This is a genomic window from Candidatus Binatia bacterium (assembly GCA_036563615.1).
Lineage (GTDB): Bacteria > Desulfobacterota > Binatia > UBA12015 > UBA12015 > DATCMB01.
In genome coordinates this window covers 401,411-459,081 of record DATCMB010000014.1, presented here as the reverse complement: position 1 = coordinate 459,081, position 57,671 = coordinate 401,411, and the positions used below count along the sequence as shown (strand labels likewise).

General features: G+C 71.5%; 40 protein-coding genes (2 of these 40 running past the window's edge). 35 read left to right on the top strand and 5 right to left on the bottom strand.

Going from position 1 to position 57,671, the window contains the following annotated elements:
- The 3 genes from VIS07_12430 to VIS07_12420 form a co-directional block, all read left to right on the top strand.
- Positions 1-876, top strand: the 3' portion of a protein-coding gene (locus tag VIS07_12430; protein HEY8516314.1) for an amidohydrolase family protein. 378 nt of this gene lie to the left of the window's left edge; only the last 876 of its 1,254 coding nucleotides appear in the window; its start codon lies off the left edge, out of view; the stop codon is at positions 874-876.
- 114 nt (positions 877-990) lie between these two features.
- Positions 991-2,391, top strand: a complete 1,401-nt coding sequence (locus tag VIS07_12425) for an amino acid permease (protein HEY8516313.1) — start codon at positions 991-993, stop codon at positions 2,389-2,391.
- A gap of 11 nt (positions 2,392-2,402) precedes the next feature.
- On the top strand, positions 2,403-3,794 hold the full coding sequence (locus VIS07_12420) for an Nramp family divalent metal transporter (GenBank protein HEY8516312.1): 1,392 nt from the start codon (positions 2,403-2,405) through the stop codon (positions 3,792-3,794).
- A 61-nt stretch (positions 3,795-3,855) separates the two neighbouring features.
- Here the strand turns inward: VIS07_12420 and VIS07_12415 are convergent, their stop codons facing one another.
- Positions 3,856-4,878, bottom strand: coding sequence for an LLM class F420-dependent oxidoreductase (locus VIS07_12415; protein HEY8516311.1), 1,023 nt, complete (start codon positions 4,876-4,878; stop codon positions 3,856-3,858).
- A 66-nt stretch (positions 4,879-4,944) separates the two neighbouring features.
- Here VIS07_12415 and VIS07_12410 point away from each other — a divergent pair, with 66 nt between their 5' ends.
- Positions 4,945-5,253, top strand: coding sequence for a YheU family protein (locus VIS07_12410; GenBank protein HEY8516310.1), 309 nt, complete (start codon positions 4,945-4,947; stop codon positions 5,251-5,253).
- Here VIS07_12410 and VIS07_12405 read toward each other — a convergent pair.
- Positions 5,229-6,956, bottom strand: coding sequence for a DUF4215 domain-containing protein (locus VIS07_12405; protein HEY8516309.1), 1,728 nt, complete (start codon positions 6,954-6,956; stop codon positions 5,229-5,231). The two genes, VIS07_12410 and VIS07_12405, sit on opposite strands and share 25 nt — an antisense overlap.
- A 90-nt stretch (positions 6,957-7,046) precedes the next feature.
- Positions 7,047-7,340 (bottom strand): hypothetical protein, encoded by a 294-nt coding sequence (locus VIS07_12400; protein ID HEY8516308.1) that lies wholly within the window; start codon positions 7,338-7,340, stop codon positions 7,047-7,049.
- 265 nt (positions 7,341-7,605) lie between these two features.
- Between VIS07_12400 and VIS07_12395 the strand changes: the two genes are divergently transcribed.
- The 3 genes from VIS07_12395 to VIS07_12385 are packed head-to-tail and all read left to right on the top strand — an operon-like array spanning position 7,606 to position 11,182.
- On the top strand, positions 7,606-8,781 hold the full coding sequence (locus tag VIS07_12395) for an acyl-CoA dehydrogenase family protein (protein ID HEY8516307.1): 1,176 nt from the start codon (positions 7,606-7,608) through the stop codon (positions 8,779-8,781).
- Between the two features lie 24 nt (positions 8,782-8,805).
- Positions 8,806-9,930: an acyl-CoA dehydrogenase family protein gene (locus VIS07_12390; protein ID HEY8516306.1), complete on the top strand. Its 1,125-nt coding sequence runs from the start codon at positions 8,806-8,808 to the stop codon at positions 9,928-9,930.
- A 4-nt stretch (positions 9,931-9,934) separates the two neighbouring features.
- The gene (locus tag VIS07_12385) at positions 9,935-11,182 is read left to right on the top strand and encodes a M20/M25/M40 family metallo-hydrolase (GenBank protein HEY8516305.1); all 1,248 of its coding nucleotides are present in this window, start codon (positions 9,935-9,937) and stop codon (positions 11,180-11,182) included.
- A gap of 26 nt (positions 11,183-11,208) precedes the next feature.
- On the opposite strand, the gene VIS07_12380 is transcribed toward VIS07_12385, so the two are convergent.
- Entirely contained in the window at positions 11,209-11,976 is a 768-nt protein-coding gene (locus VIS07_12380; protein HEY8516304.1) for a crotonase/enoyl-CoA hydratase family protein, read from the bottom strand.
- A 122-nt stretch (positions 11,977-12,098) separates the two neighbouring features.
- Between VIS07_12380 and VIS07_12375 the strand changes: the two genes are divergently transcribed.
- The 22 genes from VIS07_12375 (at position 12,099) to VIS07_12270 (ending at position 47,052) form a co-directional block, all read left to right on the top strand.
- Complete coding sequence (locus tag VIS07_12375; GenBank protein ID HEY8516303.1) at positions 12,099-14,372, top strand: hypothetical protein; 2,274 nt, start codon at positions 12,099-12,101, stop codon at positions 14,370-14,372.
- 168 nt (positions 14,373-14,540) lie between these two features.
- The gene (locus tag VIS07_12370; GenBank protein HEY8516302.1) at positions 14,541-15,278 is read left to right on the top strand and encodes a protein phosphatase 2C domain-containing protein; all 738 of its coding nucleotides are present in this window, start codon (positions 14,541-14,543) and stop codon (positions 15,276-15,278) included.
- 10 nt (positions 15,279-15,288) lie between these two features.
- Complete coding sequence (locus tag VIS07_12365; GenBank protein ID HEY8516301.1) at positions 15,289-21,162, top strand: protein kinase; 5,874 nt, start codon at positions 15,289-15,291, stop codon at positions 21,160-21,162.
- A gap of 17 nt (positions 21,163-21,179) precedes the next feature.
- Positions 21,180-22,661: an amidase gene (locus tag VIS07_12360; GenBank protein ID HEY8516300.1), complete on the top strand. Its 1,482-nt coding sequence runs from the start codon at positions 21,180-21,182 to the stop codon at positions 22,659-22,661.
- Positions 22,662-22,971: 310 nt separating this feature from the next.
- Complete coding sequence (gene mbhE / locus VIS07_12355; GenBank protein HEY8516299.1) at positions 22,972-25,377, top strand: hydrogen gas-evolving membrane-bound hydrogenase subunit E; 2,406 nt, start codon at positions 22,972-22,974, stop codon at positions 25,375-25,377.
- Positions 25,374-25,775 carry an MnhB domain-containing protein gene (locus VIS07_12350; protein ID HEY8516298.1) on the top strand — a complete coding sequence of 134 codons (402 nt, stop codon included), beginning with the start codon at positions 25,374-25,376 and terminating at the stop codon, positions 25,773-25,775. Before mbhE ends, VIS07_12350 begins: the two co-directional genes overlap by 4 nt.
- Before the next feature lies 1 nt (position 25,776).
- A complete protein-coding gene (locus VIS07_12345; GenBank protein ID HEY8516297.1) occupies positions 25,777-26,172 on the top strand; it encodes a sodium:proton antiporter in 396 nt (131 codons plus the stop codon).
- Positions 26,169-27,719 (top strand): proton-conducting transporter membrane subunit, encoded by a 1,551-nt coding sequence (locus VIS07_12340; GenBank protein ID HEY8516296.1) that lies wholly within the window; start codon positions 26,169-26,171, stop codon positions 27,717-27,719. The genes VIS07_12345 and VIS07_12340 overlap by 4 nt, the downstream gene beginning before the upstream one ends.
- Positions 27,719-28,078 (top strand): Na+/H+ antiporter subunit E, encoded by a 360-nt coding sequence (locus VIS07_12335; protein HEY8516295.1) that lies wholly within the window; start codon positions 27,719-27,721, stop codon positions 28,076-28,078. The genes VIS07_12340 and VIS07_12335 overlap by 1 nt, the downstream gene beginning before the upstream one ends.
- Positions 28,075-28,350, top strand: a complete 276-nt coding sequence (locus VIS07_12330; protein ID HEY8516294.1) for a monovalent cation/H+ antiporter complex subunit F — start codon at positions 28,075-28,077, stop codon at positions 28,348-28,350. The genes VIS07_12335 and VIS07_12330 overlap by 4 nt, the downstream gene beginning before the upstream one ends.
- Positions 28,350-28,715 carry a monovalent cation/H(+) antiporter subunit G gene (mnhG, locus tag VIS07_12325; GenBank protein HEY8516293.1) on the top strand — a complete coding sequence of 122 codons (366 nt, stop codon included), beginning with the start codon at positions 28,350-28,352 and terminating at the stop codon, positions 28,713-28,715. Before VIS07_12330 ends, mnhG begins: the two co-directional genes overlap by 1 nt.
- A gap of 132 nt (positions 28,716-28,847) precedes the next feature.
- A complete protein-coding gene (locus VIS07_12320) occupies positions 28,848-30,086 on the top strand; it encodes a hypothetical protein (GenBank protein ID HEY8516292.1) in 1,239 nt (412 codons plus the stop codon).
- A 449-nt stretch (positions 30,087-30,535) separates the two neighbouring features.
- Entirely contained in the window at positions 30,536-32,248 is a 1,713-nt protein-coding gene (locus VIS07_12315; protein ID HEY8516291.1) for a hypothetical protein, read from the top strand.
- A gap of 113 nt (positions 32,249-32,361) precedes the next feature.
- Positions 32,362-36,126, top strand: a complete 3,765-nt coding sequence (locus tag VIS07_12310; protein ID HEY8516290.1) for a hypothetical protein — start codon at positions 32,362-32,364, stop codon at positions 36,124-36,126.
- Positions 36,127-36,186: 60 nt separating this feature from the next.
- A complete protein-coding gene (locus VIS07_12305; GenBank protein HEY8516289.1) occupies positions 36,187-38,133 on the top strand; it encodes a heme-binding protein in 1,947 nt (648 codons plus the stop codon).
- Between the two features lie 23 nt (positions 38,134-38,156).
- On the top strand, positions 38,157-38,882 hold the full coding sequence (locus VIS07_12300) for a fatty acid desaturase CarF family protein (protein HEY8516288.1): 726 nt from the start codon (positions 38,157-38,159) through the stop codon (positions 38,880-38,882).
- A gap of 168 nt (positions 38,883-39,050) precedes the next feature.
- Positions 39,051-41,477: an FAD-dependent oxidoreductase gene (locus VIS07_12295; GenBank protein ID HEY8516287.1), complete on the top strand. Its 2,427-nt coding sequence runs from the start codon at positions 39,051-39,053 to the stop codon at positions 41,475-41,477.
- A 666-nt stretch (positions 41,478-42,143) separates the two neighbouring features.
- Complete coding sequence (locus tag VIS07_12290; protein HEY8516286.1) at positions 42,144-42,536, top strand: FHA domain-containing protein; 393 nt, start codon at positions 42,144-42,146, stop codon at positions 42,534-42,536.
- A 53-nt stretch (positions 42,537-42,589) separates the two neighbouring features.
- Entirely contained in the window at positions 42,590-43,639 is a 1,050-nt protein-coding gene (locus VIS07_12285) for a putative zinc-binding metallopeptidase (GenBank protein HEY8516285.1), read from the top strand.
- Positions 43,640-43,665: 26 nt separating this feature from the next.
- Positions 43,666-44,661, top strand: a complete 996-nt coding sequence (locus tag VIS07_12280; protein HEY8516284.1) for an ATP-grasp domain-containing protein — start codon at positions 43,666-43,668, stop codon at positions 44,659-44,661.
- 70 nt (positions 44,662-44,731) lie between these two features.
- The gene (locus VIS07_12275; protein ID HEY8516283.1) at positions 44,732-45,211 is read left to right on the top strand and encodes a hypothetical protein; all 480 of its coding nucleotides are present in this window, start codon (positions 44,732-44,734) and stop codon (positions 45,209-45,211) included.
- Between the two features lie 311 nt (positions 45,212-45,522).
- A complete protein-coding gene (locus VIS07_12270) occupies positions 45,523-47,052 on the top strand; it encodes a vanadium-dependent haloperoxidase (protein HEY8516282.1) in 1,530 nt (509 codons plus the stop codon).
- Between the two features lie 237 nt (positions 47,053-47,289).
- Here the strand turns inward: VIS07_12270 and VIS07_12265 are convergent, their stop codons facing one another.
- Positions 47,290-48,642 (bottom strand): multiheme c-type cytochrome, encoded by a 1,353-nt coding sequence (locus VIS07_12265; protein HEY8516281.1) that lies wholly within the window; start codon positions 48,640-48,642, stop codon positions 47,290-47,292.
- Between the two features lie 51 nt (positions 48,643-48,693).
- On the opposite strand from VIS07_12265, the gene VIS07_12260 reads away from it, so the two are divergent.
- The 6 genes from VIS07_12260 to VIS07_12235 all read left to right on the top strand — a co-directional run.
- Positions 48,694-51,900: a protein kinase gene (locus VIS07_12260; protein ID HEY8516280.1), complete on the top strand. Its 3,207-nt coding sequence runs from the start codon at positions 48,694-48,696 to the stop codon at positions 51,898-51,900.
- Between the two features lie 11 nt (positions 51,901-51,911).
- On the top strand, positions 51,912-53,831 hold the full coding sequence (locus VIS07_12255; protein ID HEY8516279.1) for a cyclic nucleotide-binding domain-containing protein: 1,920 nt from the start codon (positions 51,912-51,914) through the stop codon (positions 53,829-53,831).
- Positions 53,831-54,772 carry a hypothetical protein gene (locus VIS07_12250; GenBank protein HEY8516278.1) on the top strand — a complete coding sequence of 314 codons (942 nt, stop codon included), beginning with the start codon at positions 53,831-53,833 and terminating at the stop codon, positions 54,770-54,772. Before VIS07_12255 ends, VIS07_12250 begins: the two co-directional genes overlap by 1 nt.
- Positions 54,773-54,776: 4 nt before the next feature.
- Positions 54,777-56,246: a cytochrome c3 family protein gene (locus tag VIS07_12245; protein ID HEY8516277.1), complete on the top strand. Its 1,470-nt coding sequence runs from the start codon at positions 54,777-54,779 to the stop codon at positions 56,244-56,246.
- Between the two features lie 253 nt (positions 56,247-56,499).
- Entirely contained in the window at positions 56,500-57,312 is an 813-nt protein-coding gene (locus tag VIS07_12240) for an NnrU family protein (protein ID HEY8516276.1), read from the top strand.
- Positions 57,313-57,477: 165 nt separating this feature from the next.
- A protein-coding gene (locus VIS07_12235; GenBank protein ID HEY8516275.1) for a hypothetical protein crosses the window boundary here: on the top strand, positions 57,478-57,671 show its 5' portion. The gene runs 73 nt beyond the window's last position; 194 of the gene's 267 nt are visible here — the first part of the coding sequence; it begins with the start codon at positions 57,478-57,480; its stop codon lies beyond the right edge, outside the window.

Below are 57,671 nucleotides of genomic sequence, written 5' to 3'. Positions count from 1 at the left end.
GGCCCGCGGGTCTTCCGCTCGGGCCGCGTGCTGTCGCAGACCGGCGGCCACGGCGACACCAACCCGCCGAACCCCGCGTCCGAGCCGCACCTGTGCGCGTGCTCGATCCGCTCCACCGGCTTCGCCCACATCGCCGACGGCCCCGACGCCGTACGTCGCGCGGTGCGCGAGGAGCTGAAGGGCGGCGCCGACCAGATCAAGATCATGGCCGGCGGCGGCGTCGCCACGCCCAGCGATCCGATCGACATGGTGCAGTACAGCGAGGAGGAGATCCGGGTCGCGGTGGAGGAGGCCGCGCGCCGGCGCACCTACGCGTTCGCCCACGCCTACGTTCCCGACGCCATCATCCAGGCGGTGCGGGCGGGAGTGCGCTCGATCGAGCACGGCAACCTGCTCGACGCCGCGGCCGCGCGGTTCATGGCCGAGCGCGGCTGCTACCTCGTGCCGACGCTCGTCGTCTACGACCAGGTCGCCGCGCTCGGTCGGCAGCTCAACTTTCCGGCCGCGAGCATGGCCAAGCTCGACGCGGTGGTCGACGCCGGCAAGACCGCCATCGAGACCGCGCTCGCCGCCGGGGTGAGGATCGGGTTCGGCACCGACTTGCTCGGCGAGACCCACGACGCCCAGTCGAGGGAGTTTCTGCTGCGCTCGGACGTGCAGCCGCCGCTCGACGTGCTGCGCTCCGCAACGCTCGTCAACGCCGAGATCCTCGGCAAGAGCGGCGAGCTCGGGGTGGTCGCGCCCGGCGCCTACGCCGACCTGCTGCTGGTGGACGGCGATCCCCTCGCCGACGTCTCGGTCCTCACCGGCCAGGGCGAGCGCCTCGACCTCGTCGTCCGCGGTGGCGAGATCGTCGTGAACCGTCTGCCGAGGTGATCGTGCCGCTCGCGCCGATCCCCGCAGCGTCCGCCGCGGCTCGGAGCGGTGCGCGCTAGGCCGGCTCGCATCCCGGCAGCGCGCGTGGCAAGAGGGCCCGCCGTGGAGCCGGCGGTGGAGGAAAGGCGCGACGACCAGGGCGGGCACTACGTCCGCCTGCTCGGTCCGTTCGACGCCACGATGATCGTCGCCGGCGCGATGATCGGCTCCGGCATCTTCATCGTGTCGGCCGACATCGCGTGGCAGGTCGGGGCCGCGGGCTGGCTGCTCGCGGTGTGGGCGGTCGCCGGCGCGATGACCGTGATGGGAGCGCGCTGCTACGCCGAGCTGGCGGCGATGTACCCGTACGCGGGCGGGCAGTACGTCTTCCTGCGCGAGGCGTTCGGCCCGCTCGCGGGCTTCCTCTACGGCTGGACGCTGCTGCTCGTCATCCAGACCGGCACCATCGCCGCGGTCGCGGTCGCGTTCGCGAAGTTCCTCGCCGTGCTCGTGCCGGCGCTCGGCGCCGAGATCGTGCTGCTCGAGGTCGCGGGACGCGCGCTCACGCCGCAGGCGCTGGTCGCGGTCGCGGTGATCGTGCTGCTGACCATCGCGAACTGCCGCGGGCTCGCGACCGGCAAGGGCATCCAGAACGTCTTCACGGTCGCGAAGATCGCCGCACTCGCCGTCATCGTGCTGCTGGCGCTCGCCGTCGGGACGCGCTCCGACGTGCTCGCCGCGAACTTCGCGGCCCCGTTCGCGGTCGAGGTCTCGCCCGGCGCGCTCGCCGCGAGCTTCGGCGCGGCGATGGTCGGCGCGCTGTTCTCCTCGGACGCGTGGAACAACGTCACCTTCACCGGCGCCGAGGTGCGCGAGCCGCGCACGACGCTGCCGCGCGCGCTGGTGGTCGGCACGTCGCTCGTCGTGACGCTCTACCTGTTCGTCAACGTCGCCTACCTCGCGGTGCTGCCGCTCGACGGCTCGCCCGACGGCGCGAGCGCGCTCGAGCGCGGCATCGCGTACGCGACCGAGGACCGCGTCGGCACGGCGGTCGCGGGTCGCGTGCTCGGTGCGCGCGGTGAGGGCGTGATGGCGGTGCTGATCATGATCTCGACCTTCGGCTGCGTGAACGGCCTCGTGCTCGCCGGACCGCGTCTCTACCAGGCGATGGCCGCCGACGGGCTGCTGTTTCCGTCGCTCGCGCGGCTCAGCGCGCGCGGCGTCCCGGCGCGCGCGCTCGTGCTGCAGGGCGCGTGGGCGTCGGTGCTCGCGCTTTCGGGACGCTACGGGCAGCTGCTCGACTACGTGATCGCGACCGCGCTCCTGTTCTACGCGCTCACGGTCGTCGGGCTCTTGCGCCTGCGCGCGCGCCACGGGACCGGCGGCAGCCCGCTCCTGCCGATCGCCTACGTCGTGCTCGCGCTCGCCGTCTGCGTCGACCTGCTCGTCGTCAAGCCAGAGTACACCTGGCCGGGCTTCCTGATCGTGCTCGCCGGGCTGCCCGTCTACGCCGTGTGGCGGCGCGCGACGCGCTGAGGAGCTCGCGCGTGGCGCTCGATCTCTCGTCGCCGCCTCCGCTCGGCCGGACGCGGCTCCATCCGTTCCCCGGCTGGCTCGCGGCGCTCGGCCCCGGCATCGTCTGGATGGCGCTCGCGCAGGGCTCCGGCGAGCTGATCTGGTGGCCATACTTGACGGCGAAGTACGGCCTCGGCTTCCTCGTCCTGCTGACGCCGGCCTGCCTCGTGCAGTACCCCGTGACCTACGCGATCGGGCGCTACTCGATGCTGACGGGCGAGAGCGTCTGGCGCGGCTTCGCGCGCGTCCACCCGGCGTTCTGCTTCGTCCTCTGGCTCCTGATGGTGGTCGCGTTCCTCTGGTTCGGCGCGTTCGCCTCGGCCGGCGGGACGGCGCTCGCACGTCTCCTCGATTGGCCGCCGCTCGACGACCGCGGCCGCTCGCTGTTCTGGGCGTCGGTGACCATCGCCGTCTTCGCGTTCGCGCTGCTGCGCGGCGAGCGCACGTACGCGCTGATCGAGAAGGTGATGTGGGCGGTCGCCGTGGTGACGGTCGTGGGGCTGTTGGTCAGCGTGACGCGACCCGAGGTGCGCGGCGCGTGGCCGGAGTTCCTGCGCGCGCTGGTCGTGCCGGCGCCGCTGCACCGCCCGTTCGATCCGAGCGACACCGACCGCGTGCTGACCGCGCTCACCTTCGCCGGGCTCGGCGGCTTCTGGACGCTCTTCTACAGCTACTGGGTGCTCGGCAAAGGAATGGGGGCCGCGTGGCGCGAGCTCGACGGCGCGGGCGGCGTGCCCGCGCGCGAGGACGCGCCGCTCGTGCGGCGCTGGAGCCGCGCGCTGCTGCTCGACGCCGGCATCGGCATCGTCGGCAACTGGCTGACGACGCTCATGACGTGCTTTCTCGCCTACGTCATCCTGCTGCCGGGCGGCGTGGTGCCCGACGAGTGGCGGATCGCGTCGGAGCAGGCGCGCTTCTTCGAGCTCGCATGGGGCACGGTCGGACGCGCGGTGTTCCTGGTCGTCGCGGCGGCGTTCCTCTGCGACACGTGGCTCTCGACGGTCGATGCGGTCGCCAAGGTGCACGTCGAGATGATCCGCTTCTTCTTCCTGCGCGGACGCGAGATCGACGAGCGCCGCGCGTACCGCGGCATGGTCGTGTTGCTCACCGTGGTGACCGGGCTCACGATGTTCTCCGGCGAGCCGGGGCCGCTGATCGTGCTGTCGGCGCTGATCGGCTTCGTCGGCACGCTGTCGTTCGTCGTCGCGCTGCTCGTGCTCGTGCACGGCAGGCTCGCGAGCGCGCTGCCGGCGGAGCTGCGCCCGGGGCGCGTGGCGTTCGTGCTCTTGCTGGTCTCGGCCGCGACCTACGCGGTGCTCGCCGCGACGTATCTCTGGACGCGCTTCGTCGGCGTCGGTACTTGACGCCGCGGCGCCCGCCCGCCGTCGGAGGATCTTGCCTTCGCGGTCGCGCGCGTCGCGCCCGTCACAGCGCCCGGCACGCGGCGACCACCTCGGCCCAGCGCTCGGGGTGCGCGCGCTGCGGGTTCGCGTGGCAGATGATGCCGAGGCGGTCGACGAGCCCCGCGTAGCGCGCGCCGAGCCGCGCCGGCACGTCCTCGGGCGCGCAGCGCACGGCGAAGGTGTCGAGGATCTCGTCGGTGACGAGCCCGGCCATCTCCGCCCAGCGGCCCTGCTTCGAGAGCCTGTTCAGTTCGGGCTGCAGCTCGCCCCAGCCGTGCGTCTCGAGGACCACGCGGTAGGCGGGCGTCGAGCCGTAGAACGCGATCTGCATGCGCGTCGTGGCCTCCGCCTGCTTCATCTCCTCCTCGGTGTAGCCGGTGACGACCATCGCCTGGCAGGCGATCTCGAAGCGCTCGCGCGTGCGTCCGCCGCGCGCAAAGCCCGCCTCGAGCGCGGGCAGCGTCGTCGTGCGGATGAACTCGGGGCTGTTGAGCGGGTGGACGAAGAGCCCGTCCGCGACTTCGCCCGCGACCGCGGTCATCGGCCGTCCGACGCCGGCGAGGAAGACGCGCGGCGGCCCGTACCCGGTCGGGCCCGGGTTGAACATCGGCGTCATCAAGGTGTGGCGGTAGAACTCGCCGCGGAAGTCGAGCTTCTCGTTCTCGTTCCAGCAGCGCCAGATCGCGCGCAGCGCGAGCACCATCTCGCGCATGCGGGCGACCGGCCGCGACCAGGTGGCGCTGAAGCGCTTCTCGATGTGCGCCTTCACCTGCGAGCCGAGACCCAGGATGAAGCGGCCCTTCGAGTAGGTCTGCAGGTCGTGCGCGACGTTCGCGAGCTGCATCGGGCTGCGCGGGAACGCGATCGCGATCGCGGTCGCGAGCTCGAGGCGGCGCGCGTGCTCGGCGGCGAGCAGCAGCGGGAAGAACGGATCGTGCGGACCCTCGAAGGTGAAGGTGCCGTCGTAGCCGAGACGCTCGATGTCGCGGACCTCGTCCGGCACCGACGACAGATCCGTGGCGGTGAGCGCGCAGTCGACCTTCATGCCGCAGCAAGAGCACGTCGCGCGCGCGAATGCGACGGCGCGACGCTTCGACTATGACCGAGCGCGATGTCGCACGACCCGCACGACGCCGACGACGGCTCGGCGCGCGAGGACCTGCCGCCGGTCGAGGTGCCGGCCGATCGCCTCAGCCCCGAGGCGCTGCGCGGCCTCGTCGTCGAGTTCGTGACCCGCGACGGCACCGACTACGGCGCGCGCGAGGCGACGCTCGAGCGCAAGGTGCGGGACGTGCTGCGTCAGATCGAGCGCGGCGAGGTGCGGATCGTCTTCGACCCCGCAACGCGCAGCGCCAACCTGATGCGCGCCGCCGATCTGCGTCGTGCTCTCGCGCGCTACTCGAGCAAGTCCTCCGGCTGATCGAGGAACGCCGCGCACGGCGAGCCGCAGGCCAGGTTCTGGAGCGGGTTCTGGCTGCCCGGCGTCGCCGTGTGGCTCGGGCAGAACAGACCGATCTGCCCCGAGCAGACGAGCGGCCCGAGCTCCGACGGGTCGCGCCACTCGGACGCGCTCGTCGCCGGCGCGAGCGTGCTCGTCACCTTCTCGATCGACACGCCCGGCAGCCAGCCGTCGTCGGTCGGGGCCCGGTACGGGACGACGTGGAAGTAGGGTCCGTAGAGTCCCGTGTTGGCGACGGTGCCCTCGTAGCTGATCGCGTCGACCAGGTTGTCGTCCTGGTCGAGCACCAGCACGCCGTCGGGGCACGACCACTCGTCGACGTTCGTCAGGTGACCGTTCTTCAGGTTCGAGTCGGCGAACGGCGCCGGCAGCACGACGTCGCAGCGTCCCGAGGCGACCACGTTCAGCGAGGTGTTCGAGAAGCACGCGACGAAGAAGCCGATGCCGGTGCCGGTGTCGTCGGCGAGCACCGTGCCGTTCGGAATCGTCGCGATGAAGTGCGCGTCGCCCGCGTTGACGAAGAAGCCCGTCGAGCACTGCGGACCCGCGCCCTCGACGGCGAGGATCTTGTAGCCGCTCAGATCGGTGCCGGCCGGGCCCGCGATCTCGACGAACTCGTCGCGGTCGTCGTTCGGGAAGCCGTCGTTCGAGTCGTAGTCGAGCTCGTTGATCCACGGCGGCAGCAGCGTGCCGACGCACTCGCCGTTCGAGCAGACGTCGTTGGTCGTGCAGCCGTTGCGGTCGTCGCAGGGATCGTCGTTCGGCACGTGCGTGCAGATGCCGGCGCCGTCGCAGACGTCGTCGGTGCACGGGTTCTCGTCGTCGGCGCACGCCGTGCCCGCCGCTTCCGCGCTGCACGACGCCGAGCAGCAGTCGCCGCTCTCGACGTTGCCGTCGTCGCACTCCTCGCCCGCGTCGACGATGCCGTCGCCGCACACCTCGAGCGTGCAGTCCGCGCGGCAGCCGTCGCCGGACGTGGTGTTGCCGTCGTCGCACTGCTCGCCCGCGGTGACGATGCCGTTGCCGCAGCCGGTCGGCTTGCAGTTCGCGTCGCAGCCGTCGCCGGAGGTGGTGTTGCCGTCGTCACAGATCTCGCCGGGCTCGACGATGCCGTTGCCGCAGTCGAGCTGGCACGGCACGGTCGGGCCCTTCGCGATCACCACGTCCGCCTGGTTCTTCATGAAGCGTGCCGGCGGCTGCTCGAAGCGTCCGCAGTAGATCGTCGAGCCGACCCGGAAGCGCGTCTCGACGAACGTCGTCGGGCCGCCGAGCGCGACGTACGGCGGTCCCGCCGCGCGCAGCACGAGGGTGCCCGCCTTGAACTGGATCGAGCGCACGCCGCCCGGACCGCCCGCCTTCGCCGCGTAGCGGTAGCCGTTGCTCATCACCTTCCAGCCGCTGCACGGCAGCGTCACCTCCGGACCGATCTGCGACGAGGTGACGATCTGCACGCTGCTCGTGTTGCCCGACGCGCACGTCGGGTCGACGAGGTTGAACAGCGCCGTGTCCTGTCGAAAGGCGAAGTTGGCGACGTCCTGCTTCGGGTTGGCCTTGTCGCGCAGCGTGAGGCGCTTGCCGTTGGTCAGGTCGACGGCGGCTGCGGCTACCGGCACGAGAAGGCTCGCCGCGGCGAGTGAGCAGGCGAGGGCGAGGGTCCGGCGCATGACGGTTCTCCCGGTCTAAGGGTTGGGGAACGAGTCGGCGGCCCGTCATACTCCCCTGCATAGGCGTCGCGCAATCATTTCCATGAGCCGTCAATAAAGAAACCGCGCGATCTGCCAGCCGCCGCCGTTGCGGTTGCAGGCGACCACGACCTTGCCGTCGCCCTGCAGCGCCGCGCCGGCCAACAAGGTCGCGGTGCCGTCGAGCAGCGGCAGGGGGCTCGTCCCGCCATCGCCGAACCCGGCGTCGGGCGTGCCGTCGGCGAGGAAGCGGCGCCGCTCGCCGTTCACGTCGACGACGAAGCCGCGGATGTGCTCCTGGCGGACGCCCACCATGAGGAGCCTGCCGTCGCGTCGCCCGAGCCCGACCCGGAGCTCGAGCCGCACGCGCTCGCGAGGAGCGCGCTCACGGCGAGCGCGACGAGCGGTCAGCGTCGGGCGTGCGCGGCGTTCGACATGGCGACCACCTCCGGCGTCAACCGACGTGAACGAGCGCCGCGCCTTTCGTCCGCGCGCGATTCTCGACAAGTTGCGGGAGGACGTCTAAGACCAAGCGCTGCGCCGCGCGGAGCGGTGCCGCGTCGCGTCTTCGCCCGTCGGTCGGCCGCCGGGGTACGCGCCCGCGAGCGGCGCGGGACAGGAGACCCGAAGCATGTATCTCGACCTGACGCCCGAGCAGCGGGAGCTGCGCGACCGTCTGCGGGAGTACTTCGCGGAGCTCGTGACGCCGGAGTACGTCGCCGAGCTGTCGACCAGCGAAGGTGGCGGACCCGAGTACACGCGCGTGCTGCGCAAGCTCGGCGCCGACGGCTGGCTCGGCATCGGCTGGCCCAAGGAGTACGGCGGCCAGGACCGCACGCCGATCGAGCAGTTCCTGTTCTTCGACGAGGCGGCGCGCAGCGGCGTGGTGCTGCCGTTCCTCACCATCAACTCGGTCGGCCCGGCGCTCATGCAGTACGGCACCGAGCAGCAGAAGCGCGAGCTCCTGCCGCGCATCCTGCGCGGCGAGGTGCACTTCGCGATCGGCTACACCGAGCCCGGCGCCGGCACCGACCTCGCGTCGCTGCGCACGCGCGCGGTGCGCGACGGCGACGACTGGGTGATCAACGGCAGCAAGGTCTTCACCAGCGGCGCCGAGTACGCGGACTACATCTGGCTCGCGGCGCGCACCGATCCCGACGCGAAGAAGCACAAGGGCATCTCGATCTTCATCGTCGACACCAAGCTGCCCGGCTTCCGCGTGACGCCGATCCACACCGTCGCCGACTACCGCACCAACGCGACCTTCTACGACGACGTACGGGTGCCGGCGTCGATGCTGGTCGGACGCGAGAACGAGGGCTGGACGCTGATCACGACGCAGCTCAACCACGAGCGCATCGCGCTCATGCCGGTCGGCTGGCTCGACCGGATGCTGCTCGAGGTGCGGCGCTGGGCGGCTTCGACCACACGCCCCGACGGCCGCCGCGTGATCGACGAGCCCTGGGTGCAGGCGAACCTCGCGCGCGTGCGCGCGAAGCTCGAGGTCCTGAAGCTCCTCAACTGGAAGCAGGCCTGGAGCATGAGCAAGGGAACGCTGAACTTCGCCGAGGCCTCGACCGTCAAGGTCTACGGCAGCGAGTTCAACATCGAGGCCTACCAGCTGCTGATGGAGGTCGTCGGTGAGGCCGCGGCGCTCAAGCGCGAGTCGCCGGCGGCGGTGCTCGCGGGACGCCTCGAGCGCATGTACAAGTCCAGTTTGATCTTGACGTTCGGCGGCGGCACCAACGAGGTGCAGCGCGACATCATTGCGATGGCCGGCCTGATGATGCCGCGCGCGCTGCGCTGACGCGGGGCAGGGGAAGCAAGCAAGATGGACTTCGCGTTCACGCACGAGCAGGAGGCGCTGCGCGATCTCGCGCGCAAGATCCTCTCCGATCACGTCACGCAGGAGCGCCTGAAGGTCGTCGAGGGCGGCATCGAGTGGTTCGATCGCGAGGCCTGGGGCGCGCTCGCGCAGGCCAACCTGATCGGCCTCGGCTTCTCCGAGGAGTACGGCGGCAGCGGGCTCGGCCTGGTCGAGGTCGCGCTGGTGCTCGAGCAGGTCGGCCGCGCCGTGGCGCCGGTGCCGTACCTCGCGACGGTCGTCATGGGCGGCATGCCGATCGAGCGCTTCGGCAACGACGAGCAGCGCCGGCGTCTGCTGCTGCCGGTGTCGGCGGGCGAGAGCATCCTCACCGCGGCGCTCATCGAGGAGGCTTCCGACGACCCGCTCGTGCTCGGCACGACGGCGACGCGGGACGGCAAGAGCTGGCGGCTCGACGGCACGAAGATCTTCGTGCAGGCGGCGCACCTCGCCGAGCGCATCCTGGTGCCGGCGCGCACCGGCGAGGGCAAGATCGGTCTCTTCCTCGTCGACCCGTCGGCGAAGGGCGTCGATTCGCAGCGGCAGAAGGCGACCAGCGGCGAGCGCGTGTCGCGCCTCGTGCTGAGCGGCGCCGTGGTCGAGGAGCGCGACGTGCTCGGCGACCCCGAGAACGGCGCCGAGGCGCTGCAGTGGACGATCGAGCGCACGCTCGCGGGCCTGTGCGCGATCGAGCTCGGCGTCGCCGAGGAGGCTTTGCGCTTGACGGCGGAGTACACCTCGAAGCGCGAGCAGTTCGGCAAGCCGATCGGATCGTTCCAGGCGGTCGGACAGCGCGCCGCCGACGCCTACATCGACGTCGAGGCGATCCGCCTCACGACCTGGCAAGCGGTGTGGCGGCTCGCCCAGGACCTGCCCGCGACCGAGGAGGTCCGCATCGCCAAGTTCTGGGCGGCCGAGGGCGGCCACCGCGTCACCTACGCCGCGCAGCACCTGCACGGCGGCATCGGCGTCGACGTCGACTACCCGCTGCACCGCTACTACACTTGGTCGAAGCAGATCGAGCTGACGCTCGGCTCGGCGCACCCGCAGCTCGTCAAGCTCGGCGCGCTGATGGCAGCACAGAACGTCTGAGTGCATGATCGGTCGCCATCGTTCGGCGGCCATCCTCGCGGCGATCCTGCTCTCGACGGGGGCGGCGTGCACGCGCACGCCGCCCCTCCACCCCGACGACGTCGAGCGCGGGGTGCAGAACGCCACCGCGGGCGTCCGCGAGGTGGTCACCCGCCTCACCAAGCAGGACTTTGCCGGCCGCTACCCCGGGACCCGGGGCGCGGAGCGCGCACGCGAGTACCTGATCGAGCAGCTGCAGCGGATCGGACGCGGCCTCGGCAAGGGATCGGGCAAGGACGCCTACCGCCAGCCGTTCGTCGTCGACGGCGTGGAGGGCGTGAACCTGCTGGCCGTCATCCCGGGACGCGAGCGCCCCGACGAGGTCGTGATCGTCGGCGCGCACTACGACGGTCTCGGCAAGCACGGCGACGCGCAGGGACACTGCGCCGCGTCCAACGATCCGGGCGGCGAGATCTGTCCCGGGGCGACCGACAACGCAGCCGGCGTCGCCGCGGTGCTCGGCATCGGCGACGCGATCAGCCGGATGCCAGTGAAGCCCAGGCGCTCCGTCGTGCTCGCGCTGTGGGACGCGGAAGAGGAGGGGATGCTCGGCTCGCGCGCCTACGTCGAGCGGCCGCTCGTCCCGCTCGCCGACACCGTGGCCTACGTGAACTTCGACATCGTCGGCGCCGTGCTGCTGCCGAGCCTGCGCTCGATGAGCTTCGCGGTGGGCGCCGAGACCGGCGGCGACGAGCTGCGCGACGTCGTTCGCGCGGCGATCGCGTCGGAGCGTCTCCAGATGTGGCCGTTCAGCTCCGCGTTCGCGCAGACGCGCAGCGACAACGCGACCTTCATCGCCGCTCGCGTGCCGTCGGTCTTCTTCACCGACGCGACCGGCGGCTGCTACCACACGGTGCGCGACACGCTCGACATGGTGCGCTTCCCGAAGCTGCGCCTGCAGAGCCGCATCGGCTACCGCACGGTGGTCGCGCTCGCCGAGAGCGGGGAGAGGCCGCGCTTCGTCGCGCCGGGCACGCCGCCCGCGACGTACGACGACGCGGTCGCGCTCGGCGCGGTCCTCGAGGCGGCGAGCGCCGACTTGACGCTGCTCGAGCCCGCCGATCGCGAGACGCTGCAAGCCGCCGCGGCGCGCGTCGCCGAGGTGGTCCGCGCCGGCCGCGAGGCCTTCGCGGCGGCCGACGCCGCGGGCGTGCTGCGCGCCGCCGGCGAGACGCTCGCGGTGCTGCAGCGCGTCCCCTGCCGGCGCTACTGAGCGCGGCGCCGGCAGCTCGCTTCAGCTCACGAGAAGCTGCCGTGCCGCCCCGCGCCCTTCGCGAACCGCGTCGCGCCCTCGACCGTCTCGCCCGACGCGATCACCTGCAGCCCGAGCCGGGTCTCGTTGCGCAGCGCCTCGTCAAGCGAAAGATTCCACTGCTCGTAGGCCGAGCGCCGGTCGTTGCGCATGCAGAGCTGCGGGAAGGCCGCGATCTGGCGCGCGAGCTCGAGCGCGTGCGTGAGCGCCGTGCCAGGCTCGACGATCCGGTTCACGAGCCCCATGCGCAGCGCCTCGTCGCCGGACACGCCGCGGCCCGTCAAGATCAAGTCGAGCGCGTTGCCTTGCCCGATCAGGCGCGGCAGCCGGATGGTGCCGCCGTCGACCAGCGGCACGCCCCAGCGCCGGCAGAAGACGCCGAACACCGCGTCGCGCGCGGCGACGCGCAGGTCGCACCAGATGGCGAGCTCGAGGCCGCCCGCGACCGCCCAGCCCTCGACCGCGGCGATGGTCGGCTTCGAGAGCAGCATGCGGGTCGGCCCCATCGGGCCGTCGCCGTCCTCGCGCACGACGTTGCCGCGTCCGTCGGACACGCCCTTCAGATCGGCGCCGGCGCAGAACACGCCGCCCGCGCCGGTGAGGATCGCGACCTTGAGCGCGTCGTCGGCGTCGAAGCGGCGGAACGCCTCGGCGAGCGCTGCAGCGGTCGGCCGGTCGACCGCGTTGCGCACCTCCGGGCGGTCGATGGTGACGATCGCGATCTCGTCCCGAGTCTCGAAACGTACGGTTGGCATCGTGCATCCCTTCTGCCGGCTCGTGCTGCGGCGCGGATGAAAGGGCTTTTACGCGCTCGCGCGAGCGGTGATAAGATCCGCCGCCCGTCGACGAAACTCCCGACCGCGAAAGGACGCGATCCATGGTGACCAGAAGGCTCCCCGGCGCAACGCTCGCGGCTCTCATCGTCTCGCTCGCCACGGCGGCGCACGCCCAGACCGGCGCGACGCTCACCCCGAACGAGCGCAACTTCATGGTCAACAAGGACGTCGGCCCGGAGCGCTGGACGATCAACGTCAATCTCTCCTCGACGTCGGCGGACAGCATCGTCAACGTCACCGGCAACATCTTCCGCGCCGACGGTGGGCCGCCGAGCTTCGTCCTCTGTCAGGTTCGCCCCGACTCGACGGGCTCGCTGAACGATCCTGGCTCGGAGTTTCGCCTGACCTGCCAGGGCGCCGACGCGTGCCAGACCTCGGCGTCGGAGTGCGCGCGCGACTCCTGGTCGTTGATCAACGGCGACGTGCGGATCCCGGCGAGCTTCTTCCTGCCGCCGGGCGGGCTCGGCGCGCCGGCGAGCGCGTCCGCGAGCGACGCGAGCGATGCCGCGTCGCAAGCCGCCGCGAGCACGACGAGCAGCGACAGCCTCGCCGAGCGCCTGCAGTCCGCGCTCGCGCGCGCGTGGTCGACGGTGCGCGTCTGGCTCGCGGGCGGCTCGGAGCTCGCGACGCCGCGCAGCGCGCACGCGCAGTCCGGCAACCGCGGTGCGACGCTGTCGCTCGACCGGCTCAACTTCCTGGTCAACAAGGACGTCGGCAACGAGCGCTGGTCGATCTCGCTCAACTTCGTGCCGCAGACGACGGAGCAGGGCGGCGTCACGCCGGTGCTCGAGAGCGTGACCGGCAACGTCTACCAGCCCGACGGCAGCCCGCCGAGCTTCATCTTCTGCACGCCGCGCGGCGACTCGACGGGCACGCTCGACGTCCCGAGCAGCGAGTTCCGCTTCTCCTGCCGCGGCACGAGCCCGTGCACCTCGACGGCGCGCGAGTGCGCGCGCACGCAGTGGGTGCCGCTCGGCGACGACATCCGCTTGTCCGCGAGCTTCTTCCTGCCGCCCGGCGGGCTGCCGGCGAGCGTACAGTCGGATCCGGAGATCGTGATCATCGGCCGCACGTCGGACCCGCCGTCGATCGTGACCGGGGACTTCACGACCGGCGAGGGCGCGGCGGGCGAGCGTCCCGCCGGCGGCTGTCCGACGGGCGCGACCTGCTTCGTCCCCAGGCTCGGGAGCTGCCAGAACGTGCGCGGGCGCGTGGTCGAGCTCGAGGGCTTCGGCTGCGGCTGCTTCGTCGAGCAGGTGTCCGCCGGCTGCATCGGCTGCGGCAGCGGCTCGTCGGGGCAGTGCGGCGGCAGCTGCGAGTTCCCGGTCGGCGGCGCGACCGCGCGCGGCACCTGCCTGCCGTTCGCGCCCGACAGCTCGGACTGCGCCTGCTACGCGATCGACGCGCGCGAGAGCTCGCCGCTGCAGAGCTGCGGCGGACCGCAGGGTGTGGGCTGTCCGGGCGACCGCTGCTGCACCGACGACCCGCGCGACGGCTGCGACCCGCTGCGCGGCGGCGCCGGCTGCTTCGGCATCTGCGTGCCGGCCGACGGCTGCGACCCGAGCCGGCAGAAGTGCGGCATGTGCCTCGCGCCACAGGGGCAGTTCTGCGGCAACGGCCGGCGCGAGGGCAGCGAGGACTGCGACGGCGCGGACTTCGGCGGCCAGAGCTGCGACTCGTTCGGCTTCTCCGGCGGCCGCCTGCGCTGCACGTCGACGTGCGGCATCGACACCAGCGAGTGCGCGCACGGCGGCAACGAGCCGCCGCGCATCCTCGACATCGACTTCCCGCCGGTGATCGACCCGCACGGCGGACCGGTGCTCGGCACCGTGCACTTCGAGGATCCCGACGGCGACGTGATCCGCGCGCGCTTCCAGCCGATCGTCGGCAACGTCGAGCCGTTCACCTTCGATCCCGGCGTGTTCGGGCGGGCGTCGGGAAGCTTCGACTTCTTCGTCAACTGCAACGGCAGCGTCGACGAGTACGTGGTCGAGGTGACGCTCGAGGACCAGCAGGGCAACCTCAGCGAGCCCGAGATCCTGCAGTGGAGCTGCGCGAGCGTCGCCGAGTGCGGCAACGGGATCGTCGAGGAGGGCGAGGCCTGCGACCCGCCCGGGCAGTCGTCGTCGTGCGGCTCGTTCTCGCTGTGCACCAACGACTGCTCGCAGTGCGTGTCGGCGACGTCGTGCAAGGGACGCTGCTGCCCGGGCCGCGACGACTTCTGCACCCCGCCCGACGCGGCCTGCTACTGCGACGAATTCTGTCGCAACGCGCAAGACTGCTGCGACGACGTGCTCGAGGCCTGCGGATTCTGAGCCTGAGCCGGCGAATGAAGCCGGCGATGTCGCACTTGCCCGGTCGTCCGCGCCGTCGCCTCCTTGGCGGCGGCGCGGCACCGCGCTACTGTTCGACCCCGGGCGTCGCTCCGGGTGTGCCGGCGTGAGCCGTCGCCCGCAGCGCGCGTGCCGGGCGAGAGCAAAGCGATGCGAATCACGGCGACCGCGGTCTCGGACATCGGCCGCGTCCGCAAGACCAACCAGGACTGCGTCGGCTGCTTCCCCGACATGAGCCTGTTCCTGCTCGCCGACGGCATGGGCGGGCTCGAGGACGGCGAGATCGCGAGCCGGCTCGCGATCGACGTGATCGCCCAGCACGTGCAGTCGGCGAACGGCGACGTCGCGCGTGACGACGCCGGCGTGCTGCGCAGCGCGATCGCCTCCGCCAACGAGCGCATCCGTCAGGAGGGCGAGATGCGCGGTGAGACCTCGGGTCGCGTGCGCATCGGCGCGACCATCGTCGTGCTGCGCGTCTTCCCCGAGCAGGGGCGCGCGCTCTGGGCGCACGTCGGCGACAGCCGCCTCTACCGCGTGCGCGACGGCAAGCTCGCGCTCTTGACGGCGGACCACACGCTGGCCGGCGCCGCGTACCGCGATCGCACCACCGTGCCGCTCGATCTGCCGCACACCAACATGCTGGTGCAGGCGCTCGGCGTCGCGCCGGACGTCGAGCCCTCGCTCGGCGCCGACGACGTCCGGCCGGGCGACCTCTTCCTGCTCTGCAGCGACGGCGTCTCCGGGATGCTCGAGCCCGCCGTGCTCGAGCGCACCCTCGCCGAGGATCTGGCGCTCGAGGCGAAGGCGCAGAACCTCATCCGGCTCGCGCTCGAGGCTTCCGGCCGCGACAACGCGAGCGTCGTGCTCGTCCAGGTGTCTTCGGACTGACGGTCGCTCGATGACCGAAGGCCGCCTCATCAAGAACAAACTCCGCATCGTGCGCCAGGTCGGGCGCGGCGGGATGGGGTACGTCTACGAGGTCTTTCACGAGGGCCTTCGCGTCACACGCGCGCTGAAGCAGATCGTTGGCGATCTGCAGGACAACCCGGAGATCGAGCGTCGCTTCCTGCACGAGGCGCAGATGATGGCGCGCCTCGAGCACCCGCACATCGTGCGCGTGTTCGACATCGACCAGGAGCCGGGCTTCGGCACCTACCTGCTGATGGAGTTCATCCGCGGCCGCGACCTGGGCGAGCTGCTCCGTCAGCAAGGGCGCTTCTCGTATCCCGAGACGCTGCGCATCGGCATCGCGGTCGCGTCCGCGCTCGACTGCGCGCATCGCGCGGGCCTCGTCCACCGCGACATCAAGCCCGCCAACATCCTGATCGAGGACGGCACCGGACGCCCCGTCGTCACCGACTTCGGCATCGCCAAGGAGATCGAGAGCGCGAGCGACGAGAGCTTCACGCGCACCGGCAGCTTCGTCGGCACCTACCGGTACTCGTCGCGCGAGCAGATCCGCAGCGAGAAGGGCGTGCCGATCGACGGCCGCGCGGACATCTACTCGCTCGGCGTCGTGCTCTACGAGATCTTCGCCGGCCGCAAGTACCTGGCCGGCATGCCGGAGCTGAAGATCGCGAGCTGCGTCGGCTACCAGGACGACTGGGAGCCCGAGCTCGACTACCCCGAGCCGCCGCCGCCGCTGTTCGAGAAGCTGATCCGCGAGTGCCTGGCGCCCGATCGCGAGAAGCGCGTGCGCAGCGCGAGCGAGCTCGTGCGGCGCCTCGAGGAGTGCCGCCGCCTCGAGTGCATCGAGGTGACGTCGGGGAGCGAGGCGCCGGGCGACGTGTCCTACGCCGCCGCGAGCACGGCGACGACGGTCACCGCGCCCACGCCGTCGCAGGCCGGCGCGACGCAGGTCGCGACCGTGGTCGGCGAGATGACGGCCACGACGCGCGACGAGCCCGAGCGTCCGCAGACCGGGACCGAGACGCGCAGCCAGTGGGTCGCGCTGCTGCAGGGCCTGCGCGGCGCGGTCGACGACCAGGCGGGCGAGTTCGAGCGCCTGCTGAAGGAGCTCATCGCGCTCGACCTGCCCCGCGACGACTTCCGCCAGCTCGACGACATGAGCCAGATCCTGCACCGTGTCGAGCGCGCCGAGAACGAAGGTCAATACCAAGAAGCGGCGTCGAACCTGCAGGGTCTCTCGGACCGCATCCAGCGCCTGAACGCGGAGATCGAGCGCACGGTCGCGGCCGCGATCGAGAACCGCGGCCGCGATCTGTCGAACGCCTGGCGCGAGCTCGCGGCGAACGCCGGCGACCTGCTGCCCCGCGAGCGCACGCCGGCGTTCGAGGCCGTCCTGGCGCCGCTCGGCGAGCACGTCGCGGCGAGCAACTGGGAGGCGGCGCGCGGCGTCCTGCGCGACGCTCAGGCGCAGCTCGAGCGCGCGCGTGCGGACGTGCAGACGGCGGCGCGCGAGCGCAGCGGTGGTGCGCTGCGCGAGCTCGGCGCCGCGTACCAGGCGCTGCGCGCGCGCTCGGAGGAGGCGGCCGCGGCGTCGGGTGTCGAGCCGGCGGCCGTCGAGCGCGACGTCGCGGCGGCGATCGGGCAGGGCGCGTACGTGGTCGCGCTGCGCCATGCGGCGGATGCGCTCGCGGCGGTGCGCGACGCGGCGGCACGGCTCGAGCAGGAAGAGCGCGCGCGCGCCGAGGTCGCGCGTCGCGAGGCGGAGCAGGCGCGCGCCGCGATCGACCTCGGCGAGGCGCGCGAGCTCGCCGCCGACTCGCTGCGCGCGGCGGAGGCGGCGCAGGCGGAAGGCGAGGCGCGCGCGCTCCGCGGCGAGCTGCGCGGCGCGGCGGAAGGCTTCGCGAACGCGGCGCGCCTCTACGCCGAGACCGCCGAGCGCACGCGCGTCGCCGCGCGGGAGCAGATCGAGTCCGCTGCCGCTGCGCTGCGCGACCTCGTGCAGCGCGCCGCGACGGCGCCGGCCGAGGTGGTCGGCGACGCACGTCGCGCAGCTCTGAGGCTCCTCGACGGCGAGCTGCCGCGCGAGCGCCGTGCCGCGGTCACCGCGCTGGAAGATGCGGCCGCCGCGCTCGCGCGCGCGCTCGACGAGGTCGAGCCCTGGCGGCAGGCGCGCGACGCGGAGCGCGCCGCGCTCGCCGCGCGCGACGCCGCGAGCGCGCTCGGCGCGCGCGGCCCGGACCTCGCCACGGCGGATCGCTTGCTCGACGACGCGCGCGCGGCGTTCGCGCGTCGCGACTTCGTCGCCGCGCGCGAGCAGCTCGCCGCCGCGGCTGCGGCGTTCGAGCAGGTCCGGAGCGAGGTCGTCGCGCGCGACGAGAGCGAGCGTCTCGCCGCCGCGCGCGCGCAGATCGACGACGCGCTCGGCGCCCTCGACACGACGCTCGCGGGCGAGCTCTGCGCCGACGAGATCCGGCGCGCGCTGCGCGCTCGCGAGGCGGCGGAAGAAGCCGAGCGCGGCGGCGATCGCCAGTCCGCGCTGACGGCGAGCGGCGAGGCGCTCGGCGCGCTGCGCGAGGCCGAGCAGGCGCTGTTCGCCGGGCTCGGCGAGCGCGTCGACACGCTGGTCGCGGAGTCGCAGACCTTCGTCGCCAACGCCGGCGAGCTGCTCGCGGAGCGCGCTCGTATCGAGGTCGAGCGCAGCGTCGATGCCGTGCAGCAGGCGCTCGCGCGGCGCGAGGCGCGCGCGGTCGCGGCGGCGCTCGATCAGAGCTGGCGGCTGATCGGCGACCTGCGCGTCGACCTCGACGAGCGCACGCGCGCCGCGGCCGCCGACGGCCTCGCCGAGATGCGCGCGCTGCTCGCGTCGCCCATGGTCCCCGCGGGCGGCATCGACGTCGATCCCGACGCGCTCGCCGCGACGGTCGATGCGCTCGTCGGCCGCGAGCGCTTCGCCGACGCGCGGCGTGCGGTCGGCGGCGCGCTCGAGTCGGTGCGCGCCGCGGTCGAGCAGGAGCGCGAGCGACGGCTCGCGGCGCTCGCCGAGGCGCGACGCGCGGCGGAGGCGGCGCGCGGCGCGATCGATCGCGCCGAGGCGAGCCGGCTCGCGGCCGCGGAGCTGGCGCGCGCCGACGAGACCGCGGCGCAAGCCGAGCGCGCGGAGCGCGACGGCGATCTCCTCGCCGCTGCGCGTCTGCAGCAGGCGGCGGCCGACGGCGCGCGCGCCGTCGTGGCGCTCGTTCGCGAGCGGCAGATCGCCGAGGTCGAGGCCGAGCGCGCACGGCTCGAGGAGTCGCTCGCCGCCGCGCAGGGCGCACCGGAGGAGGTCGTCGGTCGGCTGCGCGACGAGGCGCGCGCGTTGCTCGACGCGACGGTCGCGGGCGACCTCGGCGACGCGGTGCGGGCGTTGCGCGCGAAGCGCGACGCGCTCGACGAGGCGGTCGCCGAGGGCGCGCGGCTCGTCGCCGCGAGGGAGCGTCGCGACGCCGCGCATGCCGCCGAGCAGCGCGTCGCCGCGCTCGGCGCCTCGCGCCGCCAGGTGAAGGCCGCGGCGGGCCTGCTCAAGGAGGCCGACGCGGCCTTCGCCCGCAAGCAGTGGCCAGCCGCCGCGGACGCGTACGCCCGTGCGGAGGCAGCGTACGCCGCGCTCGAGGCCGAGATCCAGGCGGCGCTCGAGAAGGAGCGCGCGGCCGCCCGCGCCAAGGCCGAGGCGGAGGCGCGCGCGGCGGAGGAGAGGGCGGCGCGCGCGCGTGCGGAAGCCGAGGAGCGCGAGCGCGCCGCCGAGGCGCAGCGCCTCGCCGAGGCCGCGGAGGCGCAACGACGTGCCGAGGCCGACCGCGTCGCGGAGGCGAAGCGCCAGGCCGAGGTCGAAGCGGCGCAGCGTGCCGCCGAAGCTCGCGCGCGTGCGCGCGACGCCGACGTCGCCCCCGACGCCACGGTGGTCGCGGACGTGGTCGAGCCGACGCGCGTCGAGCCCGCCGAGGCGACGCGGCTCGGCATCGCCGTGCCCGAGGTGCCGCGCCGCCGCGGCGTCCCGCTCGCGTGGATCGGCGGAGGCGCCGCGGCGCTCGCGGCGGCGGCCGCCGCCGCGTTGTGGCTTTCGCAGCGCGAGGCCGTGCCGCCGACCGAGCCCGCGCGCGTCGCCCGCGTCGAGCGCTCCGCGCAGGAAGCGCCCGCGCCGGCGAAGCCCGTCGCGCCCGAGCCGCGCGAGCCGCAAGCCGCGAAGCCCGCGCCGCAGCCTGCGACGGAGGACGCGCAGCCCGAAACCGCGAAGCCCGAGGCTGCGGAGCCGGACCCGCGAGCCGCGCAGCCCGAGGTCGCGGCACGGCCCGAGCCGCAGGCCGGGCAGCCCGAGGCCGTGGCGCAGCCGGCGCCCGCGCAAGAGCAAGTACGAGTAGAGGAAGAGCCCGCGCAGGTCGCGAACATCCCGCCGCCGTCGCCGGCCGCGCCGCCGCCCGTGCGCATCGCGAGCTTCGCGCCGGACGCTGCCGAGGTCGCGGTCAAGGAAGGCGCCAAGCAGGCGTTCCGCATCGAGCTCGAGGGCGGCGCGCCCGACGCGAAGCCGAAGATCGCCTGGCGGCTCGACGACCAGATCGTCGCGCGCGACGTCGATCGCTTCGAGTACGCTCCGGGCTACGACGCGGCGAGCGACGCGCCGCGGACGCTCGAGGTCGTGGTCGGCGAGGGCGCCGAGGCGGCGCGCAAGGCGTGGAAGGTCGAGGTCGCGAACGTCAATCGCAAACCGAAGCTCACGACCTCGCCGCGCGCGGGCGGCAAGATCGAGGCGAAGCTCGGCGACACGGTGGAGCTGAGCGCCGACGTCGACGATCCGGACGGCGACCGCATCGCCTACGCCTGGACGATCGACGGCAAGCCCGCGGGCGACGGACCGAAGCTCGCGGTGCCGGTCACCGGCAACCGCAAGGTCGCGCTCACCGCGAGCGACGGTGAGGCCGAGGTCAGCGCGAGCTGGCAGATCGCGGCGATCAAGCCGAAGCTCGAGATCGGCGTGACGCCGAACCGCATCGAGCGTCTGCGCTTCGAGAAGCCGCAGGAGTTCGCGCTGTCGCCGCCGCGCGACGCGACCGACCTCGAGATCGAGTGGAGCGTCGACGGCAAGAAGGTCGCGAGCGGCACGCGCTTCACCTTCACGCCCGACGATCCGTCGCTCGTGCGCCGCACGCCGGTGAAGGTCGCGGTGAGCGCGCGCGCGCCGGACGGCGGCACCTTCGAGAAGTCGTGGGACGTCGTGGTCGAGCCGCCGGCCCCGGAGCTCGCCGAGACGACGCCGCCGCCCGGCAACCTCGAGGTCGAGCCCGGCAGCACGCAGACCTTCCAGCTCGCGGCGCGCAGCCCGATCGGCGGCCAGAGCTTCACCTACGTCTTCCAGGTCGACGGCCGGCAGGCGGCGCGCGGCTCGAGCCCGCGCTTCGAGTTCCGCGTCAGCGACGAGCGGCCGCACCGCGTCGTCGGCTACGTGCAGGACAACTTCGATCAGGTGTCGCGGCGCAGCGAGTGGAGCATCACGCCGTCGAGCGGCATCGTGAACCGCGCGCGCTCGTGGCTCAGCGAGTACGAGGCGGCGTTCAACGCGAAGGACGCGCGCCGCATCGGCGAGCTGCGCGGGCTCGCTCCCGACAAGGTCGCGGAGCTGCAGCGCGTGCTCGACGACCAGCAGGGGCTGCGCGTCACCTTCAGCGACGTCCGCGTCGACAAGATCGACGACCAGCGCGCGCGCCTCACCTACACGCGCACCGACGACTTCACCGACCTGCGCGGCGAGCAGGTGTCGCGCACCGGCCGCGTCGAGCAGATCGTGGGCGTGGTGAACGGCCGCGTGACCGAGCTCGAGACGCGACGCCGCTGAGCGGGATTGGAAGAACGATGGCCGCCGACACCACCACCACCGATCCCGCGCTCGCGTCTGCACGCGAGCTCGCCGCGCGCATCGCGCGTCGCGAGCTCTCGAGCCGCGAGCTGCTCGAGCACTTCGTGCGCCGCATCGAGCGCCTGAACCCGCCGCTCAACGCGGTCGTCACGCTCGACCTCGAGCGGGCGCGGGCGCGCGCCGATGCGGCCGACGCCGCGCTCGCGCGCGGCGAGAGCTGGGGGCCGCTGCACGGGCTGCCGATCACCGTCAAGGACAGCTTCGAGACCGCGGGGCTGCGCACGACCTGCGGCGCGCCGCACCACGCGGAGCACGTCCCCGAGCGCGACGCGATCGCGGTGCAGCGTCTGGTCGACGCGGGCTGCGTCGTCTTCGGCAAGACCAACACGCCGTTCCTCGCCGGCGACGTGCAGACCTACAACCCGGTGCACGGCGTCACGCGCAACGCGTGGGATCCCGAGCGCACGCCGGGCGGCTCGTCGGGCGGCGCGGTGACGGCGGTCGCGTGCGGGCTCACCGCGTTCGAGCTCGGTAGCGATCTCGGCGGCTCGATCCGCACGCCGTGCGGCTGGTCCGGCGTGTACGGCCTCAAGACCTCGCACGGCGTGGTGCCGCTGCGCGGCCACGTCCCGGGGCCGCCGGGGACGCTCGCCGAGTCCGACCTCGGCGTCGTCGGTCCGATCGCGCGCGACGCGGACGACCTCGAGCTGCTGCTCGACGTCCTCGCCGGTCCGCTGCCCGAGCGCGCGATCGCGTGGCGGCTCGAGCTGCCGCCGGCGCGGCGCACGCGCTTGCGCGACTACCGGGTCGCCGCGTGGCTCGACGATCCGGCGTACCCGGTCGACGCGCAGGTCCTCGAGCGGCTTTCGGGGACGGTCGACGCGCTGCGCGCGGCGGGCGTCGCGGTCGACGACACGGCGCGTCCCGCCTTCGCGCTCGCCGACGCCATGCGCACCTACCAGCGGCTGCTCTACGCGATCCTCGCCGCGGGCTTCCCGGACGAGGCGTTCCGGCGCTTCGTCGAGCTCGCGCCGTCGCTGCCGCAGGACGCGCCGGACTCGTTCTCGCGCTTCGTGCTGTTCGGCACCGCGCGCCACCGCGACTGGCTCGCGGCGAACGAGTTGCGCGAGCGCTTCCGCCGCGAGCTCGCGCGCTTCTTCGAGCGCTACGACGTGCTGCTGTGCCCGATCGTGCCCGTGCCGGCGATCGCGCACGACCACTCGGAGCCGATGACCGACCGGCGGATCACGGTGAACGGCGAGAGCCGGCCGTACTTCGATCTCTTCGCCTGGATCTCGGTCGCGAGCCTGACCTACGCGCCCGCGGTCGCGGCACCGATCGGCGCGACGCCCGACGGGCTGCCGATCGGCGTGCAGATCGTGGGGCCGTACCTCGAGGATCGCACGCCGATCGACTTCGCGCGTCGTCTCGCCGACGTCGTGGGCGGCTTCGTGCCGCCGCCGCGCGCCGTCTCTTGAGCCGTCCCGACGCGGTGTCGCGGCTGCCGCGCGTGCGGGCAGCGCGCTGCCGCATTTTCGCGCGCCTGCCCGCTTCTTCGGCGCGCGCGCAGCGCTCGGCGTGCAGATCTCGCGCAGCGACGGCGCGCGCGATCTGGTGCGCTCCTTGCGCGCGCGCCCGCCGCGTGGCTTACCTGCGGTCGCATCGCGGCGTCTCGTCCGGTACGCAAGCGGTCGTCGCGCTCGGCTCGTCGATGAAAGGAAGGAACGTGCCGGCGGTCGCGTCGCCCGAGGCGCGGCGGGGTCGCCGTCACACGTTGGAAGCTCCGTCTTGCCCGCTCACGAACCAAGCAACCTGCTCCCGCTCATCGTCGCGCTTCCTTTCGTCGCCGCGCTGATCGTCGGCGGCGCGGGGCGCCGGCTCGGACACGGAGCCGGGTGGATCGTCCTCGCCGCGGCGCTCGGCGCGCTCGGCCTGCTGGTCAGCGTCGCGACGAGCGGGGTGCTGCACGTCTTCCGCGCGCCCTGGCTGCCGCAGATCGACGTCGCGCTCGCGCTGCGCGCCGACGGCTTCGGGCTGCTGCTCGCGATGCTGGTCGCGGGGATCGGCGCGCTGGTCGCGCTCTACGCGCTGTCCTACATGGCCGACCAGCCGCGCAACCGCGTCAGGCGCTTCTACGCCGCGCTCGCCGCGTTCATGGGCGCGATGCTCGGCATCTCGCTCGCCGACGACCTCGTCGTGCTGTTCGTCTTCTGGGAGCTGACGAGCATCACCTCGTTCTTGCTCATCGGCTACCGCGCGGAGGACGACGACGCGAAGGCGGGCGCGATGATGGCGCTGCAGGTCACGGCGCTCGGCGGGCTCGCGATGCTCGTGGGCTTCCTCCTGATCGGCCAGCTCGCCGGGACGTTCTCGCTGTCGCGCATCACGGCGAGCCCCGAGGTCGTCGCGCGTCTCGTCGACGCGCCGCTCGGCGCGTGGTCGCTCGTGCTGGTGCTGATCGGCGCCTTCACCAAGTCGGCGCAGGTGCCGTTCCACTTCTGGCTGCCGCGTGCGATGGTCGCGCCCACACCGGTCTCGACCTACCTGCACGCGGCGACGATGGTGAAGGCGGGCGTCTTCCTGCTCGGCCGCATGGAGCCGATCTTCGGCGAGTCGTCGCTGTGGGCGCCGCTGCTGGTGACGGCCGGCGGGACGACGATGGTGCTCGGCGCCTACCAGGCGTTCCGCGAGGTCGACCTGAAGGCGATCCTCGCGCGCACCACCGTCGCGATGCTCGGCGCGATCACGCTGCTCTACGGCGTCGGGGCCAACGAGGACGCGAGCCTGCAGATCCTGAACCACGCGCTCTACAAGGGCGCGCTGTTCCTGGTCGCCGGCATCGTCGAGCACCACGCGCACACGCGGCGCCTCGACCAGCTCGGCGGGTTGCGCCACGCGCTGCCGGCCGCGTTCGTCGTCTGCGCGCTCGCCGGCGCGTCGATGGCGGGTCTGCCGCCGCTGCTCGGCTTCGTCGCCAAGGACTCGCTGTTCGCGGCGCTCGTCGATGGCTGGCCGCTGCTCGCGCTCGCGGCGCTGCTCGCGAACGCGCTGCTGGTCGCGACCGCGGCGAAGCTCGTGCTCGGCGTCTTCCTCGGCGAGCCGCGCGATCCGGCCGCGCACGGCGACGCCGCGCACCGCGCGGAGGACGCTCACGGCCACGCGCAGCACGGCTTCGCGCCGCCGCTCTGGGTGTCGCCGGCGGTGCTGACGACGCTCGCGCTCGTCTTCGGCTTCGCGAGCGCGGGCCACTGGATGGGTGACCTGATGGCGGCCGCGGCGTCGGGTCCGGGGCCGCACGCGCACGTGCACCTCGTGCCGGGCCTCGGCGCGCCGCTGATGCTGTCGCTGCTCGCGCTGGCGCTCGGCGCCTGCGGCTGGATCTGGCGCGAGCGCGTCGCCGCGCTGCAGGAGCGCCTCGCCGTGCTGCCTCTGGCGGCGCGCATCTGGGAGCGGCTGATGGACGCGATCCCGCGCGTCGCCGCGGCGTTCGCCGACCGCTGGCAGAACGGCTCCGTGCGCTGGTACCTCGCGGCGACCGTGCTGACGCTGCCGCTGCTCGCGACCTACGCGCTCGGCCGCGTCGGGCTCTCCTGGCGGCAGATCTCCGTCGATCTCGCGGAGATGCCCTGGTACGGCTTCCTCTACTGCCTGCTGCTCGCCGTCGCGACCTTCGCGGCGGTGCGCGCGACGACGCGCCTCGCGGCGATCATCGCCACCGCGACGATCGGCTTCCTCGTGGCGATGCTGTTCGTCGTCTACCGCTCGCCGGACATCCTGCTGACGCAGATCCTGATCGAGACGGTGTCGACGATCTTCGTGCTGCTGGTGCTGGTCTTCCTGCCGGCGTTTCCGCGCAACGACCTGCGTCCCGCGTCGCGGCTCGTGAACCTCGGCATCGCGGGCGCGTTCGGCCTGACGATCACGGTGCTGCTGCTGCTCGCGATGACGCCCGGTCTGCGCGAGCCGGACAACGTCGCCGTGCGTCCGGGCGGGCTCCTGTCGCTCGCGCTCGCGGAGGGCGGCGGTCGCAACGCGGTGAACGTGATCATCGTCGACATCCGCGCGCTCGACACGACGGGTGAGATCACCGTGGTGATGGTCGTCGGGCTGTGCGTCTACGGGCTCTTGCGCGCGCGACGTGCGCGCAAGAGCGCCGCCAGCGACGGAACGGGAGCGGAGGGGCGCGCGGCATGACGCAGCACTCGCCGATCCTGCGCGTCATCGCGCGCTACGCGGTGCCGATCTCGGTGCTGGTCGCGCTGCGCATCTTCTGGCAGGGCCACGACGATCCGGGCGGCGGCTTCATCGCCGGCGTCCTGCTCACCGCCGCGGGCGCGATGGCGATGATGGCGTTCGGCACGCGCGTCCTCGGACGCATCGCGTGGTGGCGGATCGCGGTCGTCGGGCTGCTGATCTCGCTGCTGAACGGCACGGTGCCGCTGCTGCGCGGGCGTCCGTTCATGGACAACGTCATTCTGCACATCGGATCGATCCACCTGCCGACGGCGACGTTCTTCGACCTCGGCGTCATGCTGATCGTCGTCGGCACGCTGATGACGATCCTCGTCGAGCTCGACGCGGAGAGGCGCTGACGTGGAGCTTCCCCTCGCGCTCGCGATCGGTCTGATGTTCGCCGGGGCGGTGTACTCGTTCCTGCGGCCGAACCTGATCCGCATGGTGGTCGGCTTCGGGCTGCTGTCGAACGCGACCAACCTGCTGATGATCGCGGCGGGCGGCTTCCGGCTCGATGGCCTCGCACCCTTCGTCTGGGACGCGGACGAGACCACCGGGCTGATGGATCCGCTGCCGCCCGACATCGTGCTCACCGCGATCGTCATCAGCTTCGCGGTGAGCGCCTTGTTCATCACCATCAGCTACGCGGTCTACCGGGACTACGGCACCGACGACCCGGAGAGCCTGCCGCGTCCCGAGGCCGACGACGAGAGCTACCACCCGCGTCCCGCGCGGCGTCCGGGGTACGACGAATGACGCTGTTCGCCGGCAACGCCATCGTCCTCGTGCTGCTGATCCCGTTCTTCACGGCGATCGCGCTCGCGCTTCTGCACGGCTTCCCGCGCCTCGAGAAGGCGGTGTCGCTCGCGTCGGGCGTCCTGCTGACGGCCTATGTCTTTGGCTTGACGGCGTACGTCGACACGCACGGCATCCAGGTGACGTCGCTCGGCGGCTACGCGGCGCCGTACGGCATCGCGTTCGTCGCCGACCGGCTCGCGTGCATCATGCTGTGCGCGTCGATGGTGGTCGGCGTCGTGGTGCTGCTCTATGCGAGCTTCACCGTCACCGAGACGCAGCAACGAAGCTTCTTCTTCCCGCTCTTCCACGTCACGCTGCTCGGCGTGAACTGGTCGTTCATCACCGGCGACCTGTTCAACCTGTTCGTCGCCTACGAGGTGATGCTGATCGGCTCGTACGGCGCGATGATGGTCGGCGCGAGCCGGCAGCAGGTGCGGCAGACGATGATGTACGTCGCCGTCAACCTGGTCGGCGGCTCGCTGTTCGTGGTCGGCGTGGCGCTGGTCTACGCGCTGGTCGGCACGCTGAATCTCGCCGACATCGCGGTGCGGACGGCCGACATGGTCGGCCCGCGCGCGGCGATGCTGACCGCGGCGTCGATGGTGCTGCTGCTGGTCTTCGCGCTCAAGGCGGCGGCGTTCCCGCTCTTCTCCTGGCTGCCGGACTCGTACCCGGTCGTGCCGCCGGGCGTGAACGGCTACTTCGCGGGCGTGCTGACCAAGGTCGGCGTCTACTCGCTGCTGCGCGTGTTCATCATGACGTTCCGGCAGGAGGGCAGCGAGGTCGCGACCGACGTGCTGCTCTTCCTCTCCGGCTTCACGATGCTGCTCGGCGTGCTGGGCGCGCTCTGCCAGTGGGAGATGCGGCGCCTGCTGTCGTGGCACATCGTGAGCCAGGTCGGCTACATGGTGATGGGCGTGGGGCTCGCGGCCGACCCGCGCATCGCCGTCGCCGCGGTCGCCGCGACCATCTACTACGTCGTCCACAACATCATCGTGAAGTCGAGCTTGTTCCTGGTCGCGGACGTCGCCGAGGACGTGACCGGGAAGAAGAAGATCAAGGAGATGGGCGGCGTCTTGACGCTCGCGCCGTTCGCAGCGGTGCTGTTCTTCGTCGCCGGGCTGTCGATCGCCGGCGTGCCGCCGTTCTCGGGCTTCCTCGCGAAGCTGAGCGTCTTCCGCGTCGCGCTCGACGGCGGACACTTCTTGGTGCTGGTGGTCGCGGTCGTGACGAGCTTCCTCACGCTGATGTCGATGATGAAGATCTGGGGCTACGTGTTCTGGGGTAGGGTGCGCGCCGCGTCGGGGAGCCGCGCCTGGTACGGGCCCGCGGCGGCGACCGCCGTGCTCGCCGTCGCCACGATCGTCCTCGGCCTCGGCGGGCAGCCGTTTTTGCGCTTGATGACCGACGCCGCGGCCGACGTCGTGCAGCCGCTGGCATACGTCCGCGCGGTGCTCGGCGACGCGCCGGCGTCGCTCGCGGCCCTGCAAGGAGCGCAGCACTGATGCTCTACCGCTTCCTGATGTGGCTGCGCTTCCTGCTGATCCTCGCACGCGAGATCTGGTTCTCCGCGGTGACGGTCGCGAAGCTGGTGTTCGCCCCCGTCGAGCGGCTGCGCTCGGGCTTCCTCGCGGTCCGCATGGAGGTCCGCTCGGACCTCGGCATCACGACGCTCGCGAACGCGATCACGCTGACGCCGGGCACGATCACCGTGCACGTCGAGCCGGCGCGGCACACGCTCGTCATCCACGCGATCGACATCGGGCACGATCCGGAAGAGGTGCGGCAGTCGATCAAGAACGTGCTCGAGGCGAACATCCTGCTCTGGTCGCGCGGCAAGAAGGAACGGAGCCGCAAGCCATGAGCGCCTGGCTCGCCGTCACCACCGACGTCTGCCTGTTCCTGCTGTTCGTCGCGGCGGCGCTGTGCCTCTACCGCATCGTCGTCGGGCCGCAGGCGGTGGACCGCGCGGTCGCGTTCGACACGCTGGTGTCGGTGATCATCGGCATGATCTGCCTGCTCTGCATCAGCTCCGAGTCGGCGATCTACTTCGACGCCGTCTGGATCCTGACGCTGGTCGGCTTCCTCGGCTCGTGCGCGCTCGCCAAGTACCTCGCGCGGGGACGGATCTTCTGATGGTGCTCGAGATCCTCGCCGCGCTCGCCATGGTGGTCGGCACGTTCTTCATGGTGGTGACCGGCATCGGGCTCGTGCGCTTCCCGGACGTCTACACGCGCATGCATGCGGCCGGGAAGGCGGGCACGGTCGGCGTCACGCTGCTGATCCTCGCGCCGAGCATCCTGTTCGTCGCCGAGGAGCCCTTCGTCACCGTGCGCGGCGTGCTGGCGATCATCTTCCAGCTCTTCACCACCCCCGGGGCGACCTACCTGCTCGCCCACGCGAGCTACGTGCGCAGCTACCCGACCCACCGCCGCACCGAGGTCGACGAGCTGCGCGACTGGATGCCGACCTACCCCGACGACGAGTTCGGCCACGAGTGACGCCGGCGCCGCGACGCCCCGTCTTCTCCCCCGATCGTCGCGCCAAAAAGCTTGATCTTCCCGTAAAAGGCGATATTCGGGGGCTCGCGCATGCCGGGGCATGGCGCGAGTTGCGGGCGATTGGGGGAAGCGATGAGGATCCGCGTCGGGATGGTGCTCGCTGCGGCATGGCTCGCGAGTGTCGCGTTCGTGGCCGTGGCGACGGACGCGCGCGCGCAGTCGAACGCCGCGTTCGGCGTCCAGCAGCGCGCCGACGCCGCGCGCCAGCTGATCATCCTCGGCGTCTCGCAGGGCATCTCCTCGCTGCCGCCGATGACCGGGCAGTCGATCGTCTACGAGTACGACGAGGCGCTCGACACCTACCGGGCGACCGGGCTGCTGGGTCCGACGGCCTTCCGCTCGCCGCTCACGATCGGCAAGGGGAGGATGAGCTTCCGCGTCGCGGGCTCGTACTTCGAGCTGGTCAACACGCAGAACCCGATCGACTACGAGGTCACCGGGCTCGCGCAGCCGGTGTACACGAAGTTCGGCCTCAAGGTGAACGCGAAGGTCGGGCTGTTCAACCTGGCGTACAGCTACGGCATCCTCGACTGGCTCGAGGTGCACGCCAACTTCCCGATCACCATCGTCGACGCCCACGCGAAGTCGTCGTTCGTCACGCTCGCCTCGGCCGCGAACGAGCCGATCCAGGACGCCCCGGTCGCCGCGGCGACCTCGCTCGAGGCGCTCGACCGCAACCTCTCGAACGGCACGCTCATCATCCGCGAGGGCACCGTGAACCAGCTCGGCGCCTCGTTCCGTGAGGGAACGGAGGCCGGCCTCGGGCGCATCAGCATCGGCGGCAAGGCGCACTTCCTGCGATCCGAGTACGTCGACATGGCGCTCTCGATGGAGGTGTTCTTCCCGAGCCCGAGCGAGCCGTCGTACGCGGGGCCCGACAGCGGCGCGTTTCTGCCGCGGCTGATCACGGCGTTCAACGTCTTCGATGGCGCGAAGCTGCACGTCGACGTCGGTTACGACCACGACACGGAGTTCGCGCAGCTGCGTCGCTTCGTGTGGAACACCGGCGCGTCGTACGCGATCCCCGGCTTGACGGTCGACGCGGGCGTCGGCGGCTCGAAGTTCAACAAGGGGATCGAGTGGACGCCGACCTCCTTCGTGCAGCCGCCGGGGCAGGAGATCGACGTGCCGCTGACCTTCCGCGCGCTGGGCGACAACACGCTCGGCACGAACTACGTCGACTTCCTGTTCGGCATCAAAGGTCAGCTGCTCGAGAACGCGGTGGTGAGCGGCTCGGTCAACGTGCCGCTGAACAGCGACGGCATCCGACCCGAGGCCATCGGCACCGTCGCGTTCGAGATGTACTTCTAGGCGCGCTGGCGCTCACGCGCGCCGCAGCTTGCTGTGGCGCACGCCGTGGCGCGTGGCGCGCGACGCTCCGCGCACGTCGCGGCACGCCGTCCACGCGGCGCGCGAGGTCGACGCCCGCGCCGGCATACGACGAATTGCGTACCGGCACGTCGCCCTCGACGCCGATTCTCTCCCTCCGGGGGCGCTCGTCGGCCTTCAACGAAAACTTGGTTCGGACGACCCCTCGCTCTGTTGACCTTTTCGTCGAGCGGAGTAGTAGTGCCGCCGCGTGCGGGGGGCGGACGCGTCGAAGCCTGACGGTCGAAGGGCGTGAACTCGAGGTCGGCAGTACACGGCAGCGATCTTTGCGCTCGACGTTTGTCCCATGTCTCGGGCAGGCACGGCTCGACTGATGGCGGTTCCGGGCGGGCTGCGCGCGTCGCCGGACACCGATCTTGGGTGGTGAGAGGATGACCGGAACGCGGACCGCGGTGCTCGTCGTCGCCTGCCTGCTGCTGCTCGCGCCGCGCGGCGCGCTCGCGCAGGACGCAGGCTCACCGGGTCCCGGCTCGATCAACTACGGCGGCGTCGACGACCCCGACACCGAGCCGCTGTTCCCCGACTTCAGCCCGCTCCCCGACCGCTGGCGCATCACGCCGCCGCCCTACGAGAAGAACGTCCAGGGCCACTGGTGGGACCCGTACAACCAGAACGTCCTCAAGGGCGACTTCCCGATCCTCGGCCAGGACATCTTCTTCAAGCTGACGGCCGCTTCGAAGACGCTCGTCGAAGGACGACGCGTGCCGATCGCGAGCGGACCGAGCACGGCGCGGCCCGGCGAGTTCAAGTTCTTCGGCGAGCCCGACCAGGTCGAGGTCGATCAAAAGTTCGCGGTGCGCGCCGAGCTCATCAAGGGAAATACGGCGTTCCGGCCGTTCGACTGGCAGATCCTGCTCGAGGGCGTCGGCGATCTGAACTATCTCGGAGTGTGGGAGCGCGGCGTCGTCGCGCCCGACGTGCGCGACGGCGAGAGCCGCTTCCGCTCGGACATTCGCCTCGAGCAAGCCTTCGCCGAGATCCACCTCGCGGACGTGTCCGCAAACTACGACTTCATCTCGACCAAGATCGGGCGCCAGCCGTTCAACAGCGACTTCCGCAGCCTGATCTTCCAGGACATCAACCAGGGCGTGCGCCTCTTCGGCTCGGCGAACAGCGCGCGCTACCAGTGGAACGTCATCTACTTCTACCAGGCCGAGAAGGACACGGTCAGCGGCCTCAACACGTTCGGGCTGCGTGATCAGCAGGTCGCGATCGCGAACCTGTACGTCCAGGACTTCTTCTTCCTCGGCTGGACCAATCAGTTCAGCTTCCACTACAACTTCGACGACGGGAAGAAGGGCGGCTACGTCTACGACCGGCTCGGTTTCCTCGTCCGTCCGACGCCGATCGGCGATCCGGTGCCGCACGACATCGAGGCGTACTACCTCGGCTGGACGAGCGAAGGGCACATCGGCCGGATCAACGTCTCGCACGCCTTCTACCAGGCGCTCGGCACCGACGACTTCAACAACATCGCGAGCCGCAAGACCGACATCAACGCGCAGCTCGGCTTCCTCGAGCTGTCGATCGACGACGACTGGCTGCGCTACCAGGTCTCGACTTACATCACCTCGGGCGACGGCAACGCCCGCGACAGCCAGGCGACGGGCTTCGACAGCATCCTCGACAATCCGAAGGTCGTGGGCGGCGAGTACACCTGGTGGAACCGTCAAGCACCGCGCATCAGCGATCGCGGCGGCGCCGCTCTGGTGCAGCGTCTGTCGCTCGTCCCCGACCTGCGCAGCAACAAGATCCAGGGGCAGTCGAACTTCGTGAACCCCGGCATCTTCATCGCCAACGTCGGCGTGTCGGCGGAGATGACGCCGAAGCTGCGGCTGATCGGCAACGCGAACTACATCCGCTTCATGGAGACCGACGTGCTCGAGACGCTGCTCAAGCAGGGCTCGATCTCGAACGACGTCGGCATCGACCTGAGCCTCGGCATCGAGTACCGGCCGTGGCTCAACAACAACGTCATCGTGAAGGGCTTCGGAGCGATCCTTCAGCCGCTCGACGGGTTCAGCGACATCTACACCGGACAGACGCTCTGGCAGATGGGCGTCGAGATGCTGCTGGTCTTCTGAGGAAGGGGATGGGCGCGGCGATGGCAACGTCTCGGGCAGCGTCTCGGGCAACGTCTCGAAGGAGCCCGAGCACGACACGCGCGTGGTGGCTGGCGCTGGCGCTGCTGCCGCTCTTGCTCGGCATTCCCACCGCGATCGCCGCCGAGGAGGAGCAGGCGCCGAGCCCGCTCTTGCGTCAAACACAGGCCGAGGCGGACGCGAAGAGCACGGGCTGCCTCTCGTGCCACGTCGGCATCGAGCCGATGCACGACACGCCGACCGTCAAGCTCGGCTGCGTCGACTGCCACGGCGGCAACAACGACGCGTCGGGCGCGGGGCTCGCCAAGGGCAGCCCGGAGTACGAGGCGGCGAAGAAGGCCGCGCACGTGGCGCCGCGCCACCCGGAGCGCTGGCAGAGCTCGGCGAACCCGGTGCGCAGCTACACGCTGCTCAACCACGAGTCGCCGGAGTTCATCCGCTTCTTCAACCCGGGCGACCTGCGCGTCGCCGCGGAAAGCTGCGGCGCGATGGGCTGCCATCCGAACGAGGTGGTCAAGGTCAAGAAGAGCCTGATGACCACCAGCGCGATGCTCTGGGGCGGCGCCGCGTACAACAACGGCATCGTCTCGGTGAAGAACTACATCTTCGGCGAGTCGTACTCGCGCGACGGCGAGCCGGAGAAGATCTACACCGTTCCGCCGCCGACGCCCGAGGAGCTCGCCAAGGGCGTGCTGCCGTTCCTCGTGCCGCTGCCGCGCTGGAACGTCGTGCAGCCGACCGATCCGCTGCGCACCTTCGAGCGCGGCGGCAAGATCGACCGCTCGGCGGTGTCGGAGGTCGGCAACCCGAACCTCGGTCCGTTCGTCGACGAGCCGGGGCTCGCCGACAACAAGGTCGGCACGCGCGGGCTCGGCACCGACACGCGCATCTCGGCGGGCGTGCTGAACATCCACAAGACGCGCCTCAACGACCCGATGCTGTCCTTCCTCGGCACGAACGACCATCCGGGCGACTACCGCTCGAGCGGCTGCACGGCGTGCCACGTGGTGTACGCGAACGACCGCGAGGTCACCGCGTCGGGCCCGTACGCGAAGTTCGGCAACCTCGGCTTCTACGCGGGCAACGACCCGACGATCCCGCGCGACGAGCCCGGGCACCCGATCCAGCACCGGCTGACCAAGGCGATCCCGACGAGCCAGTGCATGGTCTGCCACATGCACCAGCCGAACGCGTTCGTGAACACCTACCTCGGCTACCAGTGGTGGGACTACGAGACCGACGGCGACCTGATGTGGCCGAAGGAGCAGCTCTACCCGGTCACCGACGAGCCGTGGCCGTTCAACAACACGCGCGCCGAGCCGATGCGTCAGGCGCTGCTGTCGAATCCCGAGGGTCCGAGCCCGCGCGGGCTGTGGCAGGACTTCGACTTCCTCGCCGAGTCGAGCCGGCTCCCGACCAAGGACACCAAGTTCGCCGACTACCACGGCCACGGCTGGATCATGCGCGCGGTCTACAAGCAGGACCGCAAGGGCAATTTGCTCGACGCGGAAGATCGGATCATCCCGTGGGACGATCCGAAGAAGCTCGACAAGGCGGTCCACCTCAAGGACATCCACGCCGAGAAGGGCATGCACTGCGTCGACTGCCACTTCGAGCAGGACTCGCACGGCAACGGCAAGATCTACGGCGCGTTCCCCGAGGCGGTGGAGATCGCCTGCCAGGACTGCCACGGCACGATCAACGGACGCGCCAAGCTGCGCACGACCAATCCCGCAGCACCACCGGGCGGTCACGACCTGCTCGCCGGCCGTACGCCGTGGGGCGAGCGTCGCTTCGAGTGGGTCGGCGACACGCTGATCCAGCGCTCGATGGTCGACCCGAACCTGTCGTGGGAGGTCGACCAGGTGATCGACACCATCGATCCGGCGTCGCCGCACTACAACGAGCGCTCGGCGATCGCGAAGACGTTGCGTCGCGACGGCAAGACCTGGGGCTCGCTGCCCGACAGCACGGGCGAGCTCGCGCACAGCGACGACAACATGTTCTGCTACACGTGCCACACCGCCTGGGTCACGTCCTGCTTCGGCTGCCACCTGCCGCAGGAGGCGAACTGGAAGAAGGACATGCAGCACTTCGAGGGCGGGGAGTTCCGCAACTGGACCTCCTACAACGCCCAGGTGGTGCGCTACGACGTGTTCATGCTCGGCAAGCACGCGACGGTGAAGGGTCACCGCATCGCGCCGGTTCGCTCGAGCAGCGCGCTGCTCATCTCGACGACCAACCTCAACCGCGAGCGTCTCTACATCCAGCAGGCGCCGGTCTCGGCGGAGGGCTACTCGAGCCAGGCGTTCAACACGCACTTCGGCCACACCGCGCGCACCAAGGAGGCGCAGCGCTGCACGAGCTGCCACGTCTCCGCCGAGGGCGACAACAACGCGTGGCTCGCGCAGGTGCTGACGCTCGGCACGAACTTCGTGAACTTCATGGGCCGCTTCGTCTGGGTCGGGCTCGGCGAGGACGGCATCGAGGCGGTCGCGGTGAGCGAGTGGGACGAGCCGCAGGCGGTGATCGGCAGCAACCTGCACCGCCTCGCGTACCCCGAGCGCTACGCCGAGCACCTGGCGAACGACCGCGAGCTCACCGAGGCCTACGGCCACGGCGCGACCGACGTGCGTAGCCTGCAGCTGCGCGGCGAGTACCTCTACACCGCGAACGGTCCGGGCGGGCTGCGCATCTTCGACGTCGCGAACATCGACAACAAGGGACGTTCGGAGCGCATCGTCACGGCGCCGGTGTCGCCGCTCGGCCAGCGCGCCTACGTCGACACGGAGTACGCGACCTCGGTCGCGCTGCCGACCAACATGCCGATCGATCCGACCCGGCGGCAGAACCCGGCGAACCAGGAGCAGCCCTGGAACCCGATCTACCGCTACGCCTTCGTGAGCGACCTCTACGAAGGTCTGGTGGTGGTCGACGTCACCAATCTCGGCGACGGCGATCCGATGAACAACTTCGTCGAGCGCGTCGCGACCTTCAATCCGGACGGCGTGCTCGACGGCGCGATCTTCGTCACCATCGCCGGCGACTGGGCCTACGTGCTGTGCAAGCGCGGCCTCGTCGTGCTCGACATCAGCGATCCGCTCGCGCCCTCGGTCGCGACGCAGGTCGGCGCGCCGGACCTGATCGATCCGACGTCGATCACGATCCAGTTCCGCTACGCGTTCGTGACCGACGCGGAAGGGCTCAAGGTGCTCGACGTCACCTGGCCGGATCGCGCGAAGCTCGTCGCGAGCTTGCCGATCGCGGAGGCGAAGGACGTCTACGTCGCGCGCACGTACGCGTACGTCGCGGCGGGCAGCCAGGGCATCGCGATCGTCGACGTCGAGCGTCCCGAGCAGCCGAAGCTCTGGCAGATGTACTCGGCCGACGGCCTGCTCAACGACACGCACGCGGTGCGCATCGCGTCGGCGTACAACAGCGTGTTCGCCTTCGTCGCCGACGGGCGCAACGGCCTGCGCGTGATCCAGCTCATCTCGGCCGGCTCGACGCCGGGCGCGCAGGGCTTCAGCCCGATCCCGACGCCGGAGCTCATCGCGACCTACCCGACGTCCGGTCCGGCGATCGCGCTCTCGAAGGGCATGGACCGCGACCGCGCGGTCGACGAGAGCGGCAATCAGGTGAGCGTGTTCGGCCGTCTCGGGTCGCGGCCGTTCACCCGCGAGGAGATGGAGCGGCTCTTCATCCGCGACGGCCAGGTCTACACGGTGTCCGACACGCGGCCCGGCAAGCCGCTGCCGTTCGTGCGGCCGTACGAGCCGCCGCCCGGACAGGTCGAGGGTGGTCCGGTGGTGCAGCCGCTCGCGCCCGAGCCCGAGCGTCTGCTGCCCGGTCGCGAGTGAGCGACGCCGGCGAGCGGTGTAAAGACTAGGATTCGCAGCGCGGAAAAGGAAACGGGAACGATGTCGAAGCGCAAGCGGGCCGCGCGCGGCGGTCGCTGGCAGATGGGGCTCGCAACGCTCGTCGCGGCTGCCCTCGCGGCGTGCGGTGGCGGCGGCGGTGGGGGAGGCGGCGGCGCGCCGCAGCAGCCGACCAGGCCGCCGGTCGTGGGCCCGGCGCCGCAGCTCGATCCGAGCGACGTCCGCGGCATCATGGAGAGCGCCGCGCGCTCGATCCCTGCGGAGATGGCGATCGCCGTGACCGACCGCGAGGGCAACATCCTCGGCGTCGGCCTCACGTTCCAGCTCGACGCGCCCGACCGCTGCGCGGGCTCGGTCTACCCGTTCGACCCCGCGACCACACCGCCCGACTGCCGGGTGGTGAACCTCGCGATCCAGCTCGCGCGCACGGGCTCGTTCTTCAGCGCCGACCAGAGCCCGCTCTCGTCGCGCACGGTGCGCTACATCAGCGGCATCCACTTCCCGCCCGACATCCGCAACACGGGCGCCGCGGCGCTGTTCGGCATCGAGAACACGAACCGCGGCTGCAGCTTCGACGCGGCCTTCGCCGACGGCGGCGACTTCAACCCGGGTCAGCTCGTGCCGCGGGCGCGCAACCTCGCTTCGTTCCTGCGCGTGCAGTCGGGCGAGGCGCCGCTCGAGTGCCGCAACGGCGACGGCCCCGCGGATCACCTCGGCTGCACGAACGGCATCGCGACCGTTCCGGGCGGCGTGCCGATCTTCAAGATCGACCCGGCGGCGGGGAGCTTCCGCCACGCGGGCGGCATCGGCGTCGCGCTGCGCAGTACGCCGTTCATGCCCGACCCGTCGGCGTCGCAGGACCTGACCGACGACTTCGCGAACGGGACCTTCCCGCCCGACCGCTTCCTCCGTCTCGCGACGTCGAGCGACGTCTTCGATCAAGCGGAGTTCGCGGCGCGCGCCTTCGCGGGCGACGTGAACTCGGTCGATCCGCGGATCCGGCCGCGCGGGCTCGTGAACGTCTGCCAGGATCCGTCGGTGCCGAAGCCGGCCTGCTGCGCGGACGTCCCCGGCTCGACCTGCCTCACCGCGTTGCCGCTGTCGCTCGCGACGCTCAACCTGCCCGAGCCCGGCGTGATCTTCCTCGACGGCATCGAGCTGCCGTTCGTCGCCGACGACCCGACGCTGCCGGGTCCGGTCGGCGGTGGCAGCGGCATCGTCGACTTCTTGGTCGAGCCGACGGCGACCGGCACGCCGGTGCCATCGGGGTATCTCATCGGCCCGCGCGGCGGCAGGCAGATCCCGGGCGGACCGCGACCGCTCAGCCAGGCCGAGGTCGAGGCGATCGTGCAGGAGACGCTGGATCAGGCGAACATCACGCGCGCCGCGATCCGCCTGCCGCTCGAGGCGCGCGCGCGCTTCATCATCGCGATCTCCGATCTCGACGGCACGCTGCTCGCGCTCTTCCGGCAGGACGACGCCACCGTGTTCTCGATCGACGTCGCGGTCGCCAAGTCGCGCAACGTGATCTGGTTCTCGAGCCCGACGATCGACCCGCTCGACGCGCTCGACAGCCCGGGCTTCGGCCTCGTGTTCGGCCAGGCGTTCCCGCCCGGCACCGCGATCACCAACCGCACGCTCTCGTTCGGCGCGCAGCCGATCTACCCGTCGGGCATCGACGGCACGGATCCGGGTCCGTTCCGCACCGTGTTCCTCAACGACGTGCTGAACCCGTGCACGAACGGTCGTCAGCCGGCGAACGGTCGGCAGAACGGCATCGTGTTCTTCCCGGGCAGCGCGCCGCTCTATCGCGACGGCGTGCTCGTCGGCGGGCTCGGGATCAGCGGCGACGGCGTCGAGCAGGACGACCTCGTCACCTTCGCCGGCACGGCGGGCTTCGAGCCGCCCGCGCAGATCCGTGCGGACCAGATCGTCCTGCGTGGCGCGCGGCTGCCGTACCTGAAGTTCAACCGCCGGCCCGACGAATGAGGTGATAGAGTCCGACTCCTGCAATGCGCGCTGAAGCCTCGCCGCAGCAGGACACCGCAGCGCTCCACCGGCCGCTCGAGGTGGTGGGGCTGATCGTCGCGTTCGGGCTGGTGTGCGCGCTCGCGCGGCGTCTGGCGAGCGCCGTCGCCGAAGGCTTCGCCGCGGGCGCGAGCGCCGAGGAGCGCTGGCTCGCGCTCGCCGTGCTGCTCACCGTTACGGTGGGCTATCTCGCGGCGGACCTCGCGAGCGGCGTGGTGCACTGGCTCTTCGACCGCTTCGGCACCGTCGACACGCCGTTCTTCGGGCCGCGCTTCGTCGCCCCGTTCCGCGAGCACCACGAGACGCCGGAGGCGATCACCACCCACGACTTCGTCGAGACCAACGGCAATACCTGCCTCGCGACCATCCTGCCGCTCTTCGGCGTGAGCCTCCTGCGCCTCGACCTGCAGCACCCCGGGCAGCTTCTCTTCACCGCGCTCCTCACCTGCACGGCGTCCTTCACGCTGGTCACGAATCAGCTGCATAAGTGGGCGCACGATCCCGAGCCGCCGCCGCTCGTGCGCTGGCTGCAGGCACGACGCCTCGTCCTTTCCCCCGAGCATCACGCCATCCACCATGCGCCACCGCACGACGCGAACTACTGCATCACGGTCGGCTGGATGAACGCGCCGCTCGCGCGGCTGCGCTTCTGGGCGCGTGCCGAGTGGTTCGCCGAGCACGTGCTGCGGCTGCGGGTCTACCGCGGCTGACGCGCTCTTCGGCCGCGGTTTCCCCGTCGCGTCCGTCGTGCGCGGCGTCGGCGAGCGTCTCGAGCTTCGTTCGGCGCGCCGCGGAGTTTGGTCGTTGACAAAGCGCGCGGAAGTCGAAAAGGGTTACCGTCCCCGACCAGCCACGGCCGACGAGGTGCTGGTGTCCCCATGGCAGACAAGATCGTAGAGTCCGACTACACCACCTACGGGACGCTGAAGGTCCAGCAGCCGACGAGCCTGCCGGACGTCCTCGACATCTTCATCGCGGGTGGCGGCCCGGCCGGCACGGCGGCGGCGGTGCGCGCCAAGGAGTTTGGTTTGTCGTGTCTCGTCACGGACTACGACGACCTGATGAAGCGCATCCGCGACTACCCGAAGGAGAAGCTCATCAAGCCGGGCTACGGCGGCGGCGACAAGCTTCAATTTCCCGTCGGCGGCCCGATGCTCAACTCGCTGCACTTCGGCGACCTCGACAAGGACGAGATGGTCGCCCAGTGGAAGGCGAAATACAAGGAGTACGGCATCGCGGCGCGCATCGGCGCCGAGTTCACCGGTCTCTCGCTCGGCCCGGACGACGTCTGGGACGTCAAGCTGTGGAGCCATCGCGCCGGCAAGGAGATGGTCTACCGCGCGCGCAACGTCATCCTCGCGATCGGCGCCGGCGTGCCGCGACGCTTCGACATCCCCGGCAACACCGAAGGGCTCGCCTTCCGGCTGGACGACCCGAAGAGCTACGTCGGCGGTCCGGCCCTGGTGATCGGCGGCGGCACGTCGGCGGCGGAGGCGGTGATCGCGATCTCGAACGCGAAGGTCGCGGCCGAGGACGACACCCCGGTGTACTGGTCGTACCGCGGCGACCGCATGCCCAAGGTGTCGAAGGCGCTCAGCGAGGTGTTCTTCGACGCCTACATCGGGAACGGCAACATCCGCTACCTTCCGTTGTCCGAGCCGGTCGCGGTGGTGACGGGGCCTGACAAGCAAGAATATCTTTCGGTGCGGATCGACCGGAAGACGGCGGACAAGCGTCCCACCGAGACGGTGCACCTCGAGTTCCCGAAGCACATGGTGGTCGCCTGCATCGGCGAGGACCTGCCGATCCGCCTGCTGCAGGCCTGCGGCATCAAGATCCCGATGGTCAACGGCCGACCGCTGATGCTCGTCGACCACGCGGGTCAGACGTCGCTGCCGCGCGTCTACCTGGTCGGCGACGCGCGCGGCCCGAAGTACCTGCGCTGCACGGACTTCAACGACGCGAGCACCTACGAGCAGGTGACCATCAAGCGCAACATCAAGGCTGCGATGGTCGAGGCGGTCGAGGTCGTGAACCTGATCGCGAGCCAGCTCGGCAAGCACGCGCCGACGGTCGAGGCGGCGCCGGTCGCGACCGTCGTGCCGCCGATGCCGAGCGAGCCGGCGGACGCGCGACCGGAACAGCAGGGCGCCCAGCTCGTTCTCCTGCAGCCCGACGGCACGATCGAGGAGACCTTCCCGGCAACCAAGGACACGGTGTCGATCGGGCGCCACGGCGCGGACCTCGCGTTCCCCGACGACGTCTACATGGCCGACCACCACGCGACCGTCGCCAAGCGCGGCGAGCACTACTTCCTCGAGGACAGCGGCGCGGGCTCCGGCGTCTGGCTGCGCGCGCAGGGCGTGAAGGGCCTGCCGGTCGCCGAGGACGACGCCATCTGGATCGGCTCGCAGATCCTCGTCGTCGGCCGTCAGGACGGCACCTGGACGCTGCTGCACTACGACCAGGACGGCGTCTACCGGGCGACGTTCCCGATCGGCGAGCGCGGCGTGTTCGTCGGACGGCGCTCGGAGGTGACGCTCGATCCGAGCGACAAGAGCCTGTCGCGCCGCCACGCGCAGATCCGTCCGGAGGGGGCGGCGCTCGCGGTCTTCGACCTCGGTAGCACGAACGGCACCTACGTCAGGGTCACCTCGCCGGTCGCGCTCTCGAGCGGCGACGAGTTCCGCGTCGCGAGCAAGCGTCTGCGCTTCGAGGTCGTCGAGCGCGTGGCGAAGCTCGGCGAGAGCGACGTCGTGGTCGACACGCCGCCCGCGCCGCCGCCGCCCGCGCCGCCCGAGACGGAGCCGCTGACGACGGTTGCGGCGGCGCCGTCCGCCGCGGAAGCGCCTGCGGCGGCGGCAGTCGAGCCGGCAGCTGCGGCCGAGCCGGCGGCTGCTGCGGCGGCCGCGCCCGCCGCGGCGGTCGCGCCAGGCGACGGCTTCGCCGTCGTGATCGAGCACGCCGAGTTCCCGACGACGTTCGGCGCGAGCGCAAGCGAGGACCTGCTGCACGCCTACTTCAAGAGCATCAAGGCGCGCTTCCCGGACTGCAAGCTCACCAAGAGCGGCGAGCCCGCCGAGCACATGGACGAGCCGCTCGGCTGGGAGTGCAAGGTCGGGTTGTGCGGCCTGTGCGCAGTCGAGATCGTCGAGGGTGCGGAGAACTTCGTTCCGCCGGACGCGGGCTCGCCGGAGATGAACACCATCGAGAACAAGGCCTTTCTCGAGCCGGATCCCATGAAGTATCGTCTCGCTTGCCTGGCGAAGGTGAAGGGACCCGTCAAGCTCAAGATGCCGGAATGACGAGGAGGCAGCCGTCGCATGTCGGGTGATTCGGACGACGCGTCCGATCGTACGCGCATCGGGGGAGCGCCCCCCGCGGCGCCGAAGCCGGTAGCGCCGCCGCCCGCAGCTCCGCAGCCGCCCACGCCGCCTGCCGCCGCTCCCGCGGGCGAGCCCGAGGTCGAGGATCGCACGACGTTCGCGCCGATCGCGCCGCCGCGCGCGCCGTCGGCGGGGTCTGCGACGCCAGCGGCTCCAGCCGCTCCGCCAGCAGCGCCCGCTTCGACGGAGTCCGCGAGCGCGCCTGCGGCGTCGGGAGCCGACGCGGGCGAGGGCGAGGAAGAGCACACGCGGATCGGCGTCGCGCCGCCGCGCATCGGCGGCGCCGTGCCGGGCGCGCCACCGGCGTCCGCGGCGAAGGCTCCTGCGGGCTCCGAGGCCGGCGGGGCGGCATCGTCCGCTCCGGCAGCGGGGACCAGCGCGGCCTCGAGCACGGGAGGGGCGCCTCCGCGCGACGCCGAGGCGGCGGGCGCCGCTCCCGCTCCATCCGCCGCTCCCGCCGCGCCCGCGACCACGCCGCCGACGCCCGCTGCCGAGCCCCGGGCGAGCGCAGCGCCGCCCGTCGCCTCGGGCGACGACGTCACGCGCGTTTTCTCGCCGGACGACACGCTCGAGCAGACCGTCATCTTGCCGAGGCGCGTCGAGTCCGGGATCTCGCTCCGCCGCGTCGCGCCCTCGGGTCGCGAGCAGACGGTGGTGCTCGACCGCCCGAACATGTCGGTCGGCCGCGGGCAGGGCTGCGACGTGGCGCTCGTAACGCCGACCGCGTCGCGCATGCACGCGCGCGTCTGGCTGCAGGACGGCGTCTGGATGATCATGCCGGTCGATGGCAAGACGCTGTACGCCAACGGCAAGCGGTACATCGACACGTCGGTGAAGCTCGAGCACGACATGCGGCTTCGCCTGGGAGACGACGAGTTCGTGGTGGTCGACGAGCGCGCCGCCGCGGCCCCGCCGCCGCGCCCCGGGCTGTGGGCTCGTCTGCTGCGCCTGTTCTCGCGCTCGCGTCGGGGGCGCTGAGCCGCGCTGCCGCGGCTGCGCGAGGAAGCCGACCGGACTTCGAGGACGCGAACGTGTGGCGCCACCATCGCCGCGCCGCCAAGGCGCGCGAGCCGCGCTGGGCGAGCTACTCGGACGAGGAGCTGCTCGACCTGCGGCTCTGCGACCTCGCTCCGGACCTGTCGATCGAGGGGACCTGGCTCGAGGCGCGCATCGAGCAGCTCTACCGCGAGCTCGAGCGCTGCGGCATCGTCTTCCGGCCGCACTTCTGGCTGTCCGACGACTGGTTCACGCCCGAGGGCGTGCCGGGCATCGCGATCCCGTTCTACCTCGCCCACCCGCGGCTCGCGCGCCTCGAGGAGGCGCAGATGCTCGAGGTCGAGGGCGGCACGCCGGAGTGGTGCATGCGGATCCTGCGCCACGAGACCGGGCACGCGATCGACAACGCCTTCCGGCTCAGGCGCCTGCGTCGCCGCCAGCAGCTCTTCGGCAGGTCGACCGTTCCGTATCCCGAGTCGTACGCGCCGCGGCCGTACAGTAGAAATTACGTCTTGCACCTCGAGAACTGGTACGCCCAGAGCCACCCCGACGAGGACTTCGCCGAAACCTTCGCCGTGTGGATGACGCCGCGCTCCGCGTGGCGTCGCACGTACGCCGGCTGGCCCGCGCTGAAGAAGCTCGAGTACGTCGACGAGCTGATGTGGGAGCTCGCCGGCAAGACGCCGCCGGTGGCCAACCGCAGGCAGGTCGAGCCGCTGCGAACGCTCAAGCGCACGCTGCGCGAGCACTACGCGAAGAAGCGCGAGCGCTACGGGCGCTCGCTGCCGGACTTCGCCGACCAGGACCTGCGGCGCTTGTTCTCCGACTCGCCCGCGTTCCGCGACCGTCCGACCGCGGCGAGCTTCCTGCGCCGCGTGCGCAAGCAAGTGACCCGCAGGGTTGCGCGCACGACCGGCGCATATCAGTACGCAGTCGACCAGGTTCTGGAAGACATCATCTCGCGCTGCCGCGCCCTGAACCTGCGACTCACCGCTCCCGAGGAACAGACCATGATCGACTTCGCGATCCTGCTCGCCGTACACACGATGAGCTCGCTCACGCGTCGTTCGCGGGTGGTGATGTGAAGAAGAAGCTTCGCGTTCTGGCGCTCATGGACGAGCGCCGCATCCCGCCCGACGATCCGAGCGACGAGGAGCTGACGACGGCGGACTGGAAGACCGAGTACGACGTCACCGCGACGCTCGAGATGCTCGGTCACGAGGTGCACATGCTCGGCGTCGGCGGTGACCTCAACGTCATCCGCCGCACCATCGAGGAGGTCCGTCCCGACATCGTGTTCAACCTCCTCGAGGACTTCCACGACGTGCCGATCTACGACCAGAACGTCGTCAGCTACCTCGAGATCCTGCGCGTGCCGTACACGGGCTGCAATCCGCGCGGCCTCATGCTGGCGCGCGACAAGGCGCTGTCGAAGGCGCTGCTCGCCTCGCACCGCATTCCGGTGCCGGACTACGCCGTGTTCCGCATCGGGCGCCGCGTGCGGCGTCCGCGCCGGCTCAACTTCCCGCTGATCGTCAAGTCGCTCACCAAGGAAGGCTCCGAGGGCATCGCGCAGGTGTCGATCGTCGACAGCGACGAGAAGCTCGCCGAGCGCGTGCGCTTCGTGCACGAGCGCCTCGGCACGCACGCCATCGCCGAGCGCTACATCGACGGGCGCGAGCTCTACGTCGGCGTGCTCGGCAACGAGCGTCTGCAGGTGTTCCCGGTGTGGGAGCTGATGTTCACGCGCCTCCCGGAGGGAGCGCCGCGCATCGCGACCGAGCGCGTCAAGTGGAATCCGGCGTACCAGGAGAAGGTCGGCGTGCGGACCGCCGCTGCGAAGAACCTGCCGGACGAGCTGGTGACGCGGATCCAGCGCCTCGCGAAGCGCATCTACCGCACGCTGCAGCTCTCGGGGTACGCGCGCATCGACCTGCGCCTCGATGCGGAAGGACGCGTGTACGTGCTCGAGGCGAATCCCAACCCGCAGATCGCGTACGGCGAGGACTTCGCCGAGTCCGCCGAGTACGCCGGCATCCAGTACGGCGCGCTTCTGCAGCGGATCATCAACCTGGGGTTGCGCTGGTCGCCGGAGACTGGCGGCTGAACGCGCGTCGTTCCGTGACGTTTGGCGTTTCTGCGTTGCCAGCCCGCGGCGAGCCCCATATCCGTAGGAGATGATCTTCGGACGTTTCGTTCAGAAGAAGGAGGTCGAGATGATGCGTGCAGCACGGAAGGCGTCCGCGCGGACGATCGGGTTCCTCGCGGCGCTGGTCGCGGTCACGACGCTCGGCGCGAGCAGCGCGCTCGCGGGCGACGGCGTCCAGTTCTCGGGTGACTGCGACCGCACCTACGTGAACAAGCGGGTTGGCGAAGAGCAGTGGGCGATCACCTGGGAGATCTACGGCAACGCGACCGGGAACGTCTTCAAGCTCGACGGCAGCGATCCCTCGTTCATCGAGTGCGTCCTGGTCAACGAGACCGAGACCGAGGAGGTGTTCAACTGCTACGGCTCGTCGGCCTGCGCGGGCCCGCCGTGCGGCGGCAGCCAGTGGACGCTGATTGCGGAGAACCTGCCGATCCCGCTCGCGTTCTTCTTCCCGCCGGGCGTCGATCCGCTGAGCCCGTTCGAACAGTGCGAGATCGTCGAAGAGTAGCTTGACGCGAAGGCGGCGTCGCGCGAGGTGCGGCGCCGCCTTTGTGCGTTTCCTGCGGCGCCCGCGACGCGCGGCGCGCTGCTGCTGGCGAGCCCTGCACACGCTCGCGGGAGCGCGCGAGATTCCTTCGCGCACCCCTTTCGCAGCGGGGCGTTTCTTGCAATCCTCGCTGCGGCCGACCCACCGTAAGCCGTTTCACTCTCCGTCTCTCTCGGGCGCGCTCCAGCGGACGCGCCGCACCACACCGCGATCCGTCCGCGTTCCGGCCACAAAGCAATACTCACGTCCCAGCCGGGACGACGGGAGCCGAGATGAGACACGCAGCACGGATCGCCTCGGCGGTCCTTTCGCTCTTCACCGTCCTCGCGACCGGCGCCGCGTCGCGCGCGTCCGCGCCGGTCGAGACCTTCCGTGAAGCCTGGGGACCGAGCTTCCGCGCGCAGTCGGCGAAGCCCGATCCGGCGCGGCCCGAGACGCGCAAGACCGCCGGCGTCACGCGCTGGGTGCTCGACTGGAACCGGATCGCGATCGACGCGAGCGGCATCGACCACACGCCGGTCGCCCCGGGCGAGTCGCGCGTCTTCGGCGAGCAGCTCGGCCCGGGACGCGCGAGCCGCGCGATCGCGATCGTGCACGTCGCGATGTTCGAGACGCTGAACGCGATCACGCCGCGCTACCGCAGCCGGTACGGCCTCGAGCGTCCGCGCGGGCAGCTCGCGAAGCGGGCGGCGCTCGCGCAGGCGGCGCACGACACGCTGGTCGCGATGTTCCCGTCGCAGAAGCCGAGCTTCGACGCCGCGCTCGCGGCGGAGCTCGCGACCGTCAAGAACGGCGTCGTCAAGCAGCACGGTGTGGACCTCGGCGCGCTCGTCGCGGCGGTCGTCCTCGCCGCGCGGGCGAACGACGGCGCCGCGCACGCCGAGCCGGTGATGGGGGAGGGCTACGTTCCCGGCGACTGGCCGGGCGCGTGGCGTCAAGATCCGGTGAGCCTCGTGCCGATCGCTCTCGGCGCGCACTGGGGCACGGTCGAGCCGATCGTGCTGCCCTCGGGCAGCTTCTTCCGCGCGCCGCCGCCCCCGGCGCTGGGCAGCGCAGAGTATGCGGCCGCGTTCGACGAGGTGAAGCGCCTCGGCGGCGACGGCGTCGTCACGCCGACCGAGCGCACCGAGGACCAGACGCTCACCGGCATCTACTGGGCGTACGACGGAACGCCGAGCCTGTGCGCGCCGCCGCGCCTCTACAACCAGATCACGCGGCTGATCGCCGACCGCAAGCGCACGCAGGGGCTCGAGCTCGCGCGTCTGCTCGCGCTGGTCAACGTCGCGATGTCGGACGCCGGAATCGCGATCTGGGAATCGAAGTTCCACTACGCGCTCTGGCGTCCCGTGCACGGCATCCGCGAGGCCGACCCCGGCACCGGGCCGACGGGCGAGGGCGACGGCAACCCCGCGACGGTCGGCGATCCGACGTTCCTTCCGCTCGGCGCGCCCGCGAGCAACCTCGCGGGTCCAAACTTCACGCCGCCGTTCCCGGCGTATCCTTCGGGGCACGCGGGCTTCGGCGGTGCGCTCTTTCAGACGCTGCGCCGCTTCTACCGCACCGACGAGATCGCGTTCAGCTTCGTCTCCGACGAGCTGAACGGCGTCACCACCGACAACGAGGGCAACGTGCGTCCGCGCCTGCCGCGCAGCTTCGCGACGCTGTCGCAGGCCGAGGACGAGAACGGCCAGAGCCGCATCTACCTCGGCATCCACTGGGCCTTCGACAAGACCGAGGGCATCGCGCAGGGCCGCCGCGTCGCCGACTTCGTGTTCGACAACGCCTGGCCGCGCGGGCGCTGAGCGTTCGCGTCGGCAAGAGAGGTGCGCAGCGGGTCGGTGCGCGCGTCTGCGAGCTCGCCGGTGCGCCACACCGGTGCGCTCGCGAGCGCATCAAGAACAGAAATTGACCGTCGCGGGCCGGTGCGCGCGGCTGCAGCGACTGCCGAAGGCGTTTGCCGGTCGGCGAAGCGCAGCTTCGCCGTACCGGTCAAACCGTAGCGGCAGACGCGCGCACCGGCCCGCGGCGCACCTCATCCTCTACTTCAGTGCGCCATTGATCGCGTTCAGCGAGCGCACGAACTGCTCCGGCGAGTAGTTGAAGCGGTCGACGGCCGCGACCAGGCGGCGCCGCTCCGCCGTGATGTTCCGGCACGCCGCGCCGAACGCCGGCTCGCACAGCGCGCCGATCGCCAGCACCGCCTGCTCGGGCGCGCCGGTCGTGTACCACCACGGCTCGCCGATGTTGCTGATGCTCAGCACGTTCGAGCGCGGCGGCCGCGACCACGAGAAGCGCTCGATCGAGCGCAGCCGCTCGCCGCTCGACAGGATGCCCTTGAGCAGCCGCTTGGTCTCGGCCTGCGTGAGACGGTTCGCGAGCAAGCGGTCGTCGAGTCCCGCGATCGACGCCTTCATCGCCTGCGCCTTGGCGCGCGCGCCGTCGGCGCTCGACCGCGCCGCGGCCACGAGCTCGTTCCACTGGCTCGCGAGCGAGCTCCTGCGCTGCGCGTCGCGCACCGCGAGGATCTGATCGACCATCGCCCAGTGTCCTTTTGCTTGACGGAGCGCGTCGGACACGAGCTTGTGGTGGCACTGGTAGCAGTTCTTGCCTTCGAAGTGGGAGAACTTGCCGATCGACTGGTAGTTCGACTCGCCGGCGCGGCTCTCGACCACCTCGAGCAGACGCCTGAGCCCGACCACCTGACCGACCGCCCACAGCGTCGGGTCGACGCTGAACGAGCCCGGCGGCTGATCCTCCTGGTCGTCCCAATGCTTCATGATCTGCGCGTAGGCGACCATCTCGAACTGCAGCGGCGGGTGTCCGCCGGCGACGATCTCGTGATCGATCTCGGTGTGGCAGGCGGCGCAGCGCTCGGCGCGCAAGCGAAAATTCGCGTTGTCGTAGAAGCCGCGGCCATAGTACTGCGACTTCTTCTGGTTCCAGTCGCGCTCGACGTGCGCTTGGAGCCACTCCTGCGCCGGTCCGTGGCAGTGCTCGCAGCTCACGCCGTCGGCCTTGCGGTGCGTGCTCCCGGGCGCGAGCCGCGCGGCGGGCGCGTGGCAGACGAGGCACTTGTCGCTCTTGGTGGCGTCGATGCCCATGTAGCGGGCGATCGCCTTGCCGCCCTCGGTCTCGAGGGTCGCGTAGGCGCGCGAGTGGCGGTCGATGTTGCGGTTCAGCCACTGGGTGCGCGCCGATTTCCAGGGGCGCCAATTCTTCTTCTCGGCGTCCGTGGTCGGCAGCCCGGCCCCGTGGCAGGTCGGATTGCCGCACCGGGTCTCGCCGACGAAGCCCGCCGGGGCGCCCGAAAGGTCGATTCCCTGCTGCGCTGCACCGAGCCGCGGGAGTACAACGACGAGCGCGATGGCCACGAAGAAGAGGGGCCGGGGCATGGCGCGCGGATGGTATCCTGAGCGTCGCTGATCTACAAAAGGGTCGAGCGCATGGCGGCTCCGAAGCTCATCTCGCGACGGTACGAAGTCCTCGAGCTGCTCGGACAGGGCGGGATGGGCACCGTCTACAAGGTTCGCCACACGGCGCTGGGCAGCATCTCGGCGCTGAAGGTCCTGCCGCCGGAGCTGATGCAGGAGCCCGAGATGGTGACGCGCTTCTATCGCGAGGCGCGCATCATGGCGAACCTGAGCCACCCGAACATCGTCCGGGTGCTCGACATCGACCACGACGACGCCCTCGACTTCCACTACTTCGTGATGGAGTACGTCGAGGGCCAGACGCTCAAGAAGTACGTCGAGGAGAAGGGCCCGCTGTCGCTCTCCGAGACGCTCGACGTCGTCGGCCAGGTCGCGCGCGCGCTCGCCTACGCGCACGGACACTCGCCGCCGATCATCCACCGCGACATCAAGCCGTCGAACATCATGATCGAGGACCGCTCGCGGCGCGTCGTCGTGATGGACTTCGGCATCGCGAAGGAGCTCGACGGCAAGGAGCTCACGCGTCCGGGCGTGACGGTCGGAACGCTCAAGTACTGCGCGCCCGAGCAGATGCGTCAGGAGCGGCTCGACGGCGCGGTCGACGTCTACGCGCTCGGCATGGTGATGTACGAGGCGTTCACCGGACGTCACCTCTACGCCGGGCTCGGCGAGCGCGAGCTGGTCGCGCGCGTGCTCATCGAGAAGCAGGAGAACCAGCCGACGTTCGACAGGCCGGTGCCGCCCGCGTTCCAGGCGCTGGTGACGCGCGCGATCGCGAAGTCACGCGAGGCGCGCTACCCGTCGATGACCGCGTTCCTGCGCGACCTCGAGACCTGCCAGGTCGACGCGACGCCGCTGCCCGCGCGCGGCACGGGTTTGACGGGACGCTTCCGGCCACGCCTCGTGTCCTCGCGCGGCGACGTGCCGCGCCCGACCGAGCTCAAGACCGAGTGGCGCGACGACGCGCTGACGGAGCCGTCGTCCGCTCCGACGCCGGAGCTCGTGCGTCAAGTCGACGAGGTGCGCCAGCGCACCGGACTCTTGCGCGACGCGACGAGCTCGGTCCGCGGCCGTCATCGCGACCGCGCGGAGCGCGGCTGGCGGCGCGCCGAGCGCTTGCTCGAGGAAGGTCGCCTCGCCGAGGCGAAGACGAGCTTCGAGGAGGCGGCGACGCTGTTCGGCGCGTTGCAGAGCCGCATGGGCGCCGACCCGTCGACGAGCGGCGAGCTCGAGCGCGGCGACGCCACACGCGGCGACGCCGCGAGCGCCGCGCCCGCGCGCCAGCTCCGCCCGGACGACGCGACCGTCGTCGTGCCGCTCGAGCGCGAGCCCGGGACGCGGCCGCCGAGCACGGCGTCGCGGCCGGGCTCGTCGCCGCCGCACACCGCAGCGCCACCGTACATCGCAGCGCCGTCGCAGCCCGCGACGCCGCCGCGGACCGCAGCGGTCGCCAGCTCCGCCACGCCCGGCGGCGCGGGCGCGCTCGAGCCGACCGTCGTCGCGCCGCACGATCCGACCGTGGTGACGCCGCTCGAGCGCACGGCGCTCGTGCCGGGACGGTCGTGGAGGCTGCCGGCCGCGATCGGCGCCGGCGCGCTCCTCGGCGCGGCGGTGGCGATTTTCCTCTTGTCGCGCGACGAGGAGGTCGCGTCGGTGCCGCCGCAGCCCACGGCTCCGACCGCGCAGGCGCAGCCCGGACCGCCCTCGCAGCCCGCGGCGGTCGCCATAGCTCCTGCGGGTGCGAGCGTCCCCGCTCCGAAGGACGTCGCCGCGAGCCCGAGCACCGCCGGCAGCGACACGGTCCCGGCGCCGAAGCTCGCCGTCGTGCCGCCGAAGCCGACCGCGGCGCCGGAGGTCGCCCCCGCGGGCGCGCCCGAAGCCGGCGACGCCGACGCCCGGCTCGCCGCGGTCGCGCAGCCGCAGACGCTGCCACCCGGTGGAGCGGCGCCTGCCGCATCCATCGGCGACGCCGCGCCGTCCGTAGAACCGGACGCGCAGCCCGCGGCCGACGAGGCTCGCGGAGCGCTGCCCGAGGACGCCGCGCCACAGACGGACCGGCCGCCGATCATCCGCTTCACGCGCAACCCGACGCTCGACCTCGACCTCTCTCTGCCGCCGGACGCGACCGCGACGCTCGACGAGGTGCCCGTCAAGCGCGACCGCCAGGGTCGCCTGCGCGCGAGCTTGACGGCGCTGCCGGTCGGCGAGAGCCGGCACAACCTGCGCATCACCGACCCGTCGGGCGCCGAGCAGGACGTCCCGATCATCGTCACGTACTACCCGGCGTGGGAGATGCGCCGCTTCCCCGGCGTCAACGGCGAGGCGTACGCGGTCGCGTTCTCGCCCGACGGCAACCACGTCGCGGCCGGCACGCGCAGCAACGCGATCAAGATCTGGAACGCCGCGACCGGCGAGCTCGAGCGCACCTTCGACGGGCACCGCGACTGGGTGAACGACGTCGCGTTCTCGCCCGACGGCAAGACGCTCGTCTCGGGCAGCAAGGACCGCACGCTCAAGATCTGGGACGTCGAGACCGGCGCCGAGCTGCGCACGCTCACGGGACACAAGGGCTGGGTGAACGGGGTCGCGTTCTCGCCGGTCGGCGCCGAGGTCGCGTCCGTGAGCGACGACAAGACGGTCCGCATCTGGAACGTCGACACCGGCGAGCAGCTCGCGAGCCTCACCGGACACGACGACTGGATCCTCGCCGTCGCGTTCTCGCCGGACGGCAAGCAGGTCGCGTCGGGCGGCCGCGACAAGGTCGTCAAGGTGTGGAACCTCGAGACCGGCGAGCTCGTGCGCACGCTCAAGGGGCACACCGACTGGGTGAACGCGGTCGCCTTCTCGCCCGACGGCAAGCTGCTCGCGTCCGCGAGCGACGACCGCCGCATCCGCATCTGGGATCTCGACACCGGTCAGACGGTGCGCACGCTCTCGGGGCATGGCGGCTGGGTCGTCGCGCTCGCGTTCTCGCCGGACGGCACGCGTCTGATCTCGTCGAGCAAGGACCAGACGGTGCGCTTGTGGGACGTCGCAACCGGCAAGGAGCTGCGGACGTTCTCCGGGCACCGCGGCATGGTGGGGGACGTCGCGTTTGCGCCGGACGGCAAGAGCGCCGTCTCGGGCGGCCGCGATCGCACGCTGCGCCTCTGGTGGACCGCGAGCGAGCCCGTCGCGTCAGGAACGCAAAAGGTCGAAATCGGTCGCGATTCCGGATAAGGGGGGCGGCCATGGTGGCGGCGGTCCGGGAGCGTCCGAAGCCTCGGTTCCCGGAGGGGCTCGAGGGGCAGTGGGTCTCGATCGAGGAGCTCGCCGAGCTCGAGCTGTTCAAGGGCGGCAAGCGGGCCTTCAAGGTCAAGCTCAATACCAATCTTGCGCCGCAGCCCGGAAAGCCCGAGCCGGGCATCAAGGCGGCGGTGCGCCGCGAGTACCAGCCGGGCGAGATCATCTGCCGCGCCGGCGACTACGGCTCGACCGCGTTCCTGCTGCTCGAGGGCCGCGCGACCGCGTTCGTCCCCGAGCGCATCGAGCCGCGCGCCGTGCCGGGGCGCACGCGGCGCTCGATCGCGCGCCTGAAGGACCTGTTCCGCCGGCGCACGCAAGCGCTGCGCAGCGAGGAGCCGGACCTGCTGCAGATCGGCGAGGTGAGCCGCTACGCGAGCCTCGTCGTCGACACGCCGCCGGCGGCCGAGACCTACGGGCCCGGCGATCTCTTCGGCATCGACACCTGCATCAACTTCTACCCGCGCGAGGCGACGGTGCGCGCCGACGAGCGCTGCGTGGTGATCGAGATGCTGCGCTCGGTGCTCGACACGCTGCGCGACGCCGGCGGCGCCGCGGCAAGCATCGAAAATCGCTATCGCGCGTCGGCGATCCGCAGGCAGATCCGCCTCTCGAAGCTGATGCGCGACCTGGCGGACGACGAGGTCGAGGCGCTCGCCGCGACCGCCGAGCTGCTCGATCCGGACTCGGACGAGGTGCGAAACGGCGTCCTCTACGAGGAGGGCGAGCCGGCGGACGCGATCTACTTGATCCGCGCCGGCACCATCAAGCTGTCGCAGGTCCGCGACGGCCGCGAGCGCATTCTGGCGTATCTCGGACGCGGCTCGGCGTTCGGCTTCGAGAACATCCTGCCGAGCCGGCGCCAGACGCCGCTCGTGCTGCGCTGCGTGTCGCACCCCGACCTGATCGCGCCGCTCGAGATCCGGGGAACGATGACGCTCGGGCGCAGCGCGTCCTGCGAGATCGCGCTGCCGCGGGAGAACGCCGCGGTCGGACGTCGGCACTGCCGCTTCGAGGAGCACGACGGCGAGGTCGTGCTGATCGACCTCGACAGCGCGAACTTCACGATCCTCAACGGCGAGCGCATCCAGCGCGCGACGCTCAAGTCCGGCGACCGCGTGACGATCGTCGACTACGTCTTCGAGGTGTCGCGCGAGCCGCTCGACGCGACCGTGGTGGCGGCGCCGGTCGCGCGCTTTGCGGCCGCGTCCGGGCTCGACAACTTCGAGGTCGTCAAGATCAAGGTCGACGAGCTGAAGCGTCTCGCGCGGCGCAACGACCGCTTCCTCGCGACCCTGACCCAGGTGGCGCGCTCGCTCGAGGCGGCGGCCTATCGCGAGGGCGGCGGGCGGCGCGAGATCGTGCCGCACCTCGTCGAGCTCGACCTCTACAACTCGCAGAACGTCCTGCTGATCGACCTCGAGCGCTGCACGCGGTGCGACGAGTGCGTCAAGGCGTGCGCCGACGCGCACGGCGGCGTCGCGCGCTTCACGCGCGACGGCCCGCGCTTCGGCAAGTATCTGGTGACGATCGCCTGCCGCTCGTGCACCGACCCGAAGTGCATGATCGGCTGCCCGGTCGGCTCGATCCGCCGCACCGACTCGCTCGAGATCCAGATCGAGGACTGGTGCATCGGCTGCGAGCGCTGCGCGAACCAGTGCCCGTTCGGCAACATCAACATGGTCGAGCGTCCCGCCGCCGCGCGCGCCGAGCCGGCGAACGAAGGAGCCACCGCCGCTCCGCTCCAGGCGACGGTCTGCGACCTGTGCTCGGGCTGGGACGGCCCGAACTGCGTCTACGCCTGTCCGCACGACGCGGCGATCCGCGTCAACCCCGCCGAGTTCCTGTCTGCGGCCGACCTCCGCTAGTGCTGATCAACCGCGACCACCGAAATTGGGCCATCGCCGCAGCCGTGCTCACCGTCGCCGGCATCGCCTCCTACGTGGCCTACGTGTCGAGCCGACCCTACGGGCCGTCGGGCGGCAGCTGGATGGGGATCTTCTACGGCGTCGTCGGGACGACGTTCATGGTCGTCGCGGGGCTGCTCGCGGCGCGCAAGAAGGTCCGCACCTGGCGGATCGGCAGCGCGCAGGCGTGGATGCGGGCGCACATCTGGCTGTCGCTGCTCGCGGTGCCGTTCATCCTGTTCCACGCCGGCTTCCGCCTCGGCGGTCCGCTGACGACGTGGCTCATGGTGCTGTTCGCGATCGTCACCGTGAGCGGCATCTTCGGCTTGACGCTGCAGCAGTTCGTGCCGTCGCTGATCACCGCGCGCGTACCGCTCGAGACGCTGCACGGCCAGATCGACCACGTGAGCGAAGGCCTCGCGGTCGATGCGTACGAGACCGTCGCGGCGGTGACGGGCCCGCTGCCCGAGGCGGTCGAGGAGCAGAAGCGTCTCGCCGAGGAGGCCGCGCTGCAGGCGTCGCGTCCGGGCTACTGGAAGAAGACGACGCGCGAGGAGCCGGCGGAGACGCCCGCGCCCGGATCCGAGCGGCTGCGCGACCTCTACCTCCAGCAGGTGCGGCCGTACCTGCGACGCGGGCTGCCGACGACCGGCGCGCAGGCGCCGCGCAAGAGCCCGCTGCCGGACGTCGAGGCGGCGCTGCTCGACGCCCCCGAGGACTGGGCGCCGCGGATCGCGAAGCTCGCCGCGCTGTGCGAGGAGTCGCGCCAGCTCGAGGTGCAGATGCGGCTGCACCGCTGGCTGCACGGCTGGCTGTTCGTGCACGCGCCGCTGTCGTTCACGCTCTTCATCTTGACCGCGCTCCACATCTGGTACGCGCTGTCCTACAAGCCGGGTGGTTGAGAGGATGGCGCGCTCGAGCAAGGACATCGCGGCGCGCCTGCGCTTCGATCGCTTCCCGCGCCCGGACTTCTTCCGTCGCCGCTACCTGCTGGTCGGTCTGCTCGCGGCCGCGCTCGGCCTCGGGCTGTGGTTCTGGATGACGAGCACGCAGGGCGCGCTGCAGTACTCGCCCGGACCCGTCACGCAGAATCACGCGACCTTCGGCGCGCGTTGCGAGGACTGCCACGACCCTTTCCAGAACGTCCGCAACGACGCCTGCCTCGCCTGCCATCCGGCGCGCACGCACTCGCAATGGGTCGTGCGCGAGGCGGACTGCCGCGAGTGCCACGTCGAGCACCTCGGCGACACCGGGCTGCTCGACGTCCACGACCAGGCGTGCGTCGTCTGCCACGGGGACCTGCAGAGCGAGCGCGCCGAGCCGGAGATCGCGCGCGACGTCGCGAGCTTCGCCGACCACCCGCAGTTCGCGCCGCTGCGCGAGGACGCACGCGACCCCGCAAGGCTGCGCTTCAACCACGAAATTCACCTGACGTCGGACAACGTGCGCACCGCCGCCCCGGACAGCGAGCAGTGCGAGCCGTACCGCGCGCTGACGTGCGCGAGCTGCCACCGCCTCGACGCGACCGGCATGCTCATGCAGCCGGTGACCTTCGAGCGGGACTGCCGCTGCTGCCACGCGCAGACGGTGCCGGGGCCGGTCGGCTCGATCGAGGCGCCGCACGAGGCTCCGCAGCAGGTGCGCCGCAGCCTCGCCGCGCAGCTCCTGGTGATCGGCGTGGCGCGCGCCGACGAGATCTTCTCGACGCGCGAGACCCTGCTGCCCGGCGTCCGCGACCGCGGCCCGATCGACGAGTCGCGCTCGCTGCGCGAGTACCAGCGCACCTGGCTCGAGCGGCTCGAGGCCGAGCTCTACCGCCCGTTCGACGACCGCGCCCCGCTGCTCGAGCACAACAAGTACTGCTTCCTGTGCCACGACGCGCAGGCGCCGTACGTGCCGGGCGGCGAGCTGCCGGTGGTCGCCCCGACCGACGTCCCGCGGCGCTGGTTCCGCTTCGCCGTCTTCGGCCACCGCAAGCACGAGATGCTGCGCTGCGAGGACTGCCACGCGACCGTGCGCCAGAGCGCGCCGACCAGCGACGTCAACCTGCCGGGCAAGGAGCTCTGCGAGCGCTGCCACGGTCCGGACCCGACGACCTCGGCGGGCGTCGAGTGCGTGCTGTGTCACCTCTACCACGACACCAGCAAGGACCCGGCGCTGCGCGCGGGGGTGCAGAAGCCGATCCCGGTGTCGGTGCTGCTGGGCCTCGAGCCGGCGCGCGGCGGCGTGCCGCACGGTGGCGCGTCGCACGGCGTGCCGGAGGATGGAGGCGAGAGCGATCCCGGAGCGGGCGACGCGGCGGCGACGCCGGCTGCTGCGGTGTCGGAGCCGGGCGAGGAGCCTGCGCCCGCGGAGGAATCCGCGCCCGCCGAGTAGCCGCGCCGCGCGCGAGCCGCCTCGCTCGAAAGCCCCGTCCCTGGAGCTGCGACAGGACGCCGGAGGTCGCCGCCGCGGCGCCCAGGCCGTCCACGACGATGCCGGTCGCCCGGTCCCGTGCGCGCGTACGCGACCTCCAGGCGCCGTTGGTCGGATCGTCCCTGCCGACTGCGAGTGGCGCCTTTACTGACCCGCACGTTCAGAAAATTCTGAACGTACGGTCGGGCGGCTCGACTCGAAAAGGAGGTCCGCGATGGAGCCAACGCTCGTGGTCGCTGCGCTGTGGCTGCTGTTCGGCGGCACGCACGTCGGGCTCGCGGTACGGCCGGTGCGGGAGCGGCTGGTCGCGCGGCTCGGCGAGAAGGGCTTCGTGCTGCTCTTCTGGATCGTCGCCGCGGTGACGTTCTCGCTGCTCGCGCTCGGCTACGAGCGCTTCGCGACGCGAGGGCTTCCCGGCCCGGCGCTCGGCGCGGTCGCCGGGCTGCGACCGCTTCTGATCGGCGTGCTCGTGCTCGGGCTCGTGCTCATGGCGAGCTCCTTCGCGAGCTATCTGCGCTCGCCCTACGCCGCGACCTTCTCCGGACCGCGGCCGTGGCGCGTCGTCGGCGTGGCGCGCATCACGCGCCACCCGTTCTTCGTCGGGCTCGCGCTGTTCGCGACCGCCCACGCGCTGCTCGCGACCCGGCTCTCGGGGACGACGTTCTGGGCGGGCTTCGTGCTGCTCGCGACGCTCGGCATGGTGCACGTCGATCGCAAGCTGCTCGCGGCGCACGGCGAGCCGTTCGCAGACTACCTGCGGCAGACCTCCGCGCTGCCGTTCGCGGCGGTCCTGCGCGGTCGGCAGACGCTCGCGTGGAGCGACGTGCCGCTCGCCGCGATCGTCGTCGGGATCGCGCTCGCGTGGCTGCTGCGCGCCGTGCACGCGACGCTGACCGCGCACATCGGCCCGATCTCGATCGCCATGGTGGTGGGCGGCGCCGCCGTGCTGAGCCTCCAGGCCGTGTACGCCGGGACGCGACGGGCGCGCCGCTCCGCAGCGGTCTCCTCGCAGCCTCGTCAAGCATAGCGCGTCGAGCGTCGACCGCGACGATCGTGGGAGCGCGACCCCTTCCCACGGCCGCGTACCGGGATTATTTCGAACTCGATGCTTGCTGGGTGTGCGTCGAGTCGCTTCGACCGGACGTCGCCCGGCCAAATTTCGACCGTGGGAGGATTGCAGAAAGGGGTCATCATGGGATTCTTCGACTTCACCGCTCTCGCCGGTCCGGTCGCGGACCAGGTCGTGCCGTTCGGGCCGCGGGCCGCGTTGCTCGCCTCGCTGCTCGGGACGCTCGTGGTGAGCACCGTCGGGATCCTGTGGTCCTCGATCCGCGGGCTGCGCCTGCCTCGCCTGCTGCCGAGGCCGGCGCGCACGCCGGCGGCACC

Excerpts from the sequence above, each read along its gene's own strand:
- VIS07_12255 (HEY8516279.1), top strand. The coding sequence starts at position 51,912 with ATGGTGGCGGCGGTCCGGGAGCGTCCGAAGCCTCGGTTCCCGGAGGGG.
- VIS07_12300 (HEY8516288.1), top strand. The coding sequence starts at position 38,157 with ATGCGCGCTGAAGCCTCGCCGCAGCAGGACACCGCAGCGCTCCACCGG.
- VIS07_12315 (HEY8516291.1), top strand. The coding sequence starts at position 30,536 with ATGACCGGAACGCGGACCGCGGTGCTCGTCGTCGCCTGCCTGCTGCTG.
- VIS07_12335 (HEY8516295.1), top strand. The coding sequence starts at position 27,719 with ATGCTCTACCGCTTCCTGATGTGGCTGCGCTTCCTGCTGATCCTCGCA.
- VIS07_12365 (HEY8516301.1), top strand. The coding sequence starts at position 15,289 with ATGACCGAAGGCCGCCTCATCAAGAACAAACTCCGCATCGTGCGCCAG.
- VIS07_12305 (HEY8516289.1), top strand. The coding sequence starts at position 36,187 with ATGTCGAAGCGCAAGCGGGCCGCGCGCGGCGGTCGCTGGCAGATGGGG.
- mnhG (HEY8516293.1), top strand. The coding sequence starts at position 28,350 with ATGGTGCTCGAGATCCTCGCCGCGCTCGCCATGGTGGTCGGCACGTTC.
- VIS07_12270 (HEY8516282.1), top strand. The coding sequence starts at position 45,523 with ATGAGACACGCAGCACGGATCGCCTCGGCGGTCCTTTCGCTCTTCACC.
- VIS07_12320 (HEY8516292.1), top strand. The coding sequence starts at position 28,848 with ATGAGGATCCGCGTCGGGATGGTGCTCGCTGCGGCATGGCTCGCGAGT.
- VIS07_12405 (HEY8516309.1), bottom strand. The coding sequence starts at position 6,956 with ATGCGCCGGACCCTCGCCCTCGCCTGCTCACTCGCCGCGGCGAGCCTT.
- VIS07_12350 (HEY8516298.1), top strand. The coding sequence starts at position 25,374 with ATGACGCAGCACTCGCCGATCCTGCGCGTCATCGCGCGCTACGCGGTG.
- VIS07_12360 (HEY8516300.1), top strand. The coding sequence starts at position 21,180 with ATGGCCGCCGACACCACCACCACCGATCCCGCGCTCGCGTCTGCACGC.
- VIS07_12330 (HEY8516294.1), top strand. The coding sequence starts at position 28,075 with ATGAGCGCCTGGCTCGCCGTCACCACCGACGTCTGCCTGTTCCTGCTG.
- VIS07_12275 (HEY8516283.1), top strand. The coding sequence starts at position 44,732 with ATGATCTTCGGACGTTTCGTTCAGAAGAAGGAGGTCGAGATGATGCGT.
- VIS07_12240 (HEY8516276.1), top strand. The coding sequence starts at position 56,500 with ATGGAGCCAACGCTCGTGGTCGCTGCGCTGTGGCTGCTGTTCGGCGGC.
- VIS07_12265 (HEY8516281.1), bottom strand. The coding sequence starts at position 48,642 with ATGCCCCGGCCCCTCTTCTTCGTGGCCATCGCGCTCGTCGTTGTACTC.
- VIS07_12370 (HEY8516302.1), top strand. The coding sequence starts at position 14,541 with ATGCGAATCACGGCGACCGCGGTCTCGGACATCGGCCGCGTCCGCAAG.
- VIS07_12340 (HEY8516296.1), top strand. The coding sequence starts at position 26,169 with ATGACGCTGTTCGCCGGCAACGCCATCGTCCTCGTGCTGCTGATCCCG.
- VIS07_12295 (HEY8516287.1), top strand. The coding sequence starts at position 39,051 with ATGGCAGACAAGATCGTAGAGTCCGACTACACCACCTACGGGACGCTG.
- VIS07_12410 (HEY8516310.1), top strand. The coding sequence starts at position 4,945 with ATGTCGCACGACCCGCACGACGCCGACGACGGCTCGGCGCGCGAGGAC.
- VIS07_12415 (HEY8516311.1), bottom strand. The coding sequence starts at position 4,878 with ATGAAGGTCGACTGCGCGCTCACCGCCACGGATCTGTCGTCGGTGCCG.
- VIS07_12390 (HEY8516306.1), top strand. The coding sequence starts at position 8,806 with ATGGACTTCGCGTTCACGCACGAGCAGGAGGCGCTGCGCGATCTCGCG.
- VIS07_12395 (HEY8516307.1), top strand. The coding sequence starts at position 7,606 with ATGTATCTCGACCTGACGCCCGAGCAGCGGGAGCTGCGCGACCGTCTG.
- VIS07_12375 (HEY8516303.1), top strand. The coding sequence starts at position 12,099 with ATGGTGACCAGAAGGCTCCCCGGCGCAACGCTCGCGGCTCTCATCGTC.
- VIS07_12245 (HEY8516277.1), top strand. The coding sequence starts at position 54,777 with ATGGCGCGCTCGAGCAAGGACATCGCGGCGCGCCTGCGCTTCGATCGC.
- VIS07_12280 (HEY8516284.1), top strand. The coding sequence starts at position 43,666 with ATGGACGAGCGCCGCATCCCGCCCGACGATCCGAGCGACGAGGAGCTG.
- VIS07_12385 (HEY8516305.1), top strand. The coding sequence starts at position 9,935 with ATGATCGGTCGCCATCGTTCGGCGGCCATCCTCGCGGCGATCCTGCTC.
- VIS07_12380 (HEY8516304.1), bottom strand. The coding sequence starts at position 11,976 with ATGCCAACCGTACGTTTCGAGACTCGGGACGAGATCGCGATCGTCACC.
- VIS07_12260 (HEY8516280.1), top strand. The coding sequence starts at position 48,694 with ATGGCGGCTCCGAAGCTCATCTCGCGACGGTACGAAGTCCTCGAGCTG.